Below are 53,770 nucleotides of genomic sequence, written 5' to 3'. Positions count from 1 at the left end.
GCATCACCCCTAGCACGGCTACCAGTAACGGAGGAGAGACGTGCGACCATAGTCGGGGGAAAGCGTTCGACGACACGAAACCACCTGCATCGCCATGTCACTTTGTTATAGGCCCACTGTCACGGAGTAACACTTCGCTGTGGGTACCAAGGAAGAGACTATAGGACGGTTCGGGCGTACCAACCCGCGCTTGTGGGGACGCCAATCGTCACAAGGAACAACACCCACTGGTAGCCGTTCAACGAATCCATGCGTGCGGCCTCGACCAACGTCGAAGCCGGTGTTACGAGCGCCCACCAGAGCGTGATACCGACCAGAAAACCACCGAGAACGACGGTAACGCCCGCAACCGTCGCGGGGTCCGACCGCCCCCGAAGCGCGGATCCGAACGCGATGAACGCGACGAGCGAGAGGAGAACGTCGATCAGTTCGACGGGGACCGGAATGGTGTCGTAGTAGACGCTCACTGCGACCGCTGGGGCGAGGAAATAGGGGAGGGAAACGAGGGCGACGACGGCCAGACACGACACCATACCTGCTTTTAGCGCCTTGCTCATGCGCGTATCCAGCCACGCAGCCGAGTTAAGCGTCCCGCTTGAGTCGGAAAACCCACATTACTCGGGAACGAACGGGGGTGTATGGGACTTGGAAGCACGGCAAAGAAGATTCAGAAAGTGGCCGACACCGCGGAGAAACTGTACGCTAAACTGAACGAGATGCGCGAACAGTTGGTCGAAATGCGCGACACGCTGGAGACGACGAACGAGCGCGTCGAACGACTGGAAGCCGAAAACGCACACCAGAAGGCGCTCATCGAGGCGCTGGCGCGCGAGGAAGGAATCGACATCGACGAAGTGCTCGCCGACGTCGAATCCGACGAGACGGCCGGCGATTCCGACGAAACGACCGACGAGACGGTCGAAGCGAGTTCGTGAGTTACCGAGTCGGAAGACATAACAACGACTAACAGCCCTCCCGTCAATTTTTGCGACATGACGACACATCGGGAACCGCTCGACTCGGTCCTCGACACGGTGGGGCAAACCCCGCTCGTCCGTGTTCAAGCCGCGCCCGACGACGTTCCAGTGTATGCGAAGTTGGAGTCGTTCAATCCCGGCGCGAGCGTGAAGGACCGCATCGGGAAGTACATGATAGAGGCGATGCTCGACAGCGGCGAACTCCGTCCCGGTGGGACGGTCATCGAACCGACCGCCGGAAACACGGGTATCGGCTTCGCCGTCGCGGCGGGCCAACTCGGCGTGAACGCCGTGTTCGTCGTCCCCGAGCGGTTCAGCAAGGAGAAACAACAGCTCATGGCCGCGCTCGGCGCGGAAGTCATCAACACGCCCACGTCGGACGGGATGGGTGGCGCGATCGAACGCGCTCACCGACTCGCGGAGGAGACGGAGAACGCGGTCGTGCCACAGCAGTTCGCCAACCCGCTGAACGTCGAGGCACATTACGAAACGACGGGACCGGAACTCTACGAGGCGTTGGACGGCGACATCGGTGCTGTCGTCGCGGGATGTGGCACCGCGGGCACCCTGATGGGAATGGCGAAGTACGCCCGCGACCAGCACCCGGACACCTACGTCGCCGCCGTCGAACCGGAAGGGTCGCTCTACTCCACGACGAAGGGGGCCGACGTGCCCGAAGAGGAGTACAAAATCGAAGGAATCGGGACGCACGACCCCACGACCAACGAACTGTTCGAACCGGACCTCGTGGACGAAATCATCCAAGTACCGGACGAAACCGCTCACGACGAACTCAAACGCCTCGCACGCGAGGAAGGACACCTCGTCGGTTCCTCGGCCGGTGCGGCGAGCATCGCGGCCCGACAGGTCGCGGAACAGATTCGAAACGGCGAGATAGACGCGCCGGGCAATGCGGTCGTCACCGTCTTCCCCGACTCCAGCGAGCGCTACCTCTCCAAGGGAATCTATCGCTCGTTCACGGAGTGGGACGGATAGCCGCGCGAACTCTTTCTCCGAAGTACCGGCGGTGCGTACCGATAATACGGAGCGATATATAGTGAAATTATCAAACTACTAATCGACGCTCCGCAAGGGCCTCTACATCCGAGGCTGACGACCGCCGGTTTCGGTGGCGGTCGCACTGCCACGGGCAACTATCCATGTCACAGACCGACCGAAATACCGCTCCCGCAAAGGCGGTGTATAAGGAGTACATACTGGGAGTCCGAATCGTCACGATACCATCGGAGGAGGGAAGCCCCCGCTACCGATTCGAAGCGCCGAACCACGAGGGGGTTCGGTTCGAGGATCCCGAGTTGGCGGAACTGTACGCCGACGTGTACTTCGACGTGAACGGGTTCGAGGAGGCGGGGACCGGTGAACGCGGCGTCCCGCCGGAAATAATACAGGCGGGTCGGGATACGCTTTCGGCGTACTTCCTCACGCAACCGTACACCGATCTCAATTGGGTCGCGTCGTTCTACGGCAAAACGCCCCCGGAGATAGAACGATACGTCGCGACGGTTCGGAAGCGGGCAGAAGAGATCCGCATCGGTGCGGAAGGGATGGGGATGGAGTAGGACCGGTTCGCTCGCCGCCGGGAATGGTGGTTCGGTTTTTCGGCACGTAGCTCCGCGGAAGTTCGTCCCAAACGCCATCTCATTACGCTCCGAAATTGTTGGATAGAATATTCGTAAACGGACTATAGTTGGGGGAGAAGGAAACGGACGGACGAACGCCCGCCCATCCCCGCAGGAAAGCCGTTCTCTCGGAGATATGTCCGAACGTTTTGTCTTTTCGACACTGTCGAGAAAATCGGTACATAGACGTCGTATCGAACCAATATCCCCCATATGGATATTATAAATTTACATATTGTACTCCTGTAAATCATCGTTCGCATGGTCGAGTTCACCCGACGCAAACTGATGGCCACATCGGTCGCCGCCACCCTCGGTGCGAGCGTTTCCTCGAACGTCATCGGAATCGAGAGTACCGAACCGCCGGAGGACGACGATACCCCGAGCGCCCCCTACGTGAAGGGGAACCTCAAGCGCTTTTCGTCCACCGCGTTCGGCGCGGAAGTGACGGGACCGTTCGTCTTCGAGGACGGAACGCCCCTGTACAGCCTCCAACACCCGAGCCGAGACAACCCCGCACCGTACAACACGTCCGGCATCGGCTACTTCGAGGGCTTCCAGTTCTCCATGGACGGAAGCAACGACGACTTCTCCGGGCTTTCGACGCCGCAGACGAACGAGGAGAAGGGAATGATACGGAGCGCGAGCGGCGATTTCACGTTCATCGCGCAGGAAGAAGACCGCATCAACGGCGGCACCGAACGACTCGGCATCACCCAGACGCCGGACGGGTGGAACATCACGCCCGACAACTTCGCCGGAACGCAGTACGGCGACCCCGCTTCCAATCCCGACTGCAACCAGTTCGTCCCGACTAACGAGGAGGGTACCGAAGGCTACCTTTTCACCAACTGGGAGAACAGCCCCGGGAACGTCTCGCAAATCCCCATCAGTCAGGACGGAGACGGTGGCTGGACCGCCGACTTGGAGAACGCCATCAACCTCGCGAACACCGAGCCGATGCGCGAGTTGGGTGGGACGCGGATCAACTGCTACGGCGACCTCTCCCCGTGGAACACGATGATATCCGCCGAGGAGAACTACGCACAGCCCCGCGTCTCCCTGACCGCAAAGGTGAGCGATATCGTCGAGCAGGGGACCGGGAAGGACCTCATCGGCGGCTGTCAGTTCTGGAACCGACCGAATCCGAACGGAATTCAGGAGGCCATCGACGGCTACTACGGCGACGAATCGTGGGGCGTCCAAGGCTACTGGGCACTTACGGGCCTCGAATTCCTCGCGTACTACCTCGGTGCCGAACGGGTCGACCAGACGTCGTTGCCGGTCGACCAATCCTCCGATGACGCGAGCAACACGACGAAACCGATAGGGGACGTCTACCCGAACCCGTACCGCTACGGCTACTTCGTCGATTTCCGCGATCCGATGGCGGAGACGCCACAACCCATCAAGTACTACGTGATGGGCCGAGCCTCGTGGGAGTCGCCCGACATACAGAGCGACAAACGAACCGTGTACGGCTGTTCCGACGGCGACAGCAAGGGCATCTACAAGTTCGTCGCCGACGAGGAAATCGACGGCTACTGCGACCCGATGAACGTCGCAGGAACGCTCTACGCGCCGAAAGTGACCAACGAGGAAGCGGCGAAGAAGAACCCGCCCGCCGACGTGAACCTCGAATTCGAGTGGCTGGAACTGGGCCACGCCGCGAACGACGAGGTCGAAAAGTGGATTTCGAAATACGATGACGTCACGCAGGTCGATTACCTCGAAACCCACGCCGACACCGACTGGGAGGACGACCTCGAAACGGCACTCGAAGAAGCCGACAAGGAAATCGTCGAAAACGGCAACCGGAACTACATCACGAACGAGGAAATCGTCGAGTGGGCCGAGCAGTACGAAAGCGACGGTCCGGACGGCGTCGACGAGGAACTCAGGAAGGTTCCCTTCCTCGAAACCCGCGCGGCCGCCAAGGAGATCGGTGCGACCATCGAGTTCAACAAAGCCGAAGGCGTGGACAGCGTCGACGGCGCTAGACCCGGTGACTACGTCTACTTCGCCATCTCGGCACTGAACGACGCGCTCGCCGACACGCTCGGTGATATCCGACTCGACCGCGTGGACGGCGGCGTCGTCTACCGCGCCGAACTCGAGGACGATTACAACGTCTCGACGCTCGAACCGGTCATCGTCGGCCCCGACGCGAGCGACCCGGCGGACATCGCGGACGACGCGCTCATCAACGTCGACAACATCTACGTGATGGACGACGGCCGCGTCCTCTGCTGTGAGGACGCCGACAAGTTCGGTCGGTCGTACAGCAACGACTGCCTGTACGTGTACGAACCCGAAGAGTAGAAACGAGCGACGCGTCGCATTTTTCGACGGTTAGCGGGGAGATTGCCCCATCAGCCGACCGTGTTCGACCTTCATACAGCGGTCCTGCACTACGCGCTTTCCGGCGTCCTCCGCCCGTTTCGCGGCGTCGTCGTCACGGATTCCCAACTGCATCCACACCACATCCACGTCGTCGCGTTCGAGGACGGCATCGACGATTTCGGACACCTCCTCGCTCGGCCGAAACACGTCCACGATGTCTATCTCCTCGTCCACGTCGTCGAGGGAATCGGCGGCCTCGCGTCCGAAGATTTCGTCCGCGAAGGGGTTCACCGGGATGACCTCGTAGCCATGATCCCGGAGATATTTCGGTATCTCGTGGGCGTCCTTTCCGGGCGTCGAAGAGCAGCCAACGACCGCGACCGTATCGAGTTCGAGAACGTCTCGAAGTTCCTCGTCTCCTTCGATTGGCATGCCGGAACGAACGCTACGAGCGCGCAAAAGCGTTGGCCCTCCGGGCACAAGGCGTCGATAGGTATCGAGTCAGAGCGGTTGCCAATCGGTCGTCGGGCCGACGCCCTTCAACCGAACCTCGGACCCGCCGTCTTCCGCTTCGCGAACCTCTATCTCGCCGTCGAACAGCTGCCTGAGCGTACTCATCGTCTGGGCATCGTGGGCCGACGAGTCGATGACGAACAAACCGAAGGCTTCCGCGCTCTGTACTCGACCGGTGAAAACGTGAAGGAACCGAAACACGGTCTGGAGGTTCGAGTACATGAGAAGCGTCGAGAGCGAGTCGAAGGCGATTCGATTGGAACGGACGCCCGAATCGTAAAACCGCTGGAGGAACTCGGAGAGCTTGATACCGATTCCGGTCATGTCCACCGGCGAAGAGGCGAATTCGACGCTTTCGACCCGCTGTGGACTCATCCCCTGCTGTTTCGAAACGCAATCGACCACCCCGATGAAGGAGTCCCGGCCGTCGAGCCGGGATTCGTAGTCCGAGAGCACCTGCTCACCCGTGCTTTTCGTCGTTACGATGATTATTCCGTCGCCATCACCGTGTGCGAGCACGTCGAACGCGAGCCGCCGCTTTCCCGTCATCGGCGGTCCCGCAACGAGCAGATTCGTTCCCGGGTTGAGTTCCGTCTCGGGAAACGGCTCACCTATACTGTACATGATACCTCATCACCGTGCACGGTCGCACCGCATTGTTCGATACTGAGCCCGGGAGAGAGCCGACGAAGTGCCAGTTTTCTCCCCCTTTCTCATCTGGGATTAATATCTGGGGAACCGCTTATATTCTTTTTGATTGCTATCTATTCATCCGAAGACACTCAAATGAGAACGGCTATGCGACCGATTACGAACGCGATCGCAGCCAGGAACATACCATATTTTAAGTGGTTTTGTCCAGCTGTCGGATCGTCGAAACTCTCGGCGGCTGCATAAAGCATGATGGCATCCGCCGGGAGGAGGACCGCGAGATAGGCACCTCCGAACACGCCCCACAGAAACGGGAGCGGGCTCGCGGCTATCGCGACGAGAAGCAGCACCACCCCGAACGCGGTTGCAGGGCGGGCACCGATGGCCAGCGGAAGCGTGTTCAGTCCCTCCTCGCGATCACCCGCCATGTCCTCGACATCTTTGATGATTTCGCGCGTGAACGTCGAGAGCGCGGCGAGGAGAAAGAGGATACCCGCCGTTCGAATTCCCTCGACCGGAACGGCGTGGCTTCCGGCGTCGGCCGCGACCGCGGCGCTCCCGAACAGAAACGTGCTGCCGCCGAGGTAGGCGACCACGGCGTTCCCCACCCCCGGCAGTCCCTTGAACAGCCTCGTATAGGCCACCAGCGCGAGGAGGTTGAGCGCCGCGATGGCGATCGCGAAGACGGGCAGTGCGAGCGCAGCGACGATGGCACCGACGAACAGCACGACGCTGAAAATCAGCCCGCCTCTCGGTGAGACCGCGCCGCGCGGTATGGGTCGGTCCGGCGCGTTGATCCGGTCTATTTCGCGGTCGAAGTAGTCGTTGATCGCGTTGCCCGCCCCCGTCGCCAGCCACGTAGCCATCACGGCCGCCGCGACCTGAACCGGCTGTGAGTCGGTGAAGACGCCACCCGCGACGAACGCCCCGATGAACGTGAGCACGCCCGCCGCGAAGGTGTTCCCCGGACGTGTGAGTTCGAACAGCCCCTTCGCACGTCCGTCTGTACTCATACGGCGACGTACTCGGGCCACGCCGTATAAATGGTCGGAATGCGATTTCCACGAGACGAAACCACGACGTTTAAAAAGAAGGGGCCAGTATCGTTGAGTACGGGCGCTTAGCTCAGTCTGGACAGAGTGCTTGGCTTCGGACCAAGTTGCCGCGGGTTCAAATCCTGCAGCGCCCACTTGCTTCCGCGAACAACTTCGTGAGCGGGAGCAACGTGACGCGCGAAGGATTGAACTAGACCGAGGTTCTGCGCTTTGCGCAGGTTCTCGGACGTAGTTCACAATCCTGCAGCGCCCATCATTCTGCGAGAGACTCCGTTGCGAACCGTGGAGAGCGGTAAATGCCGACGACGGGGTCGATAATCGGCGTTGCTCGGCAGCAACGAGCGAGAACGCACCGATTAACAAAGATTCGGTGCCCCGTCTGGCTGGTGAGATGTCCCACGACACTGCCGGACGCTTGTTTATCGGAGTATTCGTACTCATGCTCGTCATCGCAGGGGGTTCCGGAGCAGCAGTGCGTCAAGACGCGCGAACGACATCTTCGACCGCGGCAGTTGGAAGCGACGAGCGTGTTACGGACCGTCCTCAAGTAACCGAGTGCAACTATACGGGGCTGTCCAGCAGTGTTTCGACCGGAGTCGTGGAAGTGGCAGCTCACAATGGGGTTTCCGCGTGGGAGGCTTCGGGATGGATATACGAAATAAACGACTCGGGCGCGTACATCGTCACAAACTGGCACGTGGCTGAATTGGACGATCCGACGGACATCGACGTCGGATTCGAAGGCGGTCGATGGGCGGAGGCGACCGTTGTCGGGGCGAACGAACCCACCGACATCGCCGTAATTCGAGTAGAGAACGTCCCAGAATCAGCCACTACGGTACCGATTAGCCGCGATTCGATCGAACGTGGGCAAGAGATAGCCGTCTTCGGTTCGCCGTTATTTTACGAGGAGTCGATTACAGGGGGCATTGTGAGCGGCGTCAACCGATCTCTGACGTACCAGAACGCGGACGGCGTCACGATTTCGACGGCACCGATGATACAGACGGACGCGAGTATCGAATTCGGGAGCAGCGGCGGCCCGTGGATGAACTGTCGGGGTGAAGTCGTCGGCATGACCGTTGCCGGTCCCACGTCCGTAACGAACTTCGGAATCTCGTCGAGGGCACTTCGCGTGATCGTTCCAGCCATCATCGCCGACGGATCCTACCCGCTCTCGTACATCGGCGCTGGAACGATCGATGTCGACGCAACCGTCGCCGAAGCGAACGACATCGACACTACGCGAGGAGTGATGGTGGCCAATCTGACCGCGGATAGTCCGGCACGGAACAAGCTACGACCGGCCACCGCTGTTTCGAAGGAGATCCGGCAGTATTCGATTCCCGTCGGCGGCGACGTTATCCTCGCCGTCGATGGCGTCCCCGTCGAAGATACAGCGGATCTCTACACGTATCTCTACTTGGAAACCCGTCCGAACGAAACGGTGACGTTCACCGTTCTCCGTAACGGAGAGCAGAAAAACGTACAGGTAACTGTGGGTGAGTATCCACCGCCGCCACCGCGAACATCGACGACACCACGAGCGACCGTTACTGAAACGGCGAACGGCCGCGAGTGATACTGGATACTGGAAAGCAAAAATCGCTCATCGCGTGAATGAGCGCCTGCAGCGCACGCGGTTCTGACGCGAACGAAGTGAGGTGCCGAACTCATGAAATTTGTCGGGTAGTATCTCCCACGCATCAACAGCCACCCAATTTATTCGAAAGGAGAACTCGATTCCAACGTCGTACGCGCGATCAATCTCGACGAAAGCGAATGAAATAGGCGAATACGATCAGCACGGTGATGGCAGCTAGAAGGCCAAACGAAGGGATACCATCTGTGGCATCTGCTGGCGCATTGTCGGTGGTCCTCGTGGAGGTGGAACCAGTGGTGCCAGCGGTCCCCGATGACGTGGAGCCAGTGGTGTTGGAGGTTCCCGGCGATGTGGTGTCAGTGATGTCAGGTGACGTGGAATCGGCGTCGACGGTGAGGGGTCCGGGGGCGACTTCCACGTCGTTGACGGAAAGGGTGTAATCTCCGGGTGCATCGGGATCGTACGCAAACGCGACGGTTTCCGATGCCCCTCCGTCGAGGGTCACCGTTTCGGAGGCGATGGGCTGTCCGTTCGAATGTAGATACACGGTCTTCTCTGCTTGGAACTGGCCTCGGTTCTCGATGGTAACTGTAACGGTGGCCGTTTCGGTGTCGGTGATCCGGGTTTCGTCGAGTGAGGCCTCGACTACCCGGGCCGTTGGTGCGCTTGTACCGAGTGCAAAGACGGAGAAACCGGGGACGTCGGCTTTGAACTGGTAGTACGATCCGTCGCTGTCAACGTATTCGGTGGGACGTTCGTTCCAGTTGCCGGGTTCGTCTCGGCGGTACAATGTAACGTCACCAGGGTCGACGCCGAGTGCGTCGAGAGAAGTCTTGTTGATACTGAACTCGAACGTCGCGTTTCTCACCAGTTGGTTGTCGAACGTATGATCGACGTGAATGTAGCCGACTGAGACGGTGTGTAATTCGCTCTCGAAGCTCTCAGCGGCGGTTTGAACGTCCTCGTTGGTCGTACCGTCGTCGGTGCGAGCAAAGCTCGGCGTAAGGTCGGCTTCGTACGTCGTGACGTCGATGTTGAAGTCGTCATCCGAATCAACTCGGAGGGTCAGACGGTCGAGTTGGAAGTTCCCGACGTGCGAGAGAGGCGCTCTCTCCGTGTCCGCGTGATCCGAGTTGGTGACGTCTACGGGTGGCCCCTCGATGATGATTGGCACATCAGGTCGTGGGTTCTCGACCGTTACTCGCTGGTCAGTGGTGTCTTCGCCGTCGACATCATCGGTTCTGACGGACGTACCCGGCTCGGGAGACGGGGATGGTGGTTCGGGAGCCTCGTCGATCGTGAACCCGTTCGTAGTTGCGTTCTCGGCGACGCCTTCCGCGTCGAACGTCAGGTTGTACACGCCTGGGGTATCGATTATCAGATCGTCGAACGCGACGTGACCAGTTTCGTTCGTCGACGCGGTGGTGTTCCCGTCACTGAACGCGGTGGAGTTTGCAGACACTGTAACGTTGTCATCGACGATCGCGTTGCCGAACTCGTCGGTCACGACGGCGGTCGGTGGTCCGCCGATCACGTGGCCCTCGGTCGTATTCCCGGGGTCGATGTACACAAAGACGGTATCGGGGTCGGAGGGGAAGATAGTAATCGGGTCGGCGGTTGCGTTCACACCACTTTCGACGGCTTCGATGTCGATCTCGTAGATTCCTGCGGTTTCGATAACGATGTCGGTGAACTCTGCATGGCCGGTTTCGTTCGTCTGAATGACCGTTGTTCCGTTGTCGATACCCGACCCGTTCGTCTCCACGGTTACGTCGACGTTTGCGATCGAATTGTTGAATTCGTCGAGGACGGTGACGACGAGCGGGCCAGCAATTTCGTCGCCTGCCACCGTATCCGCTGGTTGTGTCTCGATGACGACTGAACTCGAGTTCGCTGGGCCGACGGTGACCGAAGTACTGTTCGAGACGATTTTAGCGTGCTCGGCCGTGACGTCGTACGTTCCCGCGGTCGTGTTCCCGAATACTCCCTCGTCGGTCGTGTTCGACCACGTGAACTCGCTATCGTTGGTTTCGGCGACGTTGCCGTACTCGTCGTATGCCGTCGCGTCGAAATCCACCGTCTCACCCGCGGTTATCTCCCGATCCAATTCGGGGTTAATCTCCACAGAATCGACGGGAGACGGGTCGACAGTCACCGTCGTGGGGTCTGCAGCGACGTCGTCGAGCGACGCCGTCACGGCGTACGTTCCCGCGCCCGTGATATCGAACAGTCCCTCGCCGGTCGAGTTCGTCCACGTGAACGCGTTGTCCGCATCTTCGACGATATTATCGTTGGCGTCGTACGCGGTTGCGTTGAACGTTATCGTATCTCCAGCGTTAATGGTCGTATTTTCCGTCGGTTCGACAACCACCGTCTCGACAGCACCGGGCACGAACGTGGCGGTCGCGGTATCGGTTCCCGCGTCCGTTTCGCCGAATTCGACCGCGTATTCGCCCGCGTTCGTCGATGTAGCAATGAATGTCGCTCGGCCCGCTGCGTCCGTGGTTCGAGTGTCCTTCGGGCCGATTCCATCGAGGTCGTCGCTATCTTCGGTGTCCTCGATTCCGACGGTCGTTCCGTTGACCGGATTGTCGAACTCGTCCGTTATCGTCACGGTGAACGTGACGGTGTCCGTTCCGTTCGCCGTCGCTTTATGGGTGGTGACCGTGGCGTTTATCCGGGCCGGTGTCGCTGTTTCGACGTCGAACGGACCGGTTTCTGTCGAGTTCGACGTGGACACGTTCGTTTCCCCCTTGGTGATCGAAAATTCGAATCGATAGTCGTCGCTGGCGTTTTCGATCACCAGATCATCGAACGTGGCAACGCCGCCACTGTCGGTCGCGACGCTCGTGCTTCCGCCGGTGATCGATCCATCGCCAACTCCTTCGACGGCGACAGGGACACCGGGGATCGGATTCTCGAACTGGTCGGTGACCGTCGCCGCAGGAGGACCGGTGATGGTTTCGCCCGCGGTCTGAGTCACGCCTGGTTGTGTTTCGACGGCGACGGTAGTCGCACCTGCAGGTACGATGGTGAACTCGTTCGATTCGTTCGAAGTCACACCGACTGCGGAGGCGTCGAGGGAGTACGTATCGGCCTCGGTGAGGCTGATGTCGCCGAACGACGCGACGCCTGCTGTGGCAGGAACGCTTATATCCCCTCTCAGCGTCCCTTCCCCGGTTACTACCGAGAGCGAGATTTCGTCCGTCGCGTCCCCAACGAGGTTCCCGTACTCGTCGCGTAACTCGACGGTGACGTCTCGTCCCTGCCCGTCAGTGATCGTTTCGCCAGCGACCGTGTCGGCGGGCTGGTGGGCGAATTCGAGGGTTGCTGCATCGCCGCGTTCGACGGTCAGTGTTTCCATGTCGCCGGTGACGTCATCGGCGGTGACGGTCAGTTCGTGGGCGTCATCGCTGGTCGTTAACGTGTCAGCGTCGATGGTTGCCTCGTACGTTCCGTTTGCATCGAGTGTTACCGTCGTTGGCCCGAAGACGGTGTCGTCGTGTTCGGACGTCATCTCGAAATCGGTGAGCGTCTGGTCAGCGGCGGGATTGCCGTACTCGTCGGTGGCCTCGATAGCGACGGTAGCGCCGTCACCGGCCTGAATCGTGCCGGGAATCGCGGTGATGGTGAGCGAATCCGCGTCGGCAGCGTTCAGGGTGAACGCGTTCGTTTGGACGGTGTCCGATGCCGAAACCCCCTGCACGGTGCTGTCGATGGAGAACGTCAGCGAGTACGTGTCGGCGGTCTCGATGACCAGATCATCGAACGCAGCGACGCCGTTGGCGTTCGTAGTGACCGACGTCGACCCGTCCACGACGCTGCCCGCACCACCTCCCGCTTCGACGTCCACGGTAACGCCAGGAACCGGGTTTCCGTACTGGTCAGTGACCGTCGCCGCGGGCGACCCCGCAATCACCTCGCCAGAGGTGGACGTGGTTGGCTGTGTATCGACGGCCACGGAGTTCGCAGCGTCGGACTCGACGGTGACAGTCGTCGAATCGGTGACAGCGGCGTCGTCGGCCCACGCGAATTCGAGGCTGTAGTCGTCGGCCGTCTCCTCGTCGAACGTGAAGGTGGCGACGCCGTTCCCGTCCGTCGTCGCCGTATCTCCGGCGGTGAGACCGGTCAATCCGTCGGCACTCGTAACCTCGATGACTGCGCCATCACCGGAATCGATCGTTTGTGCGCCGTCCTCGTAGGCCGTGACGGTGATCTGGCCGGATTCGCCGGCGACTGCGGTGACGTCTCTCGCGTCGAGCGTTGCGACCGTGAGTTCCTTCCAGATCCCCTGGTGCTGGAGTTGCGTCTCACGGTCGAGTGCTGTCAGGACTGGATAGCCGTCTGCAGTCGCATCGGAGTCCCCTGCGCCGACAGTCTCCCAGTTCGTGTTGGAGACGATGTCTCCGTTGAAATTATCATCGAGAGTCGTTCCCTGCATCTCGGTCGTGGTTAGGCCGTGGAATGAGTCAGAGCCCCTCGAATAGGTGAATCCGGTCGTTTCAGTGTCCCAGTACGTCGTCGCGACGGTCCCCTGGTTCCTCCCGACGGCTCCCCCTTTGTAGAGCGTATTACCGCCCGTGACGGTGCCCGTCGCATACGCCCGGTGGATACTGCCGTCTTCAACGAAGCCGACCAGTCCGCCGACGTCGCCATCACTGGTACTGGTCACGTCACCCATGGCGTACGTGTCAGTGACCGTACCGCTTCTCTGGTACCCGATCAACCCACCGACTGCGTCGGCGCCTTCGACGGTTCCCGTCGCATACGCTTCGTCGACGTCTGCGTTGTTCTGCCCGATCAGACCTCCCACGTCATCGTTACCTGTAACGTCCGCTGTCGCGTACGAATCGGACACTGACGCGCCTGTTAGGGCACCCACCCAACTGTTGCTGCCGATCAACCCGCCGATCAAGTTATCACCGGTCACCTCTCCTGTCACGTACGACTCGTTCACCGTCCCTCCTTGCATGTCTCCGGCCAGTCCACCGACCAGATTATCACCGGAGATGTCGACGTCTTCCAGGCCGACGCTTTCCAGACGCGCGCTGTCGGCAGCTCCGAACAGTCCGACGTAGCTTGCACCGCTTCGGTCGATGGTGAGATTCGAAATCACGTGCCCTCGCCCGTCGAACTCGCCCGTGAACTTCGTTGAGGAATCGCCGATCGGGTCGAACCCACCGGCCCAGTTTTCGGTGTCGCTCGCGTCGATGTCGTTTTGGAGTTCGTAGTGGTCGCTCAGCGTCGTTCCGTCCGTCTGCCCGACACACTGCAACTCCGCGAGCGTGCTCACTCGGTACGGGTCCTGAACCGTGCCCACCCCTGCAAACGTGACCGCGCCGCAATCCGGCGCGGCGGCCTGTGCTGTGCCCACGATTCCGGTCCCTGCGAGCATCGAGAACCCGACGACGACGGCCATGGAGAGTACGATTGTACGGGTTAGCGGACGGTGGCCTATCCCAGGACGACCACCGAACGTCACATCGACCACCCGCTATTCGGAGCTGCACCCGAGTCGCTGTTGGTGCATCCGTGACGATCAGCGAGCGTGTTCGTTCTCAGTTCGATAAGTGTATCCGATCTTGAACAGGTCATAGTCGTGGAAAGAGTGTATGGATGTGGTCAATGAACGACGCTTCGATAAGTGAAACCCCTTCATGTGAAGGTATAATTGGCTCTACCGAGCGGATGACATCCGAACTCGATCGGGTATCCGCCACGAAAATACCTTCATATGTTGGGAACATATATGTAAACGGACATTGAAACCCAGTTTATGAATATCAATGATCACATCCCGGCACGTTTTCACCGTGCGCCTTCGACTCGCGGATATCGCCACGTCATCGGAGGTGAATGGTAGTGAGCGAGGAGCCGATCAACGTCCTGTTCGTCGACGACGACGAGCAGTGGGCGAAGTACATCGCCAGTGAGTTAGAGTACGAGGACCCCGCGTTCGCGGTGTCGGTCGCCCTGAGCGTGAACGAGACGATCCTCTCTCTCGCCGACGACTATTCGATAGATTGTGTCGTTAGCGACTTCCGAATGCCCGAAATCGACGGCATTCAGATGCTCGAACGCGTTCAAGAGTCGCGACCGAACCTCCCATTCATTCTCGTGACCGGGGAGGGGAGCGAGGACGTCGCGGCCCGAGCGATCAACGCGGGAGTTACCGATTATCTCCGAAAAGACCCTCGGGCGAACCAAGCGCCGGTATTCGTGAATCGCATTCGGCAGGCCGTCGAAGGCGCGAGACTGCGGGCGGAAATCAGAGAAAGCGAACGTCGGTATCGGACCGTCATCGAACAGACCCGTGATGCGATCGTGATTCTCCGAGACGAGGACATCGTTTTCGCAAATGATCGGTTCGAAACGTTGTGTGAATCGAGCGTCGATACCGCAACACCTCGCTCGATTCTCCGCTATGTTCAAGGGGACGATCACCAACTCGTCAGGGATCTCGTAAGAGCGACTCGCTCCGGTGACGACCCCGGATTACGCGAGGTTCGTCTCGTCAGGTCGACCGGTGAGGTTCGCCACTGTGAACTCCTCGGAGACGCGATCACCTACGAGAACGAATTTGCGACGTTACTTTCGATTCGTGACGTCACCCTCCGCCGGTCACGCGAGCGCACCCTCAAGCGAGAGCGGGAGTTCAACCAAGCGGTACAGAAGCGACTGGTCAGCGCCCAAACCCGGGACGAACTCGAATCGGAGATTACAGGCATTCTCTCCTCCTACGGATATGACTTGGTTTGGATCGGAACCGCGGACAAAAGAGGCGTTCGAACCAGGACGACAGCGGGCGAGAATGAGTACATCACCGATCTGAGCGACGATGCAACCGACGTGGACCACGGTGGGGACCCAATCCTCTGGTGCGGTCGAACCGGTGACGCGCAACTCGTTCCGGACTTCGAAGCCCTCATGCCGACAAAACGACGAAACGACGCCCTCGAAAACGGCTTTCGGACCGGATATGCGATCCCTCTTCGCCACGAGGACATCTCCTATGGAATTCTCGCCGTCTATCGCAAGGAGCCTTACCGGATCGATGAAGCCGAGCGCTCGCTCTTGGCCGAGGTAGCGGAGACGGTCAGCTTCGCGATTCACCACATCGAGACACGACAGACCCTGACCAGCGCGGAGGGAGTCATCGTCGAGGCCGAGGTCGAGTCGGACGCCTACTACCTTCCGCGCATTCTCTCCGAGCGGTTCGATCACCCCGCCTTCGAAGTGATAGTCAACGGAACGCAAGTCATCGACGGGGACACGCACGTTCAATATCTGGCGTGTTCGGCCGACACCCCCGAAACCTTCGTCGACGTACTCGATGACCACCGATCGATTCGTACCCTGGAAGTCGATAGCGGCGAACCAACCATTTATCGAGTCATCGTCGAAGATGACACACCCGAATCACACCTCGGATCCGTCGGTGCGCTCGTTCGATCCACGACCGTAACCCCCGGTCGCGCAACCATCACCTTCGAACTCTCCAGTAGGGAGTACCTGCAACCCGCGATGGACCGATTGAACGAGCACTATGCCCCCGTCGTCGTGCGTTCGGTCGTCCAGCAGACAGTGGGTCATAGGGAAGATAGATCCACGCGGATGGAAATCGATTCCCTGACCAAGAAACAACTGTTTGCGCTCGAAGCGGCCTATCATCAGGGATACTTCGACCGCCCCCGACGACACTCTGCGATCGACATCGCCAACTCGCTCGGAATAACCCACACGACGTATCTCCAGCACCTCCGAGTGGCACAACGGAAGTTGTTCCGACAGATCTTCGGCGGCCTGAACGATTCCCCGGACGGCCGGAGACGATAAGGATGGCTACAGGATAGAAGGGCGAGCGTTTACGGAATGGATATCTCGAACTTCGCCCCGCCGTCCTCGGAGTCTGCAATCGTCAGTTCCCATCCGTGTGCCTCGACGAACTCGCTGACGATAGTGAGACCCACGCCGGTTCCCTCACCTGCCGTCGAATAGCCGTACTCCAAGACGTCATCGACTCGTTCCGATGGTATCCCGGTGCCGTCATCCGCTACGTAGAAGCCGGCCCGGCCCGCAAGCGAACCGACGGTTACCGTCACTGGTTCCCGATTGTGGTTGACGGCGTTCCGAAACAGGTTCTCGAAGATGTGATCGAGCAACCCGAGATCGGCCTCGTACTGGGTCCGCCGATCGATCAGGACGTGGAGTTCACTGTCGCCCGTGTCGGTCGTCGCCCACGCGGTTTCGGCACGAGAGCCGATCGACACGGGCGTGGTTTTCGTGGTTCGACGTTGGCTCATCGTGAGCGTTCGCAGTTCGTCGATCATTCTGGCCATTCGGTCGATTGGTTCCACCATCGCATCGAGATACTTGCTGTCGTGCTCTTTGCGGGCACGTCTGAGCCGCCCATTAGCGATGCTCAGCGGATTCCGGAAGTCGTGGGAGACGACGGAAGCGAATCGATCGAGACGGCGGTTCTGTCGCCGTAATTTTTCGTTCGACTGTTCCAGTTCCGTTTGCGTCGCTTTCAACTTCTGTTCCCGTCGTTTGCGCTCCGTGACATCACGCGTCACCGTCACGACACCGTCGAGGTCGTACTCGGACGGGATCGGGGAAGCGCTGCTCTCTATCCAAATCCAGTGTCCATCGCCGTGTCGAAACTGGAGTTCGACCGTACTCGGGGCCGTACCGGCCAGCGCCGACTCGAAGCACTCGATCGCGCGCGCTTTGTCTTCCGGATGGATAAACTCCTCAAGAGGCGTTTCGAGAAATTCCTGCCTACTTCGACCCAGCATCGCTTCCGTGTTCGTAACGTAGGTCATCTCTCCGTCCGGCCTGATGTGCGTGAAGATGTCCGTCGTGCTATCGACGAATGCATAACACCGCTCTGCCACGGTGGCGTCCGTGAGCCAAGTGGCCAGTGTGTTTTCGCCAGTGTCATCCGGCCCCCTCATACGACTGCAATTATAGTGAAACGCTATATAAGAATATGCTTACAAGAACATCCCTGTCGTCCGTCAGAAACCCACAAACGAGTCCCAACGGTGCGTTCTAAAATTGTCGGGGTTCGTACAAAAATCCGTTCAGATAAAGAGCGGACAACGGGTTCGCATCGGTTTGGCTGTCGCTGACTATTCCCGCCGTTCCCTGCCCATCGTGTGGAACTCGTCGTTCGGTCGCCAGTCGGCGAACAGCGCCATCCTGTTCGAGAGGTTGAAGAAGGCCGTCACGCTCCCGATGTCCCATATCTCCTCGTCGCTGTAGCCGACGTCGGACAGCAGTTGAAGGTCGCCCTCGGACACCTCCGTCGGCCGTTCGGTGAGTTTCACCGCCACGTCGAGCATGGCCATCCGTTTCTCGCTCACGTCGGCCTGTCGGTAGTTCGCCACCAACTGGTCGGCGAGGGTGGGGTGTTTCGCATAGATTCGGACGAGCGCGCCGTGGGCGACGTTACAGTAATAACAGTGGTTGACGCCGGAGACGGCGACCACTATCATCACCACCTCCTCGCGGTCGAGCGACGTGTCGTCCACGAGGGCGTCGTGAAACGCCATGAACGCGCGGAAGTGCGAGGGCTTGTACGCGAGCGCCGCGAACACGTTGGGCGTGAACCCGGCGCGTTCCGTCTCCTCGTCGATGCGCTCGCGGAGGTCGTCGGGAATATCCTCGTAATCGGGAACCGGAAATCGTCGCTGTGCCTCGTCGGAGAGTGTCGGTTCGGGCATGACGCCGAATTCGGCGCGTCGCCACTTAACGAGGCTCTCCGAAGCGAAAGTGAACGCTAACCGGTATCCTCCGCACGTTCACCGCATCACTGCGGGAGGATCGTTCCCGAGGCGAACCCGAAGGGACCGGTGTCGATTTAACAGTCCTCTTCGGAGTCGTCGTCGCTCGATTCGGAATCGTTCGATTCGTCTTCGCTTCCCGATTCCTCGTCGCTCGTCCCGTCCGACGAACCGCTATCGCTGGGCTCGCTGTCGGTCGACTCACTGTCGGTCGATTCTTCGTTCGTATCGTCCGATCGGTCCTCCGTCTCGGTCGACGTCGTCCCATCGTCACCGCCGTCGGATTCTTCGTCACCGTCGTCGGACCCCTCGTCTTCGGTGTTCGTTGTCGTCGTCGTCGAGTCCGCCGACCCGTCGCTCTTGGCGATGACGGTCGATTCGTCCGGCGTGAGGAGGGCGACGACATCCTTTTCGTCGTTGTTCAACATACCCCTCTCGTAATCGAATTTCACGTCCGCTATCGGGACTTCCTTCGCGCCGGTCGCGATGATGAGGGATTGACCGCCACCGATGACCGTTCCCTCGGGCAGTTTCCTTCGTTGGTCGGTGCCCGAGTTGCCGTATTCGAACGCGACGACGTAGCCCGAAACGTCCACGTCGTCCATCTCCGTGTTCTCGAACACGACGTACTCCTCCTCGGACGCGACTTGCGTGACTTCGATGGGGAGACTCTCCTGTGCGATGACCTGACTTGCACCTGCGCCGACGGTTGCGAGCGTTGCGACTGCACCCAGTACCGAGCGTCGTGTAGTATCCATGTACAGAACGGTAGATACGTTCGAACGACAAGAAACGCAGTTAAATAATACGGTCATGTCTGGTAACGTATTGTGGTGTACTTTTTACAGTAACGAATGTTCGGATAGATGTTTCCGGCGAGCTGTCGAAGACCGCGACCGAGTGACATCGATGATAGCGAACGATTATGATTCTCGTTCGCATCCATCGTAGTATGGTTTGTCCGTATCTCGACTATCGGAACGGGGGGAACGAACCGACCGACCAGGCGAACGCCACGGAACGGGTCTTCGACGAACCGCGAGCGTTCTGCACCGTCGCCGGGGAGTTCGTCCAACCGATGCGTGCCGACATCTGCAACGACCGATACGGACTGGAACACGACCGCCACTGCGAGATATACCGGGGACACGATGCGGGCGGGGAAGACGAATGAGCTATGCGAATTACCTCGCGGGCGATCCGGTCATCATCACGGCGGCGCTGACGGGCGGCGTCCACGGAAAGGAGGCGAACCCGAACCTGCCGGAAACACCGGCGGAAATCGGTCGCGCGGCGGCCGCCGTCGAGGAGGCGGGTGCCGCCGTCGTCCACGTCCACGCTCGCACCGAAAACGGCGAGCGGTCGTTCGAAACGGAGCGGTTTCAGGCGATAGACGACGCCATCAGGGAGCGAACGGACGACCTTATCATCCAACACTCGACGGGCGGCACCGCCGCACCCGCTACGGACCGTCACCTCCCGCTGCGAACCGACCCGCCGCCCGAGATGGCGTCACTCGACATGGGACCGCTGAACCGGTACGACCATCTCACCAGCGAGAACACGCGGGCGACGGTCGATTCGCTCCACGAGGAGATGCGAGAGCGGGAAATCAAACCGGAACTTGAGGTGTTCAACGACGGCCACCGAAACGAGGTGTACGGCCTCCTTGACCGGCGGAATCTCGCCGAACCGGTGTACGCGACGCTCATCTTCGGGCCGGGAACCCTCACGCGCCCGACGCCGCAAAACTTCCGAAACGCCATCGAGGATTTGCCCGACGGCGTGTTGTTCAACACGCTCGGGTTCGGACGACATCAGTTGCCGTTCGCGACGATGGGCATCCTGTTCGGCGGCCACGTGCGCGTCGGATTGGAGGACAACGTGTACTACCGTCGCGGGGAACTCGCGGAGAGCAACGCACAACTCGTCCGGCGGGTCGTCCGTCTCGCGGACGAACTCCAACGGCCGGTCGCGACGCCGTCGGAGGCGCGCGAGATTCTCGGCCTGCACTGAAAGCCGAACAGGCGAATCGACTCGGAATTCGCCGGTAGAGTAACGCACCGAGGACGCGAACGTTCTATCGACAATGACGACGCCCGAAGAACACGAAACGCGAATTCGTCGCCTCTACGACGGGGTGTGGAACGGGAACGGTCCGGAAATCGCCGACGAACTCGTCCATCCCGAGTACGTCATCCACGACCGGGAACTCGCCGAGGAACTCCGCGGCCCGGAGTTGTACAAGGCGCTCGCGGATTCGACCCGGGAGATATTTCCGGACATGGAGTTCGCCATCGAGGACTCGTTCGCCGCGGGCGACGAGGTGGCAGTTCGCTGGACGATGGTCGGCACGCAGGAGGGCGCGATGGTCGGCGTCGAACCGACCGGAGAGCGGGTGACGCTTCGTGCCATCGAAATCAATCGATTCGAGGGCGGCCTCCTCGCCGAAACGTGGACGCAGAGCGACATGCTCTCGCTGCTGGAGCAACTCGATGCGGTCTGAGTTCGGAGAAAGAACTTACACACCCACACCCCGTTTTTTCGGGTATCGAAGATGGGTTCAGAAGACACGTCCGACGCGGCGACGGCCTTCGGCACGCTGAGCGACCCGACACGGGTGGAAATCGTTCGGGAACTCTCGGCCCGCCAGCGGGAGCAACCGGGCAGTCCGGCCCTCTCGTTCGCGGAGCTGCGAAAGGGCGTCGGCGTCCGTGATTCCGGGCGATTTCTGTATCACCTGAAGAAACTCCGTGGCCACTTCATCGAGAAGACCGAGGAGGGATATCGGCTCAACTACGCCGGCAGCGAGATGGCCGCGTCCATCCTCGCCGGAACCTACACCGAGCGCGAAACGCTCGGCCCGGTCGAACTCGACAGCACGTGCATCGACTGCGACGGAACCGCCAGCGGTCGGTACGAGGACGGGATCCTCACCGTCGCCTGCGAGAACGACCACCTGCTGTTTCAGTGGGGACTGCCGCCTAACGCCGCGGCGGACGCGACGGTCGAGAAACTGATCGAACTGGCGACGACGCTCCTCTTTCACGCCGTCGAACTGTCGCTGGTCGGGACGTGTCCGAAGTGTTACGACGCGATGACGACGGTCGCCGAACCCGTCGAACCCGAACACCTCGCCCCGCGGTTTCGTGCGACCTGCGGGACGTGCGGGTGTCTGATTCTCGGTCCGCTCGGCTTCTGCCTGCTCGGTCAGACGGACGTGAATGCGTTTTATCATCGACACGGACGGTCGGCGGAGACTGCCTACCTGTGGGAACTCGAATTCGCGGGGAACGACGCGTCCCTCGTCTCGGAGGGGGACGACGGACGATACGTGCTGTCCTTCCGACTCGACGACGAGGAGCTATCCGTCGCCATCGACGACACCGGCCACGTCGTGGAAACGACTCGTCGAACGGTGGAGTAAGTGTCGGGTTTCCAATCGAAGAATCGTTCGCCAAACACTGAAACGACTGACCGACCCATCTATCCCCGATGTCCAGCACACGCAGTCTGGCCGAGTCCGGTGACGGAGACGAGTCGAATCGACGCGAGGGAATCCTCGCGCGTCTCCCCGACCCGACGAACCTCTTCCTCCTCGGCTTTATCTCGATTCCCGGCTATCTGTTCCCCAAGCTTCGGCCCCTCCAACGGTTCGCCCTGTTCTTCCTCTTCGGAATGTGGCCGTTCGTCCGCGGCGTCCTTCCCTCGTTCGGCGGAGACGAGGAAGACCCGACCGACTGGATCGCCATCGGCGGAAAATCGTACACTCGACGATCACGGTTGTCCCTCCTCCTGTTACAATTGAATCCGTTCGTGTTCGTACAGGGCGTGCTCCAGTTCGCCGGACACGTCCCGATACTCCTCAGATACCGCGGTCGGTTGCCGAACCCCGACCGGTTCGAGCAGTCGGGGTCCTATCGATTGCCGTTCGGCGATGCCTCGGTGCGGGACGAGTCCACTGACGACGGGGGTGCGGCGGTGACGGACGGCGGAACGTGGACGGTCATCAACGGCGGCCCCACCCGCGAGCACTCCCACTCGTGGAGCATCCTCACCCAGCGGTACGCCTACGACTTCGTGATAACGGACGATAAGGGACGCACTCACGTCGGCGACGGGTCGCGCCCGGAGCAGTACTTCTGCTACGGCGAACCGATACTCGCACCCGCGGACGGCGTCGTCGTCGAGGCGCACGACGGCCATCGAGACGGACCTCGCGCCGGCGGCTGGCTCGACCTGCGCCAGCGCAACATCCTCGGTAACCACGTCACCATCGAACACGCGGACGGCGAGTACAGCGTCTCGGCACACCTCCAGCGCGGGAGCGTCACGGTCACGGAGGGCGATCGCGTAGAGCGCGGACAGCGGGTCGGTCGCTGTGGTCACTCCGGTAATTCGACGGAACCGCACCTCCACTTCCACGTCCAAGACCGCCCGAACTTCTATCTCGGTATGGGGCTGCCGATTCGGTTCGACGGGGTTCGCACGACGACCGAAAACCCCACCGACGGAGGACGGACGGTGAACGACGAAGAGGCCGCGAATGGGAGGTACATATCCGCCGGACAGCGCGTGGTTTCGAACCCGGAGTGAGCTTACTCCTCCCCACGCAGTCGATGGAGGGAGAGTCCCGTTCCGATGAAACCCGAAATCGCCGTCAACACCCCTAATCCGTCCTGTCCCTCGGGCGACGTGGTTTTCGTTCCCGCGCCGCTCGCCCCCGACTCGGTCGTCGTGTCGCGGGTCGATTCGCTCGTCGTGTCCGTCGTCGGTTTCGAATCCGACGTGGTGACCGTGGCCCCTGTCGATCGTGTGTCGGTCGTGGTTCGTGAGTTGGTCGTCGTCCGCGTACCGGCCGTTTCCGTCGTTTTTCGTGCCGTCGTTTGCGTGCTAGCCGACCCACGACAGCGACCCGCCCGAATGACGACCGGCCGTTCCATATCGAGCGACTGCCAGCGATGTCCCGACGAATCGACGGCGAGGGCGTACCATCCCTCGACCGGCCCGACGTAGTTTCGGTTCACGTGCTGTCCGTACAACCGCGCCACCTCGTTGAACGCGGGGTCAATTGTCACCACGTCGTCCCGGGTGAGTCCCCGGAACGCGCCGCCGTCCGCACCGCCGCCGTGGTAGGAATCGCCCGCCCACGTCCAATCGACCTGCCATCCGTCGTCCGATTCCGCGAAGGTGTCGTAGTTGGTCGAAGCGTCGTACTGGTCGTCCGTCACCGCCCACGTCCCGTCCTCCGGAAGTCCCGAGAACCGAAACGTGACGGCTCCCCCGTCCTCGCTGCCGCGCTTTCCGTGCATGAAGACGAGGCTCGTCCCCTCCGGACCGCGGTAGAGATAGAGGACGCTGCTTTTCGCCCGTTCGAATGCGGTCGCGGGACCGTACGCGCTGTACCAGCCTTCGGGGTCGGTGTCCGACGAGCGGTAATCGTAGAACTCCTCGACCGGAGTGTCGGACGCGACTATCCCGAGCGGGACGCAGGTGTCGCCCTGTTCGAGGACGAACTTCGAAGGGCGGATGAACCCGTTCGAGAAGGACCAATCGCGGTCCGCTTCGCTTCCCGTCGAAGCGTCGCTGGTTGCGCCTACCGTGCCGATTGCGCTTCCCGCTCCGACGACGCCGGCGGTTGCGAGGAGGAACGTCCGCCGATCGAGTCCGTCCCGTGTCGGTTCTGTCATGCTGCGTGGCGGGTCGTCTTCGTCGGGAAGGGAGGGCGGGCGGGCAAGTCCGAGGGAGATGCCGAGTGCACCGTCATTCCGACACCACCCTGAGGGCGGACGGAAGCCGCCGGTACACCCCGGTCACGGCCTGCATGCGGGCGGCCTTCCGCTGAACCGTGTGGTAGGCGACCGGTTCCGGACCGAACTTCGATTTGTACCGGCAGAGGCGGGGCAAGTTCGCGCCGACGAGGTCGTACCGGGACAGCCCTCTATCCCGTGCATCCCGAATGATGTGCCAGTCGAGCAGGTCGTTGATGGGTACGTCGAGGTCGTGTTTCGCGCCGCCCTGCCACCGGTAGATGGTGTCCCCGCCTTCGAGCGTGACCATACCGCCGAGGATTTCCCCGTCGCGCTCGCAGACGTAGGGGCGGACGCACCCCTCCGGCAGTCGCTCGTAGAGTTCGGTCACGAACGCGGAATCGATGCGGTACTCCTTCCCCTGTGCCGCGTGGCGGTCCTGAATCTGGCCGATGACCGCTTCGATTCCTTCGACGCCCGCCTCCCGAATGGTGCAGTCGTCGTCACGATTCCTGACGTTGCTCCTGGCGTCCCGGCTGAACCCCATCAGCAAATCTTCCTCCGTCAAATCGAGGATGTAGGTGTACGACGGCGAGACGTCGAACCCGTTCCACGAGAACGGCCGGAGGTCGGTGTAGCCGTCCACCGTTCGAACGTCCACGTAGTGCGGGTCGATTTCGTCGTCTATCCACGATAGACAGCCGTCGATGAACGACCGGTGTCGTCGTTCCGCCTTCCGCTGTTTCAGCTTCGAGAAGTTGAGCAGGGCCGGGCCGAGGTAGTACACTTCGAGGTGCGGCGGCGGCGAGTACACCATCCGAAACGGCCCCTTCGTCGTTTCGAAGAGCGGGAAGATGCCGACCGGTTCCTGTCCCTTGTAGCCGACGAGGAGCCGTAACTCCGCGTTCGCCGTTTCCGCGAGGTGCGTGAGCGCCTCATGTCGGTGAAACGGGGTCGTTTCGTCCGATCTGTCCACGAACGAGTTCCATCGTTCGAGCGTGCTGTCGTCCGCTTCCTTTACGTCTATCGTCATGTTTTCATTCCAAGTAGCCGAGTGCCGCGAGTCGGTTCTCCATCCGCTCCTCGGATGTGGTCGATTCGTCCGGTTCGGTCGCGCGGGTCGATTCGGTCGCGCGTTCGGAGTCCCCCGCTTCCTGCCGCCGCGTCGAGTACGACCGCTTCCCGACGAACTCGACGGGCGACAACACCTCGCCGTCCATTTCGGTGCTCATCGGGACGCCGAACAGGGCGAGGAGCGTCGGCGTCACGTCGAAGATGTGGGCGTTTTCGAGGGGGCCACCGACGCCGTCGCCTGCCATCGCGACGACGCCGTTTCGCTTGTGGTTCCACGGTTGGCCCGGTTCGGCGAACTCGTCCCCCGAAAGCTCCGCCGAGAGGAAGTGGTCGAAGTCGGCAGGAACGGTCACGATATCGACCGCGCGGTCTGCCTCCGGCCCGTCGAAGTACGCTTCCCGGCGGGCGACGTCCTCGAACAGCGGTTCCCCGTCCGGCGTCTCGATGCCTTCGAGGAGGGAGATGAGGTCCGTCCGAAGCGATTCGTATCGCTCCGACGGGACCACGCCGTCCGGGTCGCGGCCTTCCAAATTGATGCGGACGCCGCACTCGATTCTGGCCCGCATGTACGCCTCCGAGGCCGGGAAGTCAACCTGCCTGCCGCTGGCCCGGACGACGCCCGAAGGAACGTGTTCGGAGGCGAACTCCCTGAGTCCGACCGCCGATAACAGTCTCCCCGCCCGACTGGTCGTGATGCCGTAGTCGGCGGCGACGGCGGTCAGACGGCGGAGCAGGCTTCGGTTTTTCGCGCCCTCGTCGTCCGCGTCCGACCCGTTGCGAAGCCGCGATTCCCGCGTCGGAACCCACGAGGGCATCCCGTCGCCGCCCTGCGTCACCGCCGCGTAACCGTGCTTCGCGAGGAATTCGTTGACGTAGAAGCCGGTGCCCGTCATCTCGCCCATTCCGTGATCGCTGACGACGAGAACGGTGTCCGGGTCCGTCGCGTCGAGGACGCGTCCGACCTGTTCGTCCACCGCTTCGTACACCGCCCGAACCGTCCCCCGCTCTCCGGGGAACTCGTGGAACACCGTGTCCGTCTGCTGGAACTGGAGGAACCCGAAGTCGGGGTCGTACCGATCCGCGAGCAAGCAGAACGCCTCCCCGCGCATCTCCACCACGTCGCGATACTCGTCCGCGGCCTCCTCGGGCGAAGCGTCCGTCGTTTCGGGGTACACCCGATACTCCCCCATCTCCTCTCGGAGGTCGGAGAGCAGGTCCGGCGGGTGACATCGCGGGGAATCGGGAGCCATGTATCCCGGCACGAGCGCACCGTCGAACTCCCGCGGCGGATGCGTGACCGGGACGTTGACGACGACGCTCGTGAGTCCCTGTCGGGAGAGGTGTTCCCAAACCGGCACGGCGCGAACGTCCGACCCGTCGACGACGCTCCAGTCGTAGCCGTCGTAGTCCAGAAAGCTGAACACGCCGTGCTTGCCGGGGTTGACGCCCGTGAACAGCGACGGCCACGCGCTCGGCGTCCACGGCGGGAGTTGCGACTCCAACGGCCCGGAAACCCCGTCGTCGAAAACCGAACGGAGGTTCGGCAGTCTCCCCGCCGAAAACAGCGGGTCGAGTATCGGCAGACAGGCACCGTCCAGACCGAGCACCAGCGTCCGCAGGCCGTCGCCGTCGTCGCTCATTCAGTCGTCACCCCCGTTTTCGGTCGACGGGAGCCTGATGAGCGCGTCGTCCGACGACTGTGCGGGAGGCCCGTCGGATTCCTGACCGTCGGTTTCCGTGACGTCACACAGTCGCTTCGTGACCGGCATCTCCAGCAGGGTCAACAGCGTGTAGAGTTCGACGGTGTTGTCCTCGCCGTCCAGATGGTCGCGGTAGCTTCGCCGCACGCCGTCCCAATCGAGGTGCGGATGGGAGTCGATGAGTTCACGGTTTTCGACGAGTGCGTCCCGAACGAACCCGTTGCTCCGGACGAACTCCTCGTCGTTCGGCCACGGGCCGTGCGTACACCACGGCGTCGGCGGCGTCTCCGAATCGAGATGCTTCCACCGGAGCGCGTTCAGGTGCTTCCCGAGGTACTCGACCGGGAACGAGCGGTTCGTCGGAACGCCGGATTCCGAATGGGGAACCTCGGCGAGGCTCGGATCGAGTCGCTGGATCGCCCGGTGAACGATGTTGCGCCGGAGTTGGTATTTGACCGGCATCGAGAGATGCAGGTCGATGAGCCGGTTGTCGAGGAACGGCGTTCGGTACGGACCAAGCTGTCTGAGGCTGTTCGTGTAGATGAGTTCGGTGTCGTTCGACAGCGGGTAGTAGTCGCTACAGAGGACGAGTTCCCGAATCGACGGATATCGAACACCGTGGTGGTCGATTTCGCCGTCCGCAGTCGCGGAGATGTTCTCCCGGAGGACGGATTCGAGGTCGACCTCTCCGACGAGATACTCCGGTGCTTCGGCCGCTCGTCGTTCGATGAACTCGTCTATCGTCCGTATCGGCGTTTCGAACGGCAGCGTCACCTTCCCCAGCGAACCGAGCGACAGTTTCGGCGACGGAATCGAGTAACCCTTGAACAGCGTGTCCGCGTACAGTCCGGACATGAGGGTGTCCACCGATCCCGTGATTTCGTCGGCGAACGCCGTCGGGTAGCCCTGTTTGTACCACCCATCGAAGTTCGAGAGGGAGGGGTTTTCCGCGAGCGAGCGTCGTCGGTACTCCTCGTCCCGGTGAAGGGGGTGGAACTCGCTTCCGGCGGCGGTGGCGACCCCCTTCGCGACTCGCGCCTCGCGGTTCGGCCAATCGTTCATGTGAAAGCCGACGACCGGACGGTCCATCGCAGCCATGAGAAGCCGCGAATCGCTTCCCCCGCTCAACAACAGCCCGTACTTCCGGTCGTCGCGTACCCACTCGGAGAGCACCCGCCGAAACCGTTCGACGAACTCCTCGACGAAGTACTCGAACGGTTCGTCCTTCGGCCTGTACCGGGGACACCAATATCGCCGTGACTCCGTCGATAGCCCGTCGAGGTCGATGGCCGTGACGCTCGCGGGCGGAAGCCGTTCGATGCCCGAAAGCGGCGTCGTCACGCCGAAGGACCGTTTGAACGCGAGAAATTCGGCGAGGTAGTCGCGGTCGAACTCCGATTCGACGCCGGGACATCGGGCGAGCGCCTGTATATCGGTCGAACACAGTAGCGTGTCGTCCGTGCGCGCGTGGAAGACCGGATACGATCCCAATCTGTCGGTGATCAGGAAGACGGTTCGTTCCTCCCGGTCGTATATCACTCCGGCAAAATCACCGTTTAGCCCGTGGACGAAGTCGATGCCGTACGATTCGTACAGGTTCGCACAGTACGTCGGGGTGTCGATGCCCGCCGGTCGGGGGCGATATGCGCCGTTTCGCTCGAAGCCGTACACCTCGCCGAGAACCCACACCAGCGCGTCGTTCGCGACGGTTTCGACCGGCTGTTCGTCCGCCAGCGCCGGATGAAACCCGGCGTTCACCGCGACGGTCTCGTCGGCGAACGACTCGGTTCGTTCGCCGTCACCTCCGTACACGCTCGGAAACGCGTCTAAGCTCGCCGTACGGTCGCCGAAGGCACCGAGCAACCCGATCACGTGTCAGTGCCTCCCGGCTCACACCGGATTCCGTTCTCTCCGACAACACTCGCGTAGCCGTCGGTAGCCCGTCCGTTCGACGGCGGCGGATGGGCGACCCGTTTACCGGAACGGCAGCCTAACTCGATTCGGCGAGGACTTTCCTTCATCCGTTCTCACTGAAATGCAACTGGCGACGCCGAACCATTGTTATTCGCGGCCTGCATGGATGTCCGCGATTAAAGCGTTCGAGTAGCCCCGTCGAACCGAGGAGAAGAAGGTGCCTACTCGCGCAGTAGGGTGTCTCTTAGGACCCGTCGTTCATCCCCAAATCGAACGACAGGCACTGGCTAAACGGTCGGTAGCCGGACGTTTAACCGGTCTATAGCTATACGTACCGTCCGTGTTCGGTCGGGTGGGGAGACACAATGCCCCAACCACAACAAAGCGGAGATGACCGAAACGACGGACGTCACCGAACCGAACGGAAGAAAACGACCGAACGGAACGGTGCGGACCAGCGAACCGAGACCGGTCGTCGGACGAACGACGCACGGACGTCGAGTTGGCTCGCACGGACCGGTCTCATGACCGGCCTGATTGCGATCGGATTCGTGTTGTTGCTGTTCGCACTCGGCCAAGCAGTCGGTTTCGACCTGCTGGGACTGTTCGCTGACGCGATCAGTTCCCGGACGGGGCGATGGCTCGTCGTGGCCTTCTTCGCCCTACTCCTCATCGGAGTAGCGGAGCGGGGACTTCGTGGCAAGTTGCGCCACATCTAACGATCCCGGCTCTTTTTGTAAAAACGTGAACGTCGTGGCACGCGGTTCTCCGCAGTCGGTTCTGAAGTTCTCCTCAGTCCGTTCTGATGTTGCTCGTCGCACACGCGCAGGTGACTGTCGGGTCGAGAACGTCACCTATCGGCATCGCCTCGCCACAGTCAGTGCAAACGACGTGCGGCGTCGAACGACGCTGACGCTCTCGATAGTATTCCAATGCCCGCGTGCCGATCATCGCCGCCGCACCGGCCCCGACCGCGCCGATCAGTATCGTGTCCAGTGTGGGTTCGCGTGCCATGGTGAGCCAAGGATGGGCCAGTACCTTAAAGTTGATGCCGGGTTCGGTTCCGATAACCATTTCGGCCGACACGTTTGGACGGGTCTCAAGCGGTTCTTATAAAAACAGGTTCGTCGTAGGGATATTCACGATGTTATCCCTCACGGGTTCCGTCGTCGGCTTCATCGTGAACCTGCTCATCGGTGCCCTCGGCATCTACATCGGTGCGCGGGTCGTCACGGGAACGGACGACTACGGCTACGCACTCATCACGGCAATAGTCGGTACAGTCATCGGTGGAATCGTCGCAGTACTCGTCGGGTGGTTGTTCGGATGGCTCATCGTCCTCGTCGCGTGGATTTGGGTCATCAACTGGCGCTACCCCGGCGGATGGGGCAACGCCATCGGAATCGGCCTCATCGCATGGCTCTCGGTGGTCGTCATCACCTACGCGTTGGTCTTCCTCGGCGTCCTGACGTCCACCGCGCTCGGTATCCCGGCGATCTAATCGCCCAACTCTTCTCCGATCAAATCGACCGCGTTTCTGACGGCGCCGACCGACGAGAGGTAGCCGGCGCCGACCGTCGCTTTGAGCGCCTTCGCCGCCGTCCCCGTGAGGACGGTCGGCCCGATTTGTGCGACCGCACCGTCGCCCACCGAAACGAGCCATCCCGGCGAGTCGAAAGTGAACTGATCGAGACGGGGGTCGAACACGTCCTCGCCGCCCTTGACCGATCGGGCGATGTTCTTCGCCACGACGCGGGCTTCCCGGATGGCGGACTGTGCGCTCGCCGGGACCGCCTCGCCGTCGCCGTCGACCACTCGTGCAGCGTCCCCGACGACGAAGGTTCCGTCGCCGAGTCGGAGCGTGCTATCGACGGTGGGCCGGTCGCCTCCCATCGCATCGGGGCCGCGAATTCCACCTGTCCAGACGAACTCGTCGTAGGCGAGGGTTTCGCCGCGTTCCAGCGTAATCGCCTCGTCGTCCGCGCGGGAGACGGCCGTTCCGGTGCGAATCTCGATGTCCCGTTTTTCGAGTTGGTTTCGAACAGCATCCTGAAAGTTCGCCGGGAACGCGGGTGCCACGCGGTCGAACTGTTCGAGCAGGACGATTTCGACGTTCATCTCCTCCTCGTCCGCGAGGGCGGCCAGTTCCCCGGCGACTTGCACCCCCGAGAGTCCCGCGCCGCCGACCACGACGCGGCCCCCGTCGGCCGAAAGAAAGCCCTCCCGAATCTCGCGGGCGTGTTCGAGTCGTTTCAGGGGGAGCGCGTGTTCCTCGACGCCGGGGAGGTCGTAGAAGGCGGTTTCGGCACCGAGACAGACGGCCGCGTAGTCGTATTCCAGTTCGCCGTCTTCGAGGAAAACGCGCTTTTCGTCCGGGTCCACGGATTCGACGCGGGTTTCCCGAACCTCGCAGTCGAGGACGTCGGTCAGCGGAATCGAGATTTGGTCCGCGAGCGAGGGCCGACGGATGACGCGATGGAGTTCGTGTTGAACGAGGTGTTCGCCCGTCTCCTCGACCACGACGACGTTCTCGTCCGCGGACAGCTCCGTTTCGAGTTTTCGGGCGAGGGACAGACCGGCATAGCCAGCGCCGAGCACTGCGATGTCCATGGGAGAACAACGGACGGAGGGGCTAAAGGCCTACTCCCCGCTTAAACAGGGGTTCGGGATCTCAGAACAGCGCGTCGTCTTCGGGGAGGATTTCAGCCGGGCCGCCGACCTTCCAGCTCATGGTCTCGACGCCACAATCGGCGACGACTTCCTCGACGTATTCGGCGTGCTCGGCGGTCGTGTTGACGTACACGCTGGCACCCGTGTCCGTGGAGTAGTAGACCGGGATTCCCTCGTCCTCGCGGAGCGACCGAACCGCGTCGAAGATTTCGAGCGTTTCGGGCTTCCAGTACACCCACCCTGCCGGGCCGGTCATCGTCGTCGCGGCGAGCGAGAGGGAGTCGTGTTCGGCCGTCTCGAACACGCGGTCGAAGTCGCCGACGCGAAGGGCGTCGCGCATCTCCACGAGTTGGTCGTGGATGTGCGCCAACCGTGCGTCGAACATGTGGCTGTCGGCGGCCTCGCGGTGGGCTTCCTCGGTTTCCTTGTAGGCCGGGACGAGTCCCGCAACGATCCGCACGTCGTCTTCGAGCGGCGATTCGAGTCGCTCCGAACGGCAGTCGTGGTCGTTCAGGCCCATGTGCAGGTCCGAAAAGCCGCCCGTCACGGCGCGAGCGGCGGACGAGGACCCGAGGCGCGCGATGGTCGAGATGTCCGAGTGCGACAAGTCGAGTCCGGCGGCTTCGACGGCGGCCGTCGCGGCGGCGGCGAACCCGGACGACGACGATCCGAGGCCGACGTTCGACGGAAAGCTGTTCTCGCTCTCCAGTCGGACGCGGGTGTCGACTTCCGCCAGTTCCCGAACGCGCGAGACGACTTTGCGAACGCGGTCGGCCGCGTGGCCCGTCAGTTCCTCGCCGTCGACGACGAAGGTGTCCGATTCGAACGACTCGTCGAACTCGACGGTCGTCGTGGTGTTGCTCGGCGCGGTACAGACGCTGATGCTGTCGTGGTACGGGTATCGCTGCTCCTCGTCGCGCATCCCGTGGTACTTGACCAACCCCTGAATCGGGTGGGCCTTCGCGGTCGCTTTCATACGGAGATGGCTGTGTGACTGGCGTTTAAACTCTCTGGAATTCGAGTCGGACGGTGGACGGTTTTCGGGTCGGCCATCTCAGAACCGCCGAGCGACTTCGTACGCTATCGTCATCGGGAGCAGCACCGCGAGCAAGACGACCGTTATTTCGACCGTGGTCGGTCCCCAATTCGCCCACGCGCTGTAAAAGTAGAGCGCGGCGGCGGCGAGAACGCCGACGACTGTCGAGACGTAGTCGGGATCCGTCCACGAAGCCGAGTGACCATCGAGGGACATGTTCGCCACTACGAACACCGGGTGTAAGATTCTTTTTCCACGCTGACTAGTTTCCCGCTCTCCCAAAACATCGAATCACTCAAACCGACGCCCTCCGAGAACTGTGACATGGGCGTCCCACTCGACACGCGGGAGGAACAATTGGACGAAATCGTAGACCGACTGTACGACGAGTATCCCGACGCGACCATCTCGCTGAACTTCTCGAACCGCCTCGAACTCCTCATCGCAGTCATGCTCTCGGCCCAGTGCACCGACGAGCGCGTGAACGAGGAGACGGAACACCTGTTCGAAAAGTACCGGTCGCCGGAGGACTACGCGAACGCCGACGTGGACGAGTTGGCCGAGGACTTGAACTCCATCACGTACTACAACAACAAGGCAAAGTGGATCAACAGCGCCTGTGCGACCATCATCGAGGAACACAACGGCGAGGTTCCCGACACGATGAGCGAACTGACCAACCTCACCGGCGTCGGGCGGAAAACCGCCAACGTCGTGTTGCAACACGGCCACGACGTGGTGGAAGGTATCGTCGTGGATACCCACGTTCAGCGTCTCTCGCGGCGGTTGGGGTTGACCGAGGAGAAGACGCCGGGGAAAATCGAGTCCGACCTGATGACGTTCGTCCCGGAGGAGGACTGGCAGTGGCTGACCCATCTGTTCATCAGTCACGGCAGGGCGACCTGCACCGCTCGGAATCCCGACTGTACGGACTGCATCCTCGAAGACATCTGTCCGTCCTCGAAACTCGACAACGAAATCGACCTCGCCAACGACGAGGCGTGGAGCTGAACGGAATTCGGATCAGAGATAGTCCGTGTGCAGAACGAAAAAGCGTGCGACCCCGAGCGTCCACGCGAGCAGCCAAAAGACGATGTAGCCGGCGACACCGGCGCGCAGACGCCACCGCCACGCGTCCATGTTTTCGTGAAGTTCGCTGATGTCCATCTCGGGATTCGGTGTGCCGTACAAATCGTGGGCGCGTTTGACCTGAAATATCCTGATGATGCCGGTGAGCGCCAGTATCAACATCGCGTAGGCCTGCAACCCGAGGAACGCGTGAACCGCGGCGAGTCCGCCGCCGAAATGGTCGATGAACCGGGGAAGCATCCACATGAGGAAGGGCACCGTGGTCAACAGCAGTCCGACGACGATGAACTTCAGGTGGCGGGTGAGTACCGCCCACGTCACCGGGTCCGATTCGATGATTATCCACGCGCCGTAGAGATAGAACGGAAAACTCGCCGTCACGACTAGTGCGACCACGGTCGCAATCGCCGCGTCGGATACCATACTGGATGGTTAGACCGGGGAGCGTTAAACCGTCCGAAACGCCGGGCAGGTCAGAAGACGTTTTAGCCGTCGAAGTGTAAGGTCCGGGTAATGGCTGACTCCGACAGTGGGACGGAGGGTGTGGACGAGACACCAGAGAAATCCCGCGAGGAACTCCGCCGCGAGGTCGACGAGAAGTACGATTTCGAGAACTTCGGCCCCGAGGACATGGCCGAGATGTCGCTCGAAGAGTGGGAGGTCGCCTTCGACCCCGACTCGTGGATAACCGGAACGGAACTCCTCGACCGCGTGGAGGCTGACCTGAAACACCGAGTCGCCGTCAGGGAGGTGTTCGCCGTCGTCGAGCGCATCACCCGTGACGGCGAACCACAACTGGCCGCGTATTCGGACGAGGGATACGCCATCGTCTACCCCGACGGAAGCGTCGAAGGGCGGGGAACCGTTCTCCGCGACGTGAAACCCACCGTCGCACTGGCGTCGATGGAGGAGTACGACGTTCCCGAGATGTCGGAGGGCGACCAACTGCCTCAACCCGACGATGTCACGGAAGGAAGCGGCGAACTCGGCAACAAATTGATGCAGACCATCGGCGTGATTCACGTCCTCGGCGGCATCGGCATGTCGTTGGCGTGGCTTCTCATCGTCCTCGGCATCCTTTCCGTCCCCGAATCGGTTCGGGACGGTGCACCCCTTCTAGCACTCGTCGGCGGTGCCTTCTTCGTGTTCGGACTGTTCGTCCTTCTCATCGTCGCGAACGCCCGGCTTTCCGACAGATTTCGGTCGGAGGAGTACCGAAACAGACTGCGTTCGGCGGGCGTCGAATCGGGCTCACGACCCGACTTTCTCCCCCTCGATGAGAACGAGCAGGACGACTGAACACGGCCGAGGCGGCCCCAAACTATCGATGGCGGCAATCCATCGTCATCGGTGGGTTTAAGCAAGTCCCATCCTGACCAACACATGTATGAAGAGGCGGGACTTTCTACTGGCGGCCAGCGGTGTTGCTGGCGGAACTGCCGCGGCTGCGGCACCCGCTGGTGCGCAACAAACGACGACGTCAGGAGGCGGAAACGAGTCCGGTGGGAACGGGACTAGTGGAGGCCAAACGACGGCGGCGGGTGCTGGCAACCAGTCGAGTGGAAACCAGTCCAGCGGGAACCAATCGAGCGGAAACCAATCACAAGGCGGTGGGGGCGGCGGCGGTCCGACGAAACAGGTAATCGTCGGGCCGGGTGGCGACCTCGTGTTCGACCCGGACAAGCTGTCGATAACCCCCGGCACGACGGTGAAGTGGGTGTGGGAGTCCGACGGCCACAACGTCGTGCCCGAAAGCCAACCCGAAGGCGCTGGCTGGAAAGGGACGGGAAGCGCGAGCGAGTTGTTCGACACGGGCTACACCTACTCGCACACGTTCAGCACCCCCGGCGAGTACGCGTATCACTGTTCGCCGCACAAGAGCGCCGGGATGACCGGTACCATCACCGTCGGTGCTGCCGGCGGTGGCGGTGCCGCCGCGGAAGCGGACCCCGAGGAGATGGGCGTTCCGTTCCAGGCACACTACGTCGGTATCGCGACGATTCTGATGGTCATAATGTCGCTGCTCTACACGTTCTTCTTCCTGAAGTACGGCGAGTCGGCACACACCAGCGGAGGGAACAGATAGATGTCCTCATCAGGAAGCACCTACGGTGACATTCATCGGTACGAACCAGCACGCGAAAGTACGACGGCCGCCATCGCAATCGTCCTGTTGACGGTTATCGAAGTCGTGTTCGTCGGTTTGTTCACGTACGGCCTCCTCAACGGATGGGGCCTCGCGGAAAGCGGCAACATGTTCCTCGGAGGAATCCTCGCGATAATTTTCATCGACCTCGCGTTCGTCCTCATGCTGTACCGCAAGGAGTTCCTCCCCGACGTGATGATCGTCAAGAAGCGTCGTCGCAAATGGGAAGACCTCTACGTGCGCGAGAACCAAGAGGAAGGTATCGAGTCGTTCGGCAACGCATGGGACCAGTTCAAACGAGCAGTGTACCCTTACTACAAACGATAAACAATGGCAGGAGACGACAAATATCCGGAAAGCACAGGTCGCCGCCGCTTCGTCAAAGGCGTGGTCGGCAGTGCAACGCTCAGCGGCGTCGGTGTCGGCGCCGGTGCCGCGTTGAAGACTGCTACTTCACCATCCGGTGAGGGTGGCGGTACCACGCAGTACATGGCCGTCGAGAACATCGCAGGACCCGCTCCGCGGGGAATGCCACAGATACCCATCAAAATCGACAGCGAAGGGTACCTCAAGGGGCAGTTCCCCGAGGCGAAGAAAGTCACACAGAACGGAAAGGAAACCGTCGTCGCCGAGATGAAGATCGGCGGCATGACGTACTCGCCCGAGTGGTTCCAGTACTGTGGTGTCCAGACGTACAAGGGCGTCGACCCCGAATCGGACCAGGACAACTACTTCCGATACAAGGAAGGGGCGAGCTACGAGTGGCAGGCGGACGTCGAGGCGGGAGGAAAGGTCCACGTCGACGATTTCGACGACTATGAGACGTGGGGCAACGGAATCGGGAAGTCCGGTCTCGGCAAACCCGGGACGGTCACGTGGCGCTCACAGGACGTGGACAGCTCGCAGACCCTGACGGTACAGGTCCTGCGGAGTCCGCTCATCGAGAAGAAGGACAACCAGTGGGTCAACGCCAGTACGGACAAAGGGTTCGTCGCGTGGCTCAACAAGTGTACCCACTTCTGTTGCGTTCCCAAATTCAAGGGAATAGCCGGGTCGGCAAAGTTTAACGCTCAGGACGATGTCTACTGTCCGTGCCATCAGTCGGTGTACGACCCGTTCAGCCTCGTAAAGAAATCCTTCGTGGCGCTACCACGCCCGGAGGGGGACAGCTAGGATGAGTCTTGAACCAAAAGACGACTACGACCACGGCGAGTGGCTCCGCGAGAAGGATCTCACTCCCATCGAGAGTACGTTCCTCACGACGTTGATGTGGTTCGACAAGCGCTTCCGCATCGTGGACTACCTCGAAATTCTGGAGACGTTGTACTACCGCGTCAACCTCCAGATGCCGAAAAGCCACACCGAACAGTACGGCCTCGACAACAAGTTCTGGTACTGGTATCCGCTGTACGCGCTGGGGAGTTTCTCCACCCTCGCCTACGTCGTCGCCGCGCTGAGTGGCGCGTTGCTCGGATTCTACTACTCGCCCTCGACCGCCGGCGATCCGTCGGCCGCGTACAACCAGCTCGCGTTCATCATGACCGACCTGAACTTCGGGTTCATGCTCCGGTCGATTCACCGGTGGTCGGCACAGGTGATGGTCGCGGCAGTGTTCCTCCACATGCTCCGCGTGTACTTCACGGGTGCGTACAAGGAACCGCGCGAAGTCAACTGGATTCTCGGTATCATCCTCATCAGCCTGACGCTGGTGTTCGGGTACACCGGTTACCTGCTCCCGTGGGACCAGCTCGCGTTCTGGGCGGGACAGATCGGCGTCGAGATGAGTCTCTCCGTACCGCTGATAGGCGAATGGGTTGCGAACCTCCTGTTCGGTGGGTTCAGTCTGAGCCAATCGACGCTGCAGCGCATGTACATCCTGCACGTGTTCTTGCTCCCGTTCGTCGTGACCACGCTCATCGCGGTCCACATCGGCATCGTCTGGATGCAGGGCATCGCGGAACCACACTGATACAATGACCGACGAAAACGAATCTCAACCCCGAACCGACGGAAGTGGTACCGGCATCGTCCCGCCGGACGACGAGACCCCGACGTGGCTCGAACGGAAACAGCGCACGCAAGGGCTCTCCCGGCTGACGTACGAATACTTCGAGCGCTCCCGGCGCGAGGACCAGGACCTCCGACAGGAGTCCAGTTACGTCGAACGTGACGTACTGGCGTTCCCGACGTGGCCCCACGAGATGATTCGAAATCTCTCCATCGGGAGCTTCTTTATCGGAATGATCCTGTTCCTCGCGGCAACGCTCCCGCCGCACCTCGGTCCACCGGCGGACCCGAGTTCGACGCCGGCCATCATCCTGCCCGACTGGTATCTCTACTGGTCGTTTGGCCTGCTGAAGCTCGGTCCGCTCAACCCCGAACTCGCCATCCTCGGCGGACAGAAGCTGATGGCGGACCGGACGTACGGTGTCGTCGCCAACGTCGTCGTGGTCGGCTTCATCGCCATCGTTCCCTTCCTCAACAAGGGGAGCGCACGACGGCCGGTCGAACAACCGTTCTGGTCCGCGGTCGGCGTCGGTGGCGTCACGTTCGCCACCACCATCAGCGCGCTGTCCATCAAGAACCTGCTTCCCATCTCGGCGCACCTGACGTTCGACTTGGCGTTCTTCGTGCCCGTCATCGCGGGAACGATAACCTACACGGTGTTGAAGTCGATGCGCGAAGGGTACATGTTCAGCCTGAACCGCCGGTACTACCGACTTCGCCCGCCGAAGTAATTCACTCACCACTCCAATTCCATGTCTTCATCTCGGGACGACGACGAAGAGCGGCGTTACTCGGCCTCCACCCGCGAATCGGAGGACGACGCGACTGACGACCCCGGCGGAATCCGGTCGCGCGACGTCGTCGTCCCGCTCCGCGTCTACAAGGCGGTCACCGTCTTCTCGACGATGTTCGCCGTCTTCGGCGTCGTCTTCGGCTTCATCCTTCTCGATTCGGCAACCGACCGAGCGACCGCACCGCTCCCGCAGGTGGACTTCCCGCTCGCCATCTTCGGCCTGTTCCTCATCGCCGCCGGTGCCGTGGTGTACGCCTTTTCGACCCGGTTCCGTACCGAGGGAATGGGAAAGTCTAAAGACGACTCCGACGAACCGTCTAACAATGGCTGACGAATTCGCAAAGGGACTCGGCATCGCGGCCACCGCAGGACTTGCATGGATGACTCTCTCGGGATGGTACACGACCCCCGGCTTCGAGGATACGCAACTTATCGGGGAGGTTCCCACCGGACTGGACATGTACGGAAACCTCGCGCTCATCCTTCGCGAAGCGACCTTCTGGCTCACCATCTTCGGCATGGTGTTCTTCTGGCTGGTCATCCCGGCCGTACGCCAGATTCGCCAGTCCCGCGCGTAAAACGAGTCCTTTCCGCTGTTATCTCCTCTCGATTTTTCTTTTCCCCTTCTCCTATCCGTCGATTTTCGTCCCCGGATTCTTCCCGGCGAGGAACGCCGTCACGTCGTCCGGCCCGAAAATCGACGCGGGTGCGCCGAGTTCGAGCAGTGCGGCCACTTTTCCGGCCATGCCTCCGGTCACGTCGGTCGATTCGCTCTCACCGAGGACATCTTCGACGGCTTCGTAGGAGGTGATTTCGGGAATCACAGCGTCAGCTTCGTCGAGGACGCCGGGTACCGTCGAGCAGAAACCGACGCGGTCCGCATCGAGTTGGCTGGCAACCGACGTGACGAGTTCGTCGCCGCTGACGATGGTGACTCCCTTGCCTTCGTGAACGACGACGTCGCCGTACAGCACCGGAACGAATCCCTCGCCGAGCATCGTGGCTATCTGTTGAACGGGGAGCGTGAGGGTTGCGTTCGAATCGCGCGACGCGACGGAGAAGGGATGGACGGGAACGGCGGGGACGCCGCGTTCGTGAAGGCGGCTGAGAACGAACCGGTTGAGCGTCTCCATCGCGCCGTGGATGTCGATTACCGCTTCGACATCGCCGCTTCCGACCGTCTTCGACACGCCGTGCTGGCTCGCGTGATGGTGGCCGAAACTACCGGCACCGTGGACGAGCACGAGGTCGTCCGTTCGCGCGTCGGCCACCGCATCCGCGAGGAAGTCCAATCGTTTACCGTCCAACGTATCGGGACGGTCCTTGTCCGTGATGACGCTTCCGCCGAGTTTGAGAACGGTCAGGCTCATTCGACGCGCACCCCCTCGGTGTCGAGTTCCGCACGGAAGGCGTCCTCACATCCGGGCGTGAATCGAAGCGCCGTCTTCGTCTCGTCCGTCGGGTCGAGGGCGACGATACAGCCGCCGCCACCGGCACCCGTCAGTTTCGCCCCGAGCGCACCCGCATCGCGGGCCGCCCAGACCATGTTGTCGAGCGAGCGTGAGGAGACGCCGAGTGCCTCCAACAGGCCGTGATTGAAGTTCATCAGCATCCCGAGTTTCTCGACGTCGCCTTCGGCGAGTACCTGTTCACCCCGACGAACGATATCGCCGATGCTTTCCACGGTCTCTGCGGCGAAATCGTACTCCTCGCGTAACGCCCGGACGCCCGCGACGAGCTTTCCGGTGTCGCCCGCACCGCCGTCGAAGCCGACGACGATGGGAAGGTCGGGGGCCTCGATCTTTCGGCAGTCGTCGCCCTCGACGCGAACCGCGCCGCCGGTCGCACAGCAGAAGGTATCGGCGCGCGACGCTTCGCCGTCCTGTACCGCGAGTTCGGCCTGATACGCCCTGTCGGCGAGTTCGTCGCTCGACAGTGAGACGCCGAGTTCGCGGGTCGCGGCGTCGATCGCCGCGACGGTGACGGCGGCGGAAGAGCCGAGTCCCGCACCGAGCGGAATATCGCTCTCGACGGTGATATCGAACCCCGCATCCGGCATCCCGGTTGCTTCGCGGACTTGCTCGACGGACGCGTCGATGTACCCCGTCGCCGCGCGAACGAGCGATTCCGAGACGTCCACGTCCGGGGTTTCGTCGGTACCACGACCGTACTCGATGGTAAACCCGTCGAGGCTCAAATCCTCCGCATTGACGCGAAGGCGGTCGTCGTCGCGTGATTCGACGGTCACTGTCGCTCGGCGTTCGATGGCGCACGGAACGGCGGGTTCGCCGTACACGACGGCGTGTTCCCCGAAAAGATACACTTTCCCCGGGGCGCTGGAAACGGTCATGTTCGTGGCTCCGCACCGGGACGTAACAGGGTTTTCGGACTGCGGTCCGCTCGGCGTCGAACCGGTCGCAACCAGTGACTGTCTCCGACGTTTCGAGTGTCCTCGCCCGTTCTCGGAGTCGTTTCTCCCAGTGAAAAATTATATATCTATCGATCGTTTCGATTTGAACACATAATCTACCAATGGAAACAGAACACTCGATACAAAACGGTATTCACCCCGGTGACGACGACGCCGGCGCGTTTTGGCAGCATGCGTTCGAAAGCCTCGTGACGCAACTCCCCGAACCCGTGTTCGCCATCGACGAAGGCGGGAAGATAACCCACTGGAATGAGGCGTCGGAGGACCTCACGGGGTACGACGCGAGTCGTGCGATCGGTATGCCCGCCTACGAACTGTTCGGCACGGACGGGGAGAGCGAAACGCTCGCGGAAGCCGTCGTCCGAACCGGCGAAGTAATCCGCGAGACGGACATTCGATCGGCCGCCTCGGCGAACGGGGAGACGTTCCACGGCCGTGCACTCGGCGTCCCGATTACCACGCCGAGCGGCGACTGTGTCGGTGCCGTCGAGGTCATCACCCGCGTCACCGAAATCATCGAACAGCGGGAAACCGTGCAAAACCTGCAAGAACGGATGACGGATGAAGTGGAAAGCACCGCGACTGAACTCCGGGATTCCGCGTCGGAGGTCGCCGACGACTCCCAAGCGATTCAGGAGTTGGCACGCGACCAGTCGCAAAACCTCGACGACGTCCAATCCGAGGTCGCAACGTTCAGCGCGACCATCGAGGAGATCGCCTCCAGCGCGGAGGAAGTCAGCAGTCAGAGTACGGAGACGAAAACCCTCGCGGAAACGTCCGCCGACGCCGCGGTCGGGACGCTTGCCACCGTCGATGACGTATCCGAGAGCGCCGGGGAAGTCGTCACCGACGCGAACGAACTCGAAAATCGTATCGACGAAATCGACGAAATCGTGGAGGTCATCGACAACATCGCCAAACAGACCAACCTCCTCGCGCTGAACGCGAACATCGAAGCGGCACGCGCCGGGGCGGAAGGCGACGGTTTCGCCGTCGTGGCGAACGAGATCAAGGATCTCGCCGAGCAGTCCAAAAAACGCGTCGAACAGATAGAAACCATCGTGGACGACATCAGGGACACCGCACTGAACACGGTCGAGAGCGTCGAAGCCACCAACGACGGCATCGTTGCGGCCACCGAGGAGATAGAGACCGTCGTCGAAAACCAACAATCCATCGTCACCGCCGTTCAGGAAACCGACGTGGGAATCACGGAAATCGCGGACGCGACGGACGAACAAGCCGCGAGCGCGGAGGAGATCGCAAGCATCGTCGACGACAGCGTTCGCCGAAGCGGACGGGTGGCGAGTTCGGTCGAAAACATCGCCGACGCCAACGAACACCAGACGGAACTCGTCGCGGAACTCGAAGCCAGCATTCGGGCCGTCAAAGCGGAGATGCAGAAGTCACTCGACTGAGACGCGAGGAAATCCGTTTTTAGGTCATCATTCGGAGGGTTCAAAATCGTATCACGACCGGAAGCGGTCGCTATCCGGCGAGCGAATCGGAAAACGGCGCAGTTCGAGCCGAAAACTCGACGGTTAAATCTCGCTCTCGAAGTCGTCGAGCGAGTAGGCGGGTTCGGCACCGCGGCGGTCGAGCGTCTCGTTGGCGAGCAGCCAGTAGACGACCGACAGCGCTTTGCGACCTTTGTTGTTCGTCGGGACGACGAGGTCGACGTTGCTCGTGCTGTTGTTGGAGTCACACATGGCGATGACGGGGATGCCGACCGTGATGGCCTCCTTGACCGCCTGTGCGTCTCCGATGGGGTCGGTGACGACGACGACGTCGGGTTCGATGTAGCCGTCGTACTTCGGGTTCGTCAGCGTGCCCGGGATGAATCGACCCGTACGAGCGCGAGCGCCGACCGCGTCGGCGAACTTCTCGGCCGGGAAACGACCGTACTGGCGCGAGGACGTGACCAGAATCTGCTCGGGGTTGTAGTCGGCGAGGAAGTTCGCCGCCGTGCGGATTCGCTGGTCCGTCTTGCTCACGTCGAGGACGTACAGGCCGTCCGTTCGAACGCGGTGGATGAACCGCTCCATGTCCTCGGTCTTCTGCTGCGTACCGATGTGGACACCGGCGCCGAGGTAGTCCTCGACGGGGATGAGGAGGTCCGCCTCCTCGTCGCCGAGAACGTCCTCGTCGAACTGTGGTTCGTCTTCTTCTTCGGTCTCGTCCGCCTGTGCGGCGACGTCTTCGTCAGGGTCGACTTCGGGTTCCGCACCGGACTCGCCGGTCGGTTCCGCGTCGATCTCCTCTTCCGCGGCGTCGAGACCGTCCGTTTCTTCTTCTACCTGTTCGGAATCGTTATCGCTCATAATCGTGATACGTTCTGCTCGATTCGGATGAGTTCGTTGAGTTTGGCGGTTCGCTCGCCACCGACCGCACCCGTCTTGATGAACGGCGCGTCGGTCGCTACGGCGAGGTGTGCAATCGTCGTATCCTCGGTCTCCCCGCTTCGATGCGAGATGACCGGGTCGTACCCGTTCTCGACCGCGAGTTCGACGGCGTCGAACGCGTCCGAAAGCGTGCCGATCTGATTCGGCTTGATGAGGATGCTGTTTCCGGCACCCTTCTCGATGCCGTCGGAGAGTCGCTCGACGTTGGTGACGAACAGGTCGTCACCACAGATGAGGGTCCTGTCACCCACCTTGTCGGTGAGTTTCGCGAATCCCTCGTAGTCGTTCTCGTCCAACGGGTCCTCGACGTATGCGAGGTCGTACTCGTTCACGAGGTCGGCGATGTACTCGATCTGTTCGTCGGTCGAGCGCGTCCGGTCGCGGTACTGATACTCGTCGGCGTCGGCATCGTACATCTCGGCCGCGGCCACGTCGAGACCGAATCGAATCTCGAATCCGAACTCGTCGGAGACGGTCGAGACGGCTTCCTGCATGACTTCGAACGCATCGTCGTCGTCGATGGACGGTGCCCACGCGCCTTCGTCGCCCTTCGCCGAGGGAATACCGCGTTCATCGAGGATGTCCGCGACTTCCTGATGGACGGCGGCGTTGGCGAACACCGCGTCTTGGACGCTCGGTGCGCCGACCGGCGCGGAGAGGAACTCCTGGATCGCCGTGGCGTCGGCGGCGTGTTCGCCACCCCCGATAACGTTCCCGAACGGAATCGGGAAGTTGTCGCCGCGGAACGCACCGCCGAGGTGCTGGTAGAGCGGTGCGCCGAGCACGTCGGCCGCGGCCTTCGCGGCCGCCATGCTGATGGCGACGGCGCTGTTCGCGCCGATTTCGGAGAAGTTGTCCGTTCCGTCCGCGGCACGCAGGGTCCGGTCCACGTCGCGCTGGTCGCCGACGTAGACGCTCCCTTCGAGGCGCGGAACCGCGAGTTCACGGGCGGATGCGATCGCCTCGTTCGTGTCGAGTTCGATGGCTTCGTACTCGCCCGTGCTCGCGCCGCTCGGCGCGGCAGCACGGCCGAAGCCGCCGCTCTCGGTCAGCACGTCCGCCTCGACGGTCGTGTTGCCACGGGAGTCGAGTATCTCACGCAAACGAACGGCTTCGATGCGCGTCATTCCGCCTCCTCACGCCGAACGGAGAACGGCAGTGCGCCAGCGTCGTACTCCTCCGCCGCGATGAGTATCGGCTGGGACTCGTCCGTCTCGATGAGGACGGGTGCGCCATACGAAACCTGCAGTGCGCGTGCACCGAGGATTCGTGCTTTTTCGTATCGGGAGTATCGTTGTTGAGCCATTACTGGTATGGTGCGACGATGTCCACGAGGTCTTTGTGAGCGACGATCATCCGCCGGCAGCAGTGGCGTTCGACACCGAGGTCGTCGAGGACCTTACCGGGGTCTTCGTTGCCCATCTGTGTCTCGGCGCGCGCCTTGTACTCCTGCCAGTGTTCGCTCACTACGTTGCCACACGTGAAACACCGGACTGGGATCATCATGGGGTAATCACCTTAGCGGTAGGATTTCTGGTAGCGGGCGCGGGCACCGGGGCCGCCCCACTTCTTCGGTTCGGACTGGCGGACGTCGTTGACCAGCAGGGAACGGTCGAACTCCATGAACGCATCACGGAGTTCGGCGTCACCCATGTACTGGACGAGACCGCGCGCGATGGCGGTGCGGACGGCGTCTGCCTGTCCGGTGATTCCGCCACCCGAAACGCTCACTTCAACGTCGACTTCCTCTCGCTCGTCGTCCGCGATGCGGAACGGTTCGAGCATCTTGAGGCGAGCCATCTCCGGCTCCACCAGTTCGACTGGCTTCGAGTTGATCCGTACGCGACCCTCGCCGTCCGTAACCGTGGCGCGAGCGATGGCCGTCTTCTTCTTCCCGCTCGTGTTCGTTACCATGTGACGTTAGCACCTAGGTATTCGCTGACTTCGCCCAGCTGGACGAAGCGGATGTTCGAGAGTCGGTCCAGCGACGTTCCGTCGAGGATTTCGCCGTCCTCGTCGTACGGGTTACCGACGTAGACACGCACGTTCTCGAAGGCTTCGCGCCCCCGTGGCTTCTTGTACGGGACCATTCCCCGAATCGAGCGCTTTGCGAGCATGTCCGGGCGCTTCGGATAGTACGGCCCCTGATCGGAGCTGAGATTGAAGCGCGTCTCGAATTTGTTCAATACGTCCTGTTTGCCGCCCGTGATGATAGCTTGCTCGGCGTTGACGACGGCGATCGTCTCGCCGTCCATCGCACGCTGTGCAACCTTGCTCGCGACGCGACCGAGGATACAGTCGCGCGCGTCGACGACGACATCTGCGTCAAATTCTGCGATGCTCATCGAATCACCCGCACGTCGGAACCGCTGGGATTTTGTTCGATTGCCTGTTCGAGTTGGATCGGTTCGCCGTTTGCCTGCTGGATCTTCGTTTCCGCAGTCGACGAGAAGTCGACCGCAGCAACAGTGACGTTCTTCTGCAGGACGCCGCTACCGAGAACCTTGCCGGGTACGATGACGGTCTCGTCTTCCTGTGCATACCGCTCGATGCGGCCCAGGTTGACCTCCGCGTGCGTACTCCGTGGTTTCTCGAGGCGTGCTGCAACGTCGGTCCACACGTCGGCGTCCGAATCACGGGACACCGACTTGAGTTCGGCGATGAGACTACTGAGCCTCGGGTTAGTTTTACTCATGCTACTTCCTCCAAGTACTGAGAACTGAAGTGCAGGGAGCAGGATTTGAACCTGCGGACTCCTACGAGACAGCGCCCTGAACGCTGCGCCGTTGGCCAGACTTGGCTATCCCTGCACGCTGAGAACACGTGCGTACCCTCGCGGGCAACACAGTGTTGTCCGTGGCCCTTAAAACCACTTTCGATTGCCGAGGCGGACGCCTCGGCTTCCACGAACGTCCATCGTCCGCGGGTCCGGCGATTCCGGGAGTCGAAACTCTCCGTCGAATCGGCGGACTCGTCAGGGAGGTTGTAAGGGCCGGTCATGGTTATAGTTGAATTGCCTGTTCGAGTTCGTCCGCACGTTCGGTGAGCGAATCGACGGCCTGCGTCACCAGCTCTTCGACGGTGAACGAGCCGTCGCTTTCCACGTCGAACACGAAGGCGTTCGGAACGTCGTGAACCTCGACTTCCTTACCGGGGAACCGCTGAGTGAGGTCGTGGTCGAACGTCTCCGTCGGAACGAGTTCGCCATCGTCTTCGATGGTTCCGCGAAGGATTTGGGGTTCCTCTTCCCCGAACTCGTCCCGGTCGCCGACGACTTCGACGCGCTGCAGGTGACGATAGCCGACCGCGACGCCACCTTGGTGTTTGGCGTGGTCCTTCCCCGAACCGAGAATCGCGTCGGCTTCGAGTTCGAGACGCTGACCCTCTTTCAGGTCGATGATCGGAACGTTATCGTCGGCGGGCTGCACCATCTCGTCTGAGCTGATGAGGTCGCCCGAGAACGCGGTTCCCGGCCCGGAAACGTCGAGGCTGAGCGTTACCGTGTCGCCCTCCTCGAACTCCCCGGGCGGCGTCGTCAGCGGAACGAGTCCGAGACGCAGTCCGATCTGCTCGTCGAACATCACCGAGGAGTTCTCGATGACTCGGAGCGTGTCGATGGACAGCGTCGGAACGTCCGCTATCATCGCTCGGCGAATCCCGTTCGCGAACGCCGGAGTGACGTTGCGGACGAGGAATCGCGCCTTGCGTTCGCCGCGGTCGATGAACTCTACGTCGAAGTCTTCGGTCATGGTTTAGAATCCACTACCTTTCGGTGCGCGGGTACCGTCGTGCGGAATCGGTGTCACGTCCTCGATACGACCGATTTCGATGCCGGCACGGGCGAGCGCTCGAATCGTCGCCTGCGCACCGGGACCGGGATTCTGCTGCAGGTTGCCACCGGGGCCGCGCACGCGAATGTGCAGGCCGTCGATGCCAGCCGCTTTGACCTCTTCGGCGACCGTCTCGGCCATCTGCATGGCCGCGTACGGCGAGGACTCATCACGGTTCTGCTTGACGACCGTCCCGCCGGACGACTTCGCGATCGTCTCGGCACCGGTCTGGTCCGTGATGGTGATGATGGTATTGTTGAACGATGCGTGCACGTGGGCGATGCCCCATTTCTCGTCGTTGTCGCTCATTCGTTACCCTCCGACCGTTCGGGGTGCAGTTCGTCCGCAAGCGGGCTGTGCTCGTCGAAGGAGATGTCGGCCTCCTCGTCGATCTCGACCTTGTACGACGGAACCGACACGCGCTGACCGTTCACCGTCACGTGACCGTGGGTGATGAACTGACGCGCCTGTTTCGGCGTGTGGGCGAGACCCTTTCGGTACGCGACGGTCTGGAGACGGCGCTCCAGCACGTCGGTGATGTCGAGGAGCAGAACGTCGCCGAGTTCGTCGCCATCGCCGAGGATGCCGAGTCGCTTCAGGCGCGACAGGAACTCGTCGCTTTCGCTCTCTTCGTCGCCGGAGATGTCCCCGAGAAGGGACCGTGCCTCGCGGCGGTAGTTGCGAAGTTCACTCTGGGTTCGCCAGAGCTCTTCCTTGTTCTTCAAGCCGTATCGGTCCATCAGACCGTGTTCCTCGGCGATGCGCTCGCCCTGGAACGGGTGATTCGGCGTCTCGTAGAACTTGGTGTTCTCACCGGGAAGGGACATTATTCGTCACCCTCTTCCTCGGCCGCCGCGGCCTCTTTGATCTCCTCGACGTTGACACCGATCGTACCCTCGGTACGACCCGTGGACTTGGTTCGCTGACCGCGAACTTTCTGTCCACGCTTGTGTCGGACGCCTTTGTAGGAGTCGATCATCTGCATCCTGTTGAGGTCCCGACGTCGGGACATCGACAGGTCGTTACCAGTCTCGTGGGTCGTCTCGCCGGAGAAGTATTCCTTTCGGTGGTTCGTGAGCCACTCAGGAACTTCGTCGGCGTAATTTTCGACGGCCTCGACGACGCGCTCGATGTCGTCCTCGTCGAGTCGGCCGAACGTCGCCGTTCGGTCGACGTCCGCCTCCTCGGCGACGATTCGGGCCGTTCGACGACCGATCCCGTTCATTCCGGAGAGGGACCGCTCTACGGTCTTCGTCCCATCGAGGTCAGTTTGCCCGATGCGGACGAAGTACCGAAGGTCGTCGTCTTCGTCCTGTGGTTGTTCGCTACTCATAGTTGATAGTTTGGAGCGTCGAGGGAGGGATTCGAACCCTCGAGGCTTGACGCCACAGAGTTAGCAACCCTGCGCCGTGGGCCAGACTAGGCTACCTCGACACACTCGTTCGTGTATGTTCGCCCTTCCGGACTCGGGACGCGTGCCCCTACAGGTGTCTGCACTGCAATCTACCGGTGGTTACTATTTAAACGCAACGAATGTCTCCCGAACCGCATGAGAGGCCGCCGCAAGCGCCACGGATACGAAATAGGCACCGACGAGAAGCGGCCCCCAGAACACCCACAGTTCGAGCGTCGGAAACAGGCGACTCCCGAACGAGCTTCCGATGGTGAGCGCGACGTACCCCGGCAGGGCGAGTGGCGTCATCAATCGAGTGTCGAACGCTCCGAGGGCGACCGGACCGACCAACAGGAGATACCATCCCCAGACGGCCCGCCCGCCGAACAATCGACGCACGTTCACGGTTCCATTCATGAGTCCCCTCGCTGTTCGATACCGTGACGAGATAGGAGGTCGGTCGCCGCCGCACGCTCCCATCGAACGCGCGTGTCGGCATCGAGGAAGAACTCCGTCGTCTCCACGATGTACCCGGGGCAATCGAGTTCGCCCGCCACCTTGTGCACCAACATCGGTCTCGACCCGTCGAGTTCGCCGCCGCGACGATACTCGTGAAACGGCATGTACCACGGGACGACGCTCCCGTTCAACTCCTTCGTCGTCCGGTTCGCGTACTCGCTCGCGTTTCCGGCGTCCGTCGGCCAAATCACCTGCCCGACCGACGACTCGTGATAGCCGTAGATGCCGACCGACCGGTGTAAATCGAGAACCACGTCCGGGTCGTGTCGCTCGACCATGTTCCAGATGGCACGGGCCAACTCCGTCTCCGGTTCCTCGCCGGTCGGAAACTGGCGGTTCAAGTCACCGTGTTCGCCCTCGCGTCGGTTTTTCCGAATCGCCACCCGATTCGCCTTCGGTAGCACCACTAACTTCCCCCGGTCGATTTGCCACCGCGCGATATCGTTCGCGGCACGATAGCCACACTGTTCGTCCCCGTGTATCCCTCCGACGACAATAGCCGTCGGTCCGTCGTCCGTCCCCTCCCGAACGAATACACCCGTTTCGTACTTCGTCTCCGGGAGGATTCGATACGACGGTTCGGGACCCTCCAGTCCACTTCCGGCGACGGACATAGCCGTACTTCCGGCGAGAAATACGCCCGCCTTCGAAAGCAGTGAGCGGCGTCGCATACGAAAATCCCCGCAAGCGAGTACTATCAACCTTGTCGCCCTCGCGTGCGTGGCGAGTATGAACATCGATAGCGAAGGAAACCGGAACGAGAACGGAACGAGAACGGAGCGAGAACGGAACGAAACCCGAACAAAAACACCCTCAGGCGTCGATGTACTGGTCGTCGATGTATCGGTCGTTTATCTCCCACTCCCCGTCGTCGTTTCGGACCATGTACTCACCGTAGTACGGGACCCGGTTCGCCACCGTCTCACGGAACGCCGACCGGATTTCGGATTTCGTCATTTCGCCCATCGGCCGCAAGTCGTCGTTGCGGTTGAGACATCCCTTGAGGAATCCTTCGTGCGTGACGCGCACGCGATGGCAATTCGAACAAAAACTCGGGTTCTCCACCGGATCGACGATTTCTACCATTCCGTCTCCGACCCAGTATCGCTTCCGCCCGTGCATCTCGCGGATTTCTATCTCGTCCGCCTGTTCTTCGAGCCAATCGTGAACCCGCTGGATGTCGATGGCCCACTCGGGGTTACCGGTCAACTCGGGCATGTACTCGATGAGTTGCAACTGCAACCCATCGTTCTCCGCGACGTGGTCGACCATCTTGGGAACGTACCCTGCCGTCGCCTCGAAGACGACCATGTTGAGCTTCACCGGGTCGAGTCCGGCATCGAGGGCGGCCTCAACCCCTTGGAGCACTTTGTCGTACGCCCCGCTTTTGGTCACTTCCGCGAAATCTTGCGGGTCGAGCGCGTCCTGTGAGACGTTTACCCGTGATAGACCCGCTTCCCGAAGTTCCTCCGCCCGTCCTGGAAGGAACGTCCCGTTCGTCGTCAGGGACGTTTCCATGCCGTCCGGCGTCCGACGGATTATCTCCTCCAAATCCTCGCGAAGCATCGGCTCGCCGCCGGTAAACTTCACCTTTCCGACGTCGAACTCGCGGGCGACCTCCAGAAACCGAACTACGTCGTCGGTACCCATCTCGTCGTCACCCGGTTCCATCGGTCCCCGCGTGTCTCCCAACCCCTCATTGTGGCAGTAGACGCAGTCGAAATTACACCGGTCGGTCAGCGAAACGCGTACCCCCGTAACTTCGCGCCCGAACGAATCTTCGAGCATCATCCCAATTTATTCCCGCTGATTCTTAAAGTCGTGGGCGAAAGTGCCCCGAATGTAACCGAATTCGATTACGTATCGTCTCAGAGCTAGTGGAAACCGATCCCATTATTTGGAGAGTCACGTCCTTCGCCTTCACAAGCCTTATCGACAAATCGAACCGTAACGTCATCACATGGATGAAACTGACGTTCGAACCGTTCTCCGAACGGTCGAGGATCCCGACCTCGGCGAAGATATCGTCTCTCTCGGCCTCGTAAACGACGTGACGGTCGAAGAGTGGACAGCACGGATTTCACTCGCGCTCGGTGCGCCGTACGCACCCCACGAATCCGAGATCGCCAGTCGCGTCCGCGAAGCGCTCGGCGACGAGGGGATCGATACCGAACTCTCGGCGCGCGTCGATACCCAACTCTCGCCGGAAGAGCAAGTGCTTCCCGGCGTCAAAAACATCATCGCGGTCGCATCCGGAAAGGGTGGCGTCGGAAAAAGCACCGTCGCGGTCAACCTCGCCGCGGGACTCGCTAACCTCGGCGCTCGCGTCGGTCTGTTCGACGCCGACGTTTACGGTCCCAACGTTCCTCGAATGGTCGATGCCAACGAACGACCACGAGCCACCGAGGAACAACAACTCGTCCCGCCGGTGAAGTTCGGCGTGAAACTGATGAGCATGGCGTTCCTCACCGGGAAGGATGACCCCGTGATTTGGCGCGGCCCTATGGTTCACAAAGTCCTCACTCAACTCTGGGAAGACGTCGAATGGGGCCAGTTAGACTACATGGTCGTCGACTTGCCGCCCGGGACCGGCGATACACAGCTCACGCTCCTTCAGAGCGTCCCCGTCACGGGTGCCGTCATCGTCACGACACCCCAACAGGTCGCGATCGACGACGCGAACAAGGGGCTGCAAATGTTCGGCAAGCACGACACCCCTGTTCTCGGAATCGCCGAAAACATGAGTACCTTCAAATGCCCGGACTGCGGCAGCGAACACGACATCTTCGGTCACGGCGGCGGAGTCGAGTTCGCCGAGGACCACGACATGCCCTTCCTCGGTTCGATTCCGCTCGACCCCTCCGTCCGAAGTGGCGGCGACGAAGGAACCCCCATCGTCCTCGACGACGACAGTGACACCGGAGGTGCGTTCCGCACCCTGACCGAAAACGTCGCCAACAACGTCGGTATCATCAACCGCCGCCGACAGCAAGGGGAGTAAACGATGGCAGGCGAATCCGAACCGTTCGCCCCCGACAAAGAGCGAATGGAAACGCTCCGCGACATCGGCGACGACATCCGCGGCGAGTCGAGCGAGAGCAAACTGGTCGCCGCGATGCTCTACCGGGTCAGCGACCTGTTCGACCCGAACGAGGAGACGACGCCGCGTGACATCTTCCTCAACATGCGCCAAATCATTCGGACGAAGGAAGAGACCGGTCGATAGACCAGTCGATAACCCACTCCGGAGGTTCTATCGCCAGCGTCGAATGAAAAACACACCGACGAGGACGATCATCCCGAGGTAGAACACCGGAATCCCAGCAACTTCGCGGTTCCCACTCAGCTTTTCACCGAGACTTTGGGAGTACGTGTCGTTTTCGTACTCGTAGTGGTTGTTCATCCACGTTGGACGAACCGGCTGGAACGATTCGTTCCACTGTTTCGTCCCCTCTCCTGCTTTCCCGACGAATCCGACCTGGTCGAGTCCACCCTGCTTGTTCGTGAGGTTGCCGGTGTACAGACGAACTTCGCCCGCAATCTTCGACCCACGCTCATCGAGCAGTTCGACCTTCACTGTCGTCGAATTGTTGGGTTGTGGTGACGGTGTATAGTAACTGCCGTCCGTTCCAATAGTGTGGACGAACAACTTCGTCGGATATCGTCGTATAGATGGATTGACCAGCGTCACGTAGGCCACAGCGGACGGTTCGCCATCGATCATTCCATCAGCTACCGTGACGTTTTCGATATATGGAGTCGGAATTTCCTGTGTTGATGATGCGTTGATCTTCTTGGTGAAGTTGTAGGTGGTATACTTTCCCACGGTTGAAATTGTCACGGTATGGTTGTTCTTGACGGCATCTAATCCATCTGTTATCTGGATATGCTTGGAGACATTTTCACCTGATTGAAGATCGAAGAAGCTCCGAGTGTACCGCGTATCATCAACATAAATGACGAACCCAGCATTCTGTAAATATCTGGATGAGGGATTCCGAACTGAAACATGAAATACCTCCCCAACCATTATTGATTTGACACAAATGCCTCGAGGAGATTGTAGTGTTCTCTCCTTTCCGACCTTCGATACTGAACAGTCAGAGGCGTTTATTGTGTCAGAGCCAGCAGCAACTACTGAAACTGATACCAACAGTAGAAGTAGCATTAAACCAACGAAAGTTTTCACTTCACATCTCATATAGCAGATTGGATCTTGAAAATATATAAAATTAATGTGTCAGGTGATGCAGTGCGTTTCTCCATTACAGCTATTCTTCGTCTCCTCATCATGAATCAACAATTGATATTTCATTTCACTTTTAGTCAACAATCCATAATATGATTGACTGATGACTTTATCACCTACCGTATCATTCCGAATCTCTCCACCTTGGGTGACGTACTGCTGAACGACATTTACTTTTGCAGTCACATAGGTCATCA

Annotated in this window: 61 protein-coding genes and 3 tRNA genes (2 of these 64 running past the window's edge); 26 read left to right on the top strand and 38 right to left on the bottom strand. The window is 61.1% G+C overall.

Annotated features, from left to right (window positions below; translation table 11 throughout):
- Positions 1-4: the start of a DUF5658 family protein gene (locus tag ACGYLY_RS06995; RefSeq protein WP_395282346.1), read on the bottom strand. It extends 257 nt beyond the left edge of the window; 4 of the gene's 261 nt are visible here — the first part of the coding sequence; it begins with the start codon at positions 2-4; its stop codon lies beyond the left edge, outside the window.
- Positions 5-158: 154 nt separating this feature from the next.
- Positions 159-557 carry a hypothetical protein gene (locus tag ACGYLY_RS06990; protein WP_395282347.1) on the bottom strand — a complete coding sequence of 133 codons (399 nt, stop codon included), beginning with the start codon at positions 555-557 and terminating at the stop codon, positions 159-161.
- Positions 558-638: 81 nt separating this feature from the next.
- On the opposite strand from ACGYLY_RS06990, the gene ACGYLY_RS06985 reads away from it, so the two are divergent.
- The 4 genes from ACGYLY_RS06985 to ACGYLY_RS06970 all read left to right on the top strand — a co-directional run bounded on the left by ACGYLY_RS06985 (position 639) and on the right by ACGYLY_RS06970 (position 4,939).
- On the top strand, positions 639-935 hold the full coding sequence (locus ACGYLY_RS06985; RefSeq protein WP_231183669.1) for a DUF5798 family protein: 297 nt from the start codon (positions 639-641) through the stop codon (positions 933-935).
- A 57-nt stretch (positions 936-992) separates the two neighbouring features.
- Positions 993-1,973, top strand: coding sequence for a PLP-dependent cysteine synthase family protein (locus ACGYLY_RS06980; protein WP_395282348.1), 981 nt, complete (start codon positions 993-995; stop codon positions 1,971-1,973).
- A gap of 164 nt (positions 1,974-2,137) precedes the next feature.
- Positions 2,138-2,557, top strand: a complete 420-nt coding sequence (locus tag ACGYLY_RS06975) for a hypothetical protein (RefSeq protein WP_395282349.1) — start codon at positions 2,138-2,140, stop codon at positions 2,555-2,557.
- 321 nt (positions 2,558-2,878) lie between these two features.
- Positions 2,879-4,939, top strand: a complete 2,061-nt coding sequence (locus tag ACGYLY_RS06970) for an alkaline phosphatase PhoX (RefSeq protein WP_395282350.1) — start codon at positions 2,879-2,881, stop codon at positions 4,937-4,939.
- A 30-nt stretch (positions 4,940-4,969) separates the two neighbouring features.
- On the opposite strand, the gene ACGYLY_RS06965 is transcribed toward ACGYLY_RS06970, so the two are convergent.
- From ACGYLY_RS06965 to ACGYLY_RS06955, 3 genes are all read right to left on the bottom strand, one after another.
- Positions 4,970-5,392, bottom strand: a complete 423-nt coding sequence (locus ACGYLY_RS06965; RefSeq protein ID WP_395282351.1) for a CoA-binding protein — start codon at positions 5,390-5,392, stop codon at positions 4,970-4,972.
- 69 nt (positions 5,393-5,461) lie between these two features.
- Positions 5,462-6,097 carry an RAD55 family ATPase gene (locus tag ACGYLY_RS06960; RefSeq protein WP_395282352.1) on the bottom strand — a complete coding sequence of 212 codons (636 nt, stop codon included), beginning with the start codon at positions 6,095-6,097 and terminating at the stop codon, positions 5,462-5,464.
- Positions 6,098-6,255: 158 nt separating this feature from the next.
- Positions 6,256-7,137, bottom strand: a complete 882-nt coding sequence (locus ACGYLY_RS06955) for a geranylgeranylglycerol-phosphate geranylgeranyltransferase (RefSeq protein ID WP_395282353.1) — start codon at positions 7,135-7,137, stop codon at positions 6,256-6,258.
- Between the two features lie 101 nt (positions 7,138-7,238).
- Between ACGYLY_RS06955 and ACGYLY_RS06950 the strand changes: the two genes are divergently transcribed.
- Positions 7,239-7,313: transfer RNA gene (locus ACGYLY_RS06950), tRNA-Arg, on the top strand.
- A gap of 470 nt (positions 7,314-7,783) precedes the next feature.
- Positions 7,784-8,761, top strand: a complete 978-nt coding sequence (locus ACGYLY_RS06945) for a S1C family serine protease (RefSeq protein ID WP_395282354.1) — start codon at positions 7,784-7,786, stop codon at positions 8,759-8,761.
- 181 nt (positions 8,762-8,942) lie between these two features.
- Here the strand turns inward: ACGYLY_RS06945 and ACGYLY_RS06940 are convergent, their stop codons facing one another.
- A complete protein-coding gene (locus ACGYLY_RS06940) occupies positions 8,943-14,201 on the bottom strand; it encodes an Ig-like domain-containing protein (protein ID WP_395282355.1) in 5,259 nt (1,752 codons plus the stop codon).
- Between the two features lie 443 nt (positions 14,202-14,644).
- Here ACGYLY_RS06940 and ACGYLY_RS06935 point away from each other — a divergent pair, with 443 nt between their 5' ends.
- On the top strand, positions 14,645-16,618 hold the full coding sequence (locus ACGYLY_RS06935) for a response regulator (protein ID WP_395282356.1): 1,974 nt from the start codon (positions 14,645-14,647) through the stop codon (positions 16,616-16,618).
- 29 nt (positions 16,619-16,647) lie between these two features.
- On the opposite strand, the gene ACGYLY_RS06930 is transcribed toward ACGYLY_RS06935, so the two are convergent.
- The 3 genes from ACGYLY_RS06930 to ACGYLY_RS06920 form a co-directional block, all read right to left on the bottom strand.
- Entirely contained in the window at positions 16,648-17,739 is a 1,092-nt protein-coding gene (locus ACGYLY_RS06930; protein WP_395282357.1) for a sensor histidine kinase, read from the bottom strand.
- Between the two features lie 177 nt (positions 17,740-17,916).
- A complete protein-coding gene (locus ACGYLY_RS06925) occupies positions 17,917-18,510 on the bottom strand; it encodes a peroxidase-related enzyme (protein WP_395282358.1) in 594 nt (197 codons plus the stop codon).
- A gap of 137 nt (positions 18,511-18,647) precedes the next feature.
- On the bottom strand, positions 18,648-19,328 hold the full coding sequence (locus ACGYLY_RS06920) for a hypothetical protein (RefSeq protein WP_395282359.1): 681 nt from the start codon (positions 19,326-19,328) through the stop codon (positions 18,648-18,650).
- A gap of 194 nt (positions 19,329-19,522) precedes the next feature.
- On the opposite strand from ACGYLY_RS06920, the gene ACGYLY_RS06915 reads away from it, so the two are divergent.
- The 5 genes from ACGYLY_RS06915 (at position 19,523) to ACGYLY_RS06895 (ending at position 23,166) form a co-directional block, all read left to right on the top strand.
- Positions 19,523-19,744, top strand: coding sequence for a hypothetical protein (locus ACGYLY_RS06915; RefSeq protein WP_231183657.1), 222 nt, complete (start codon positions 19,523-19,525; stop codon positions 19,742-19,744).
- Entirely contained in the window at positions 19,741-20,586 is an 846-nt protein-coding gene (locus ACGYLY_RS06910; protein WP_395282360.1) for a 3-keto-5-aminohexanoate cleavage protein, read from the top strand. The genes ACGYLY_RS06915 and ACGYLY_RS06910 overlap by 4 nt, the downstream gene beginning before the upstream one ends.
- A gap of 73 nt (positions 20,587-20,659) precedes the next feature.
- Positions 20,660-21,076 carry an ester cyclase gene (locus tag ACGYLY_RS06905; protein ID WP_395282361.1) on the top strand — a complete coding sequence of 139 codons (417 nt, stop codon included), beginning with the start codon at positions 20,660-20,662 and terminating at the stop codon, positions 21,074-21,076.
- A gap of 51 nt (positions 21,077-21,127) precedes the next feature.
- Positions 21,128-21,997, top strand: coding sequence for an ArsR/SmtB family transcription factor (locus ACGYLY_RS06900; protein WP_395282362.1), 870 nt, complete (start codon positions 21,128-21,130; stop codon positions 21,995-21,997).
- A 68-nt stretch (positions 21,998-22,065) separates the two neighbouring features.
- Positions 22,066-23,166, top strand: a complete 1,101-nt coding sequence (locus ACGYLY_RS06895) for a M23 family metallopeptidase (RefSeq protein WP_395282363.1) — start codon at positions 22,066-22,068, stop codon at positions 23,164-23,166.
- Between the two features lie 2 nt (positions 23,167-23,168).
- Here ACGYLY_RS06895 and ACGYLY_RS06890 read toward each other — a convergent pair whose 3' ends face one another.
- The 4 genes from ACGYLY_RS06890 to ACGYLY_RS06875 form a co-directional block, all read right to left on the bottom strand.
- The gene (locus ACGYLY_RS06890; protein ID WP_395282364.1) at positions 23,169-24,260 is read right to left on the bottom strand and encodes a hypothetical protein; all 1,092 of its coding nucleotides are present in this window, start codon (positions 24,258-24,260) and stop codon (positions 23,169-23,171) included.
- A gap of 73 nt (positions 24,261-24,333) precedes the next feature.
- Positions 24,334-25,353, bottom strand: coding sequence for a lipid II:glycine glycyltransferase FemX (locus tag ACGYLY_RS06885; protein ID WP_395282365.1), 1,020 nt, complete (start codon positions 25,351-25,353; stop codon positions 24,334-24,336).
- A gap of 4 nt (positions 25,354-25,357) precedes the next feature.
- Positions 25,358-27,034 carry an alkaline phosphatase family protein gene (locus ACGYLY_RS06880; protein WP_395282366.1) on the bottom strand — a complete coding sequence of 559 codons (1,677 nt, stop codon included), beginning with the start codon at positions 27,032-27,034 and terminating at the stop codon, positions 25,358-25,360.
- Positions 27,035-28,966 (bottom strand): asparagine synthase-related protein, encoded by a 1,932-nt coding sequence (locus ACGYLY_RS06875; RefSeq protein WP_395282367.1) that lies wholly within the window; start codon positions 28,964-28,966, stop codon positions 27,035-27,037.
- A gap of 407 nt (positions 28,967-29,373) precedes the next feature.
- Here ACGYLY_RS06875 and ACGYLY_RS06870 point away from each other — a divergent pair, with 407 nt between their 5' ends.
- Entirely contained in the window at positions 29,374-29,727 is a 354-nt protein-coding gene (locus ACGYLY_RS06870; RefSeq protein ID WP_395282368.1) for a hypothetical protein, read from the top strand.
- Positions 29,728-29,800: 73 nt separating this feature from the next.
- Here ACGYLY_RS06870 and ACGYLY_RS06865 read toward each other — a convergent pair whose 3' ends face one another.
- The gene (locus tag ACGYLY_RS06865; RefSeq protein ID WP_395282369.1) at positions 29,801-30,022 is read right to left on the bottom strand and encodes a hypothetical protein; all 222 of its coding nucleotides are present in this window, start codon (positions 30,020-30,022) and stop codon (positions 29,801-29,803) included.
- A 130-nt stretch (positions 30,023-30,152) separates the two neighbouring features.
- Here ACGYLY_RS06865 and ACGYLY_RS06860 point away from each other — a divergent pair, with 130 nt between their 5' ends.
- Positions 30,153-30,509: a hypothetical protein gene (locus ACGYLY_RS06860; protein WP_231183640.1), complete on the top strand. Its 357-nt coding sequence runs from the start codon at positions 30,153-30,155 to the stop codon at positions 30,507-30,509.
- On the opposite strand, the gene ACGYLY_RS06855 is transcribed toward ACGYLY_RS06860, so the two are convergent.
- The 3 genes from ACGYLY_RS06855 to ACGYLY_RS06845 form a co-directional block, all read right to left on the bottom strand.
- Positions 30,506-31,618: an NAD(P)/FAD-dependent oxidoreductase gene (locus ACGYLY_RS06855; RefSeq protein WP_395282370.1), complete on the bottom strand. Its 1,113-nt coding sequence runs from the start codon at positions 31,616-31,618 to the stop codon at positions 30,506-30,508. The two genes, ACGYLY_RS06860 and ACGYLY_RS06855, sit on opposite strands and share 4 nt — an antisense overlap.
- A 61-nt stretch (positions 31,619-31,679) precedes the next feature.
- The gene (gene mvaD, locus ACGYLY_RS06850) at positions 31,680-32,654 is read right to left on the bottom strand and encodes a phosphomevalonate decarboxylase MvaD (protein WP_395282371.1); all 975 of its coding nucleotides are present in this window, start codon (positions 32,652-32,654) and stop codon (positions 31,680-31,682) included.
- A gap of 78 nt (positions 32,655-32,732) precedes the next feature.
- Positions 32,733-32,930, bottom strand: a complete 198-nt coding sequence (locus tag ACGYLY_RS06845) for a hypothetical protein (protein WP_395282372.1) — start codon at positions 32,928-32,930, stop codon at positions 32,733-32,735.
- A gap of 108 nt (positions 32,931-33,038) precedes the next feature.
- On the opposite strand from ACGYLY_RS06845, the gene nth reads away from it, so the two are divergent.
- Positions 33,039-33,725, top strand: coding sequence for an endonuclease III (gene nth, locus ACGYLY_RS06840; RefSeq protein ID WP_395282373.1), 687 nt, complete (start codon positions 33,039-33,041; stop codon positions 33,723-33,725).
- Between the two features lie 12 nt (positions 33,726-33,737).
- Here nth and ACGYLY_RS06835 read toward each other — a convergent pair whose 3' ends face one another.
- Positions 33,738-34,226, bottom strand: a complete 489-nt coding sequence (locus tag ACGYLY_RS06835; RefSeq protein ID WP_395282374.1) for a hypothetical protein — start codon at positions 34,224-34,226, stop codon at positions 33,738-33,740.
- Between the two features lie 90 nt (positions 34,227-34,316).
- On the opposite strand from ACGYLY_RS06835, the gene ACGYLY_RS06830 reads away from it, so the two are divergent.
- The 8 genes from ACGYLY_RS06830 to ACGYLY_RS06795 all read left to right on the top strand — a co-directional run bounded on the left by ACGYLY_RS06830 (position 34,317) and on the right by ACGYLY_RS06795 (position 39,327).
- Positions 34,317-35,102: a hypothetical protein gene (locus ACGYLY_RS06830; protein WP_395282375.1), complete on the top strand. Its 786-nt coding sequence runs from the start codon at positions 34,317-34,319 to the stop codon at positions 35,100-35,102.
- A gap of 88 nt (positions 35,103-35,190) precedes the next feature.
- Positions 35,191-35,889 carry a plastocyanin/azurin family copper-binding protein gene (locus ACGYLY_RS06825; protein WP_395282376.1) on the top strand — a complete coding sequence of 233 codons (699 nt, stop codon included), beginning with the start codon at positions 35,191-35,193 and terminating at the stop codon, positions 35,887-35,889.
- Positions 35,890-36,276, top strand: coding sequence for a hypothetical protein (locus ACGYLY_RS06820; protein ID WP_395282377.1), 387 nt, complete (start codon positions 35,890-35,892; stop codon positions 36,274-36,276).
- Between the two features lie 3 nt (positions 36,277-36,279).
- Positions 36,280-37,122, top strand: a complete 843-nt coding sequence (locus tag ACGYLY_RS06815) for a ubiquinol-cytochrome c reductase iron-sulfur subunit (protein WP_395282378.1) — start codon at positions 36,280-36,282, stop codon at positions 37,120-37,122.
- Position 37,123: 1 nt separating this feature from the next.
- Positions 37,124-37,918: a cytochrome bc complex cytochrome b subunit gene (locus tag ACGYLY_RS06810; protein WP_395282379.1), complete on the top strand. Its 795-nt coding sequence runs from the start codon at positions 37,124-37,126 to the stop codon at positions 37,916-37,918.
- A 4-nt stretch (positions 37,919-37,922) separates the two neighbouring features.
- Positions 37,923-38,687, top strand: coding sequence for a cytochrome bc complex cytochrome b subunit (locus ACGYLY_RS06805; RefSeq protein WP_395282380.1), 765 nt, complete (start codon positions 37,923-37,925; stop codon positions 38,685-38,687).
- A 21-nt stretch (positions 38,688-38,708) separates the two neighbouring features.
- Positions 38,709-39,080, top strand: coding sequence for a hypothetical protein (locus ACGYLY_RS06800; RefSeq protein ID WP_395282381.1), 372 nt, complete (start codon positions 38,709-38,711; stop codon positions 39,078-39,080).
- Complete coding sequence (locus tag ACGYLY_RS06795) at positions 39,073-39,327, top strand: hypothetical protein (protein WP_395282382.1); 255 nt, start codon at positions 39,073-39,075, stop codon at positions 39,325-39,327. Before ACGYLY_RS06800 ends, ACGYLY_RS06795 begins: the two co-directional genes overlap by 8 nt.
- 51 nt (positions 39,328-39,378) lie before the next feature.
- Here ACGYLY_RS06795 and ACGYLY_RS06790 read toward each other — a convergent pair whose 3' ends face one another.
- Both ACGYLY_RS06790 and mvk read right to left on the bottom strand, forming a co-directional pair.
- A complete protein-coding gene (locus ACGYLY_RS06790; RefSeq protein ID WP_395284142.1) occupies positions 39,379-40,113 on the bottom strand; it encodes an isopentenyl phosphate kinase in 735 nt (244 codons plus the stop codon).
- A gap of 2 nt (positions 40,114-40,115) precedes the next feature.
- Positions 40,116-41,099 carry a mevalonate kinase gene (gene mvk, locus ACGYLY_RS06785; protein WP_395282383.1) on the bottom strand — a complete coding sequence of 328 codons (984 nt, stop codon included), beginning with the start codon at positions 41,097-41,099 and terminating at the stop codon, positions 40,116-40,118.
- 182 nt (positions 41,100-41,281) lie between these two features.
- Between mvk and ACGYLY_RS06780 the strand changes: the two genes are divergently transcribed.
- Complete coding sequence (locus ACGYLY_RS06780) at positions 41,282-42,598, top strand: methyl-accepting chemotaxis protein (protein WP_395282384.1); 1,317 nt, start codon at positions 41,282-41,284, stop codon at positions 42,596-42,598.
- A gap of 123 nt (positions 42,599-42,721) precedes the next feature.
- On the opposite strand, the gene rpsB is transcribed toward ACGYLY_RS06780, so the two are convergent.
- The 16 genes from rpsB to moaA form a co-directional block, all read right to left on the bottom strand.
- A complete protein-coding gene (gene rpsB / locus ACGYLY_RS06775; protein WP_231183620.1) occupies positions 42,722-43,501 on the bottom strand; it encodes a 30S ribosomal protein S2 in 780 nt (259 codons plus the stop codon).
- On the bottom strand, positions 43,498-44,709 hold the full coding sequence (gene eno, locus ACGYLY_RS06770) for a phosphopyruvate hydratase (protein ID WP_395282385.1): 1,212 nt from the start codon (positions 44,707-44,709) through the stop codon (positions 43,498-43,500). The genes rpsB and eno overlap by 4 nt, the downstream gene beginning before the upstream one ends.
- The gene (locus ACGYLY_RS06765; RefSeq protein WP_395282386.1) at positions 44,706-44,888 is read right to left on the bottom strand and encodes a DNA-directed RNA polymerase subunit K; all 183 of its coding nucleotides are present in this window, start codon (positions 44,886-44,888) and stop codon (positions 44,706-44,708) included. Before ACGYLY_RS06765 ends, eno begins: the two co-directional genes overlap by 4 nt.
- The gene (locus ACGYLY_RS06760) at positions 44,888-45,088 is read right to left on the bottom strand and encodes a DNA-directed RNA polymerase subunit N (RefSeq protein WP_231183614.1); all 201 of its coding nucleotides are present in this window, start codon (positions 45,086-45,088) and stop codon (positions 44,888-44,890) included. Before ACGYLY_RS06760 ends, ACGYLY_RS06765 begins: the two co-directional genes overlap by 1 nt.
- A gap of 12 nt (positions 45,089-45,100) precedes the next feature.
- Positions 45,101-45,496, bottom strand: coding sequence for a 30S ribosomal protein S9 (locus ACGYLY_RS06755; protein ID WP_395282387.1), 396 nt, complete (start codon positions 45,494-45,496; stop codon positions 45,101-45,103).
- Positions 45,490-45,927, bottom strand: a complete 438-nt coding sequence (locus ACGYLY_RS06750; RefSeq protein ID WP_231183611.1) for a 50S ribosomal protein L13 — start codon at positions 45,925-45,927, stop codon at positions 45,490-45,492. The genes ACGYLY_RS06755 and ACGYLY_RS06750 overlap by 7 nt, the downstream gene beginning before the upstream one ends.
- Positions 45,924-46,277, bottom strand: a complete 354-nt coding sequence (locus ACGYLY_RS06745; protein WP_231183610.1) for a 50S ribosomal protein L18e — start codon at positions 46,275-46,277, stop codon at positions 45,924-45,926. Before ACGYLY_RS06745 ends, ACGYLY_RS06750 begins: the two co-directional genes overlap by 4 nt.
- A gap of 30 nt (positions 46,278-46,307) precedes the next feature.
- A tRNA-Leu gene (locus tag ACGYLY_RS06740) sits at positions 46,308-46,392 on the bottom strand.
- A 192-nt stretch (positions 46,393-46,584) separates the two neighbouring features.
- Positions 46,585-47,331, bottom strand: a complete 747-nt coding sequence (locus ACGYLY_RS06735; protein ID WP_395282388.1) for a DNA-directed RNA polymerase subunit D — start codon at positions 47,329-47,331, stop codon at positions 46,585-46,587.
- A 3-nt stretch (positions 47,332-47,334) separates the two neighbouring features.
- Positions 47,335-47,721 carry a 30S ribosomal protein S11 gene (locus tag ACGYLY_RS06730; RefSeq protein WP_395282389.1) on the bottom strand — a complete coding sequence of 129 codons (387 nt, stop codon included), beginning with the start codon at positions 47,719-47,721 and terminating at the stop codon, positions 47,335-47,337.
- Positions 47,718-48,239 carry a 30S ribosomal protein S4 gene (locus ACGYLY_RS06725; RefSeq protein WP_231183608.1) on the bottom strand — a complete coding sequence of 174 codons (522 nt, stop codon included), beginning with the start codon at positions 48,237-48,239 and terminating at the stop codon, positions 47,718-47,720. Before ACGYLY_RS06725 ends, ACGYLY_RS06730 begins: the two co-directional genes overlap by 4 nt.
- Positions 48,239-48,745 carry a 30S ribosomal protein S13 gene (locus ACGYLY_RS06720; RefSeq protein WP_231183607.1) on the bottom strand — a complete coding sequence of 169 codons (507 nt, stop codon included), beginning with the start codon at positions 48,743-48,745 and terminating at the stop codon, positions 48,239-48,241. Before ACGYLY_RS06720 ends, ACGYLY_RS06725 begins: the two co-directional genes overlap by 1 nt.
- 16 nt (positions 48,746-48,761) lie before the next feature.
- Positions 48,762-48,846: transfer RNA gene (locus ACGYLY_RS06715), tRNA-Ser, on the bottom strand.
- 82 nt (positions 48,847-48,928) lie between these two features.
- Positions 48,929-49,222: a hypothetical protein gene (locus ACGYLY_RS06710; protein ID WP_395282390.1), complete on the bottom strand. Its 294-nt coding sequence runs from the start codon at positions 49,220-49,222 to the stop codon at positions 48,929-48,931.
- Entirely contained in the window at positions 49,219-49,995 is a 777-nt protein-coding gene (locus ACGYLY_RS06705; RefSeq protein WP_395282391.1) for a succinylglutamate desuccinylase/aspartoacylase family protein, read from the bottom strand. Before ACGYLY_RS06705 ends, ACGYLY_RS06710 begins: the two co-directional genes overlap by 4 nt.
- Positions 49,996-50,137: 142 nt before the next feature.
- Positions 50,138-51,112 (bottom strand): GTP 3',8-cyclase MoaA, encoded by a 975-nt coding sequence (gene moaA / locus ACGYLY_RS06700; RefSeq protein WP_395284143.1) that lies wholly within the window; start codon positions 51,110-51,112, stop codon positions 50,138-50,140.
- Positions 51,113-51,284: 172 nt separating this feature from the next.
- Here moaA and ACGYLY_RS06695 point away from each other — a divergent pair, with 172 nt between their 5' ends.
- Both ACGYLY_RS06695 and ACGYLY_RS06690 read left to right on the top strand, forming a co-directional pair.
- Positions 51,285-52,325 (top strand): Mrp/NBP35 family ATP-binding protein, encoded by a 1,041-nt coding sequence (locus ACGYLY_RS06695; protein WP_395282392.1) that lies wholly within the window; start codon positions 51,285-51,287, stop codon positions 52,323-52,325.
- 3 nt (positions 52,326-52,328) lie between these two features.
- Positions 52,329-52,550 carry a hypothetical protein gene (locus ACGYLY_RS06690; RefSeq protein ID WP_395282393.1) on the top strand — a complete coding sequence of 74 codons (222 nt, stop codon included), beginning with the start codon at positions 52,329-52,331 and terminating at the stop codon, positions 52,548-52,550.
- A gap of 27 nt (positions 52,551-52,577) precedes the next feature.
- On the opposite strand, the gene ACGYLY_RS06685 is transcribed toward ACGYLY_RS06690, so the two are convergent.
- Both ACGYLY_RS06685 and ACGYLY_RS06680 read right to left on the bottom strand, forming a co-directional pair.
- Positions 52,578-53,477, bottom strand: a complete 900-nt coding sequence (locus ACGYLY_RS06685) for a hypothetical protein (RefSeq protein ID WP_395282394.1) — start codon at positions 53,475-53,477, stop codon at positions 52,578-52,580.
- 87 nt (positions 53,478-53,564) lie between these two features.
- Positions 53,565-53,770, bottom strand: partial view of a PKD domain-containing protein gene (locus tag ACGYLY_RS06680; protein ID WP_395282395.1) — the final stretch only. 3,175 nt of this gene lie beyond the right edge of the window; the window shows 206 of its 3,381 coding nt (coding positions 3,176-3,381); its start codon lies off the right edge, out of view — the gene reads right to left on this strand; it ends in the stop codon at positions 53,565-53,567.

This window comes from Haladaptatus sp. CMAA 1909 (assembly GCF_043952005.1).
In the GTDB taxonomy this organism is placed as follows: domain Archaea; phylum Halobacteriota; class Halobacteria; order Halobacteriales; family Haladaptataceae; genus Haladaptatus.
Note: the sequence above shows the minus strand (reverse complement) of the source record. Positions and strands in the feature narration are given on the sequence as shown.

Excerpts from the sequence above, each read along its gene's own strand:
- ACGYLY_RS06805 (WP_395282380.1), top strand. The coding sequence starts at position 37,923 with ATGACCGACGAAAACGAATCTCAACCCCGAACCGACGGAAGTGGTACC.
- ACGYLY_RS06870 (WP_395282368.1), top strand. The coding sequence starts at position 29,374 with ATGCCCCAACCACAACAAAGCGGAGATGACCGAAACGACGGACGTCAC.
- rpsB (WP_231183620.1), bottom strand. The coding sequence starts at position 43,501 with ATGAGCGATAACGATTCCGAACAGGTAGAAGAAGAAACGGACGGTCTC.
- ACGYLY_RS06955 (WP_395282353.1), bottom strand. The coding sequence starts at position 7,137 with ATGAGTACAGACGGACGTGCGAAGGGGCTGTTCGAACTCACACGTCCG.
- ACGYLY_RS06985 (WP_231183669.1), top strand. The coding sequence starts at position 639 with ATGGGACTTGGAAGCACGGCAAAGAAGATTCAGAAAGTGGCCGACACC.
- ACGYLY_RS06930 (WP_395282357.1), bottom strand. The coding sequence starts at position 17,739 with ATGAGGGGGCCGGATGACACTGGCGAAAACACACTGGCCACTTGGCTC.
- ACGYLY_RS06895 (WP_395282363.1), top strand. The coding sequence starts at position 22,066 with ATGTCCAGCACACGCAGTCTGGCCGAGTCCGGTGACGGAGACGAGTCG.
- ACGYLY_RS06730 (WP_395282389.1), bottom strand. The coding sequence starts at position 47,721 with ATGAGCGACAACGACGAGAAATGGGGCATCGCCCACGTGCACGCATCG.
- ACGYLY_RS06865 (WP_395282369.1), bottom strand. The coding sequence starts at position 30,022 with ATGGCACGCGAACCCACACTGGACACGATACTGATCGGCGCGGTCGGG.
- nth (WP_395282373.1), top strand. The coding sequence starts at position 33,039 with ATGGGCGTCCCACTCGACACGCGGGAGGAACAATTGGACGAAATCGTA.
- ACGYLY_RS06765 (WP_395282386.1), bottom strand. The coding sequence starts at position 44,888 with ATGGCTCAACAACGATACTCCCGATACGAAAAAGCACGAATCCTCGGT.
- ACGYLY_RS06820 (WP_395282377.1), top strand. The coding sequence starts at position 35,890 with ATGTCCTCATCAGGAAGCACCTACGGTGACATTCATCGGTACGAACCA.
- ACGYLY_RS06760 (WP_231183614.1), bottom strand. The coding sequence starts at position 45,088 with ATGATGATCCCAGTCCGGTGTTTCACGTGTGGCAACGTAGTGAGCGAA.
- ACGYLY_RS06940 (WP_395282355.1), bottom strand. The coding sequence starts at position 14,201 with ATGGCCGTCGTCGTCGGGTTCTCGATGCTCGCAGGGACCGGAATCGTG.
- ACGYLY_RS06910 (WP_395282360.1), top strand. The coding sequence starts at position 19,741 with ATGAGCTATGCGAATTACCTCGCGGGCGATCCGGTCATCATCACGGCG.
- ACGYLY_RS06925 (WP_395282358.1), bottom strand. The coding sequence starts at position 18,510 with ATGCCCGAACCGACACTCTCCGACGAGGCACAGCGACGATTTCCGGTT.
- ACGYLY_RS06965 (WP_395282351.1), bottom strand. The coding sequence starts at position 5,392 with ATGCCAATCGAAGGAGACGAGGAACTTCGAGACGTTCTCGAACTCGAT.
- ACGYLY_RS06755 (WP_395282387.1), bottom strand. The coding sequence starts at position 45,496 with ATGGTAACGAACACGAGCGGGAAGAAGAAGACGGCCATCGCTCGCGCC.
- ACGYLY_RS06980 (WP_395282348.1), top strand. The coding sequence starts at position 993 with ATGACGACACATCGGGAACCGCTCGACTCGGTCCTCGACACGGTGGGG.
- ACGYLY_RS06970 (WP_395282350.1), top strand. The coding sequence starts at position 2,879 with ATGGTCGAGTTCACCCGACGCAAACTGATGGCCACATCGGTCGCCGCC.
- ACGYLY_RS06990 (WP_395282347.1), bottom strand. The coding sequence starts at position 557 with ATGAGCAAGGCGCTAAAAGCAGGTATGGTGTCGTGTCTGGCCGTCGTC.
- ACGYLY_RS06855 (WP_395282370.1), bottom strand. The coding sequence starts at position 31,618 with ATGGACATCGCAGTGCTCGGCGCTGGCTATGCCGGTCTGTCCCTCGCC.
- ACGYLY_RS06830 (WP_395282375.1), top strand. The coding sequence starts at position 34,317 with ATGGCTGACTCCGACAGTGGGACGGAGGGTGTGGACGAGACACCAGAG.
- ACGYLY_RS06690 (WP_395282393.1), top strand. The coding sequence starts at position 52,329 with ATGGCAGGCGAATCCGAACCGTTCGCCCCCGACAAAGAGCGAATGGAA.
- ACGYLY_RS06725 (WP_231183608.1), bottom strand. The coding sequence starts at position 48,239 with ATGTCCCTTCCCGGTGAGAACACCAAGTTCTACGAGACGCCGAATCAC.
- ACGYLY_RS06780 (WP_395282384.1), top strand. The coding sequence starts at position 41,282 with ATGGAAACAGAACACTCGATACAAAACGGTATTCACCCCGGTGACGAC.
- ACGYLY_RS06710 (WP_395282390.1), bottom strand. The coding sequence starts at position 49,222 with ATGAATGGAACCGTGAACGTGCGTCGATTGTTCGGCGGGCGGGCCGTC.
- ACGYLY_RS06860 (WP_231183640.1), top strand. The coding sequence starts at position 30,153 with ATGTTATCCCTCACGGGTTCCGTCGTCGGCTTCATCGTGAACCTGCTC.
- ACGYLY_RS06900 (WP_395282362.1), top strand. The coding sequence starts at position 21,128 with ATGGGTTCAGAAGACACGTCCGACGCGGCGACGGCCTTCGGCACGCTG.
- ACGYLY_RS06745 (WP_231183610.1), bottom strand. The coding sequence starts at position 46,277 with ATGAGTAAAACTAACCCGAGGCTCAGTAGTCTCATCGCCGAACTCAAG.
- ACGYLY_RS06735 (WP_395282388.1), bottom strand. The coding sequence starts at position 47,331 with ATGACCGAAGACTTCGACGTAGAGTTCATCGACCGCGGCGAACGCAAG.
- ACGYLY_RS06845 (WP_395282372.1), bottom strand. The coding sequence starts at position 32,930 with ATGTCCCTCGATGGTCACTCGGCTTCGTGGACGGATCCCGACTACGTC.
- ACGYLY_RS06890 (WP_395282364.1), bottom strand. The coding sequence starts at position 24,260 with ATGACAGAACCGACACGGGACGGACTCGATCGGCGGACGTTCCTCCTC.
- ACGYLY_RS06720 (WP_231183607.1), bottom strand. The coding sequence starts at position 48,745 with ATGAGTAGCGAACAACCACAGGACGAAGACGACGACCTTCGGTACTTC.
- ACGYLY_RS06920 (WP_395282359.1), bottom strand. The coding sequence starts at position 19,328 with ATGGATACTACACGACGCTCGGTACTGGGTGCAGTCGCAACGCTCGCA.
- ACGYLY_RS06695 (WP_395282392.1), top strand. The coding sequence starts at position 51,285 with ATGGATGAAACTGACGTTCGAACCGTTCTCCGAACGGTCGAGGATCCC.
- mvaD (WP_395282371.1), bottom strand. The coding sequence starts at position 32,654 with ATGAAAGCGACCGCGAAGGCCCACCCGATTCAGGGGTTGGTCAAGTAC.
- eno (WP_395282385.1), bottom strand. The coding sequence starts at position 44,709 with ATGACGCGCATCGAAGCCGTTCGTTTGCGTGAGATACTCGACTCCCGT.
- ACGYLY_RS06795 (WP_395282382.1), top strand. The coding sequence starts at position 39,073 with ATGGCTGACGAATTCGCAAAGGGACTCGGCATCGCGGCCACCGCAGGA.
- ACGYLY_RS06960 (WP_395282352.1), bottom strand. The coding sequence starts at position 6,097 with ATGTACAGTATAGGTGAGCCGTTTCCCGAGACGGAACTCAACCCGGGA.
- ACGYLY_RS06835 (WP_395282374.1), bottom strand. The coding sequence starts at position 34,226 with ATGGTATCCGACGCGGCGATTGCGACCGTGGTCGCACTAGTCGTGACG.
- ACGYLY_RS06825 (WP_395282376.1), top strand. The coding sequence starts at position 35,191 with ATGAAGAGGCGGGACTTTCTACTGGCGGCCAGCGGTGTTGCTGGCGGA.
- ACGYLY_RS06905 (WP_395282361.1), top strand. The coding sequence starts at position 20,660 with ATGACGACGCCCGAAGAACACGAAACGCGAATTCGTCGCCTCTACGAC.
- moaA (WP_395284143.1), bottom strand. The coding sequence starts at position 51,112 with ATGCTCGAAGATTCGTTCGGGCGCGAAGTTACGGGGGTACGCGTTTCG.
- ACGYLY_RS06815 (WP_395282378.1), top strand. The coding sequence starts at position 36,280 with ATGGCAGGAGACGACAAATATCCGGAAAGCACAGGTCGCCGCCGCTTC.
- ACGYLY_RS06800 (WP_395282381.1), top strand. The coding sequence starts at position 38,709 with ATGTCTTCATCTCGGGACGACGACGAAGAGCGGCGTTACTCGGCCTCC.
- ACGYLY_RS06975 (WP_395282349.1), top strand. The coding sequence starts at position 2,138 with ATGTCACAGACCGACCGAAATACCGCTCCCGCAAAGGCGGTGTATAAG.
- mvk (WP_395282383.1), bottom strand. The coding sequence starts at position 41,099 with ATGACCGTTTCCAGCGCCCCGGGGAAAGTGTATCTTTTCGGGGAACAC.
- ACGYLY_RS06705 (WP_395282391.1), bottom strand. The coding sequence starts at position 49,995 with ATGCGACGCCGCTCACTGCTTTCGAAGGCGGGCGTATTTCTCGCCGGA.
- ACGYLY_RS06915 (WP_231183657.1), top strand. The coding sequence starts at position 19,523 with ATGGTTTGTCCGTATCTCGACTATCGGAACGGGGGGAACGAACCGACC.
- ACGYLY_RS06885 (WP_395282365.1), bottom strand. The coding sequence starts at position 25,353 with ATGACGATAGACGTAAAGGAAGCGGACGACAGCACGCTCGAACGATGG.
- ACGYLY_RS06810 (WP_395282379.1), top strand. The coding sequence starts at position 37,124 with ATGAGTCTTGAACCAAAAGACGACTACGACCACGGCGAGTGGCTCCGC.
- ACGYLY_RS06750 (WP_231183611.1), bottom strand. The coding sequence starts at position 45,927 with ATGAGCATCGCAGAATTTGACGCAGATGTCGTCGTCGACGCGCGCGAC.
- ACGYLY_RS06880 (WP_395282366.1), bottom strand. The coding sequence starts at position 27,034 with ATGAGCGACGACGGCGACGGCCTGCGGACGCTGGTGCTCGGTCTGGAC.